The organism is Klebsiella sp. ZJOU C1 (assembly GCF_035620215.1).
GTDB classification, from domain to species: Bacteria; Pseudomonadota; Gammaproteobacteria; order Enterobacterales; family Enterobacteriaceae; genus Klebsiella; species Klebsiella variicola.
The window spans coordinates 517,634-575,304 of sequence record NZ_CP141644.1; the positions used below are offsets into that span (position 1 = coordinate 517,634).

The following is a 57,671-nucleotide window of genomic DNA, read 5'->3' on the forward strand; positions in this document are numbered from 1 at the left end:
CGCAGCCCGACGGGCCGACCAGCACCACGAATTCGCCTTCGTGAATATCCAGCGACAGGGCACTGAGCGCCGGTTTGCCGTCGAAACGTTTACTGATGTTTTGCAGACTGAGCATGGCGGTTAGCGCTCTTCCGTTGGGCAACTGATGTTTTCGTCGTACTGCCAGGGGCCGGCGTAGTGGGCCAGCGAGTGCTGGTAGCTCACCCACTGATCGCCGACCTGACGGTGCATCAGGCACGAGGCCGGGGAGAGGTCGTAATAGGGCCGGGTGTCTTCGTGGCAGTACGGCACCTGATGGACGGTGCCGGGGATGGTGGAGATCAGCGCCTGGCGATACTGGGTCATGGTCAGGCTGTGGTTATGGCCGCAGAAGATGCGCGTCAGCGACGGGAAACGCTCCACCAGCGCCAGCAGACGGTGGCCGTTTTCGCAGGCGATCGGGTCCATCTGCGCATTGCCCAGCGGCAGCGGCGGGTGGTGCATAAACACCGTTGCCGGTTTGTCGCCGCCCTCGAACAGCTGCGCCTCCAGCCAGCTGATGGTCTCGTCGGTCAGCCAGCCTTTTGACGTGCCGGCGTGACTGGAGTCGATAAACAGCAGGCGGGTGGCGAAATCATCCACCGCATAGCGCATATTTTGCGGATCGTTGCCCAGCTGCGGGCACAGCGGGTGAAGATGCTCCAGAAAATGGGCTTTGTCGTCGTGGTTGCCGGGGATCAGATACAGCGGATAGTTCAGGCTGCCGAGGATCTGGCGGGCCACCTGATACTCCTCCGGGCGGCCGCAGTTGACGATATCCCCGCTCACCACCACCGCGTCCGGGCGCTCGCGCAGCGCGTTAAGCTGGGAGACCACGTCGGCGTTGGCGGCATTGACGTCGATAAAGCCGTACAGCTTCTCGCCGCGGCTGCGGAAATGGGTATCGGAAATGTGTGCTAACAGCATGAATCACTCCTTATTTGATCCCGGAGAAGCCGAAGCTCCGCAGGAACTGTTTCTGAAAAAGGATGAACGCCAGCATCAGCGGCAGGCAGACCATCAGCGTCCCGGCGCCGATGGTGCCCCACTGGCCGCCGGATTCGGCGCCCATGGCGAAGGAGACCAGCCCGACGGTCAGCACCTGCTTATCGGGATCGTTGAGCATCATCAGCGGCCACAGGTACTCGTTCCAGTGGTAGGTAATGCTGACGGTGGCGAAGGCCAGCACCGACGGCCAGGACATCGGCAGCAGCACGCGGAACAGCACCTGCCACCAGCGGCAGCCCTCCATCAGCGCCGCCTCCTCCAGCTCTTTCGGGATGGCGAGGAACGCCTGACGCATCAGGAACACGCCGAACGCTGAGGTGAAGTAGGGCATCATCACCCCGGTGAGGGTGTTGAGCAGGCCGAAGGTTTTCAGGGTCAGCATGTTCGGCACCATCATCACTACCGGCATGATCATCAGCTGCACCAGGAACAGGAGAAACAGCGTCGGCTTGCCGCGAAACTCGTGGCAGGCGAAGACGTACCCGGCGGTGGTGATGGTCAACAGCTGCACGAAGAAGGTGCCGAAGGTGAAGATAAGGGTGTTGGCGTACAGGCTCAGCCAGTCGGCGCTGTTCCAGGCGTCGCGGAAGTTATCGAGGGTCAGCGGCAGGCGGGGCAGCAGCGAGGCCATATCTTCCCCGAAGGTGGTAGCGCTGAACGAGGTGGCCAGCATCCAGATAAACGGGCTGATCCACAGCAGCGCCAGGCAGCACATTAATACCGTCAGCGTAAAGGGCGACGAGCGGCGCAGGCGCAGCCACAGCGGACGGGCGGCGGCGGGCGTGCGGACCAGCAGCGGCGAGATGTCAGCGCTCATAGTGGGCTCCTTTCTCCAGCAGTTTCAGGTTAATCAGCGAGAAGGCGAACAGCCCGGCCAGGGTCAGGAAGGTGGCGGCGGAGGCTTTGCCGAGGTCGTGGGTATCCCAGGCGAGATTCTGGATGTAATAGAGCAGCACGGTGGTGGCGTTGTCCGGCCCGCCGCGGGTCATCACCGCCACGTGGTCGATCTGGGTGATGGAGTAGATCAGCGCGGTGGTGATCACAAAGCTCAGGGTCGGGCGCAGCAGCGGTAGCGTGACCTTAAAAAAGACCTGCGTGCGGGTAGCCCCCTCCATCAGCGCCGCTTCCCGCGTCGAGGCCGGAATGCTCTGCAACCCGGCGAGGAAAAACAGCATGTAGTAGCCGGCGAACTTCCATACGCCGATCAGCGCCAGGGCCAGCAGCGCGCTGTTGCTGCGCCCCAGCCAGTTGTTGTTCATCGGCCCGAACAGCTTCGCCAGATAGTGGTCGAGCAGGCCGAGGCCGGGCATAAAGATAAACAGCCACAGCGCGGCGGCGCTGACCATCGGGATAATCATCGGGAAGAAAAAGGCGGTGCGCAGCCAGCGGTTGACGCGATGGTTCTCGCTGAGGGCGACCGCCAGCAGCAGGGCGAGCGTCACCCCGGGAACTACCGTCAGCAGGATATAGAGCAGATTATTGCCCAGCGACTGCCAGAAGACGTTATCGGCAAACAGGCGGACGAAGTTATCCAGGCCGACGTACTGCGCGCCGTCGCTGGCCATGCGGGTATCAAACAGGCTGTCATACACCGAACGCCCCAGCGGGAACCAGGTAAACAGCAGTAAAAACAGCAGGGAAGGCGACAGGATCAGCCAGGGAAGCCAGGTATTTCTCATGGTGACGCGCATCTCGTTCAGCCATTTATCGAAGCCCGGATTGTGGGAAGCAATGACTACAGAGGCATGGCGGGGAGATGACGGTTTGATGAAGCGACGGGGAAAACGCCGGGCGAGCGGGCCGCCCGGCGGGAGAGAAGGATCAGAAGTCGGCTTTCAGCACCGCGCGGTAGCGGGCTTTGCCTTCGCGAACGTGCTTCAGCGCTTCGTTAATCTGCGACATCGGGAACAGCTCGGTGGTCGGGGCCACTTTGCTGCGCCCGGCAAACTTCATCAGCCTGCGCAGTTCGGACGGGTTACCGGTCGCCGAGCCGGAGATACTGCGGTCGCCGCCGATAAGGGTAAAGGCCGGCACCGGGAACGGCTTCATCACCGCGCCGACGGTATGGAAGTTGCCGCCGTAGGCCAGGGCTTCGAAGTACGGCTGCCAGTCGAGGTCCACCGCCACGGTGTTGATGATCAGGTCAAACTGACCGGCCAGCGCTTTTAAGGCTTCCGGATCGCGGCTGTTCACCACGCGATCGGCGCCCATCGCCAGCACTTCCTGCTCTTTCGCCGGGTTGGAGCTGAAGGCGGTCACTTCCGCGCCCATCGCCCGCAGCAGCTTAATGGCGATATGGCCGAGGCCGCCGATGCCGATCACCCCGACGCGGCTGGTGGCGGTGACGTGGTGGGTCAGCAGCGGTTTAAAGACGGTGATGCCGCCGCACAGCATCGGGCCGGCGGACGCCAGATCGATGCTCTCCGGCAGGGGGATCACCCACTGCCAGTCGGCGCGCAACTTATTGGCGAAGCCGCCGCGGTTGAGAATGGTCGGCACCGAGCCTTCCAGACAGTTGATCTGGTTGCCGCTGATGCAGGCGTCGCAATGGCCGCAGCTGCGCGCCGTCCAGCCGATGCCGACCTTCTGGCCAATCTTCAGCCCTTTATCCTGCGCCGCGCTGCCCAGCGCCGCCACCCGGCCAATCACCTCGTGACCGGCCACCAGCGGGTAGCTCGACATTCCCCATTCGTTGTCGATCATCGACAGGTCTGAATGGCAGATCCCGCAGTATTCCACTTCAACTTCGACATCTTCCGGCTGCAGCTCGCCGGCATCGTATTCCCACAGCGACAGATCGGCGCCCGCTTCTTTGGCGGCGTAGCTTTTAATGATGCTCATGTTCATTTCCTTGGGGTTGGCGTGATAACCCAGAAAGTGTAGAGCATGGTATTCCCCGGCGCTTGGCAATCGGAGGGGTCGCGCAGCGGGCGGACCAGCCGCCCGTTAAGGTCAGCGGCTGGCCAGCGGCCACTGATTAAGGCGGATGCCGCGCTGCGGGGCGTTCTCGGCAAAATCATCCAGCACCGCCCGCACGTCCGGGTCGAGATAGCCGACGCTGTCGTGCTCGACGATCACCACGCTCTTTTCCGGAATTTTCGCCAGCAGGGCCAGCAGATGCGGATTGTGCATAAAGGTCAGATTCTGCTGGATGCGCAGCACGTAGTGGTCATCGTAGCGCGCCAGCTGCAGCGAGTGGCGATGGCTGCGCCAGAGGCTGAATGCCATCTGGGTGGCAAGACCAATCCCGATCCCCGCCAGCATGCCGCAGGCGATAATCCCGCCGATGGTGGCGAGGAACGGGACGTACTGCGCCGCCCCCTGGCGGAACTGCTCGATGAACAGCCGCGGGGTCGCCAGCTTATAGCCGGTATACAGCAGCACGGCGGCGAGGCTGGCGAGCGGGATTAAGGTTAGCAGGCCGCTGAACCACAGGCCGCAGATCAGCAGCAGCACGCCGTGGATAAAGATCGACAGTTTACTTTGCGCGCCATTGCTGACGTTCACCGAGCTGCGGACGATCACCGCGGTGATCGGCATCGCCCCCAGCACGCCGGAGAGCAGGTTGCCGACGCCCTGGGCGACCATTTCGCGGTTCGGCGAAGGCGGCGGATTTTGCGGGCGCAGCTTTTTCAGCGCCTCCTGGCTGAGCAGGGTTTCGAGGCTGGCGACCAGCGCCAGGGTCACCGCCACCACCCACACCGACGGATTGCGCCACGCGCTCCATGCGGGAGACTCCAGCTCGCCCAGCAGCTCGCCGAGGCTGCCGAACGCCGGCAGGGTAATACGCGGCAGAGCGGCCAGCTGCTGCGGCGCAAAATGGGTCAGCAGCAGGGTGGTCACGCAGCCGAGCAGGACGGCGATCAGCGGCCCGGGGATCCAGCGCAGGCTCTTCACCCGGCGGATAAGCGGCGAACCCCACAGCCATAGCACCAGCAGGCCGCCCGCGGCGACGGCGATAGCACTGAGGGAGAAGGTGGCGTTACCCTTCACGATATCAACGAGCCCGGTCTCTTCTGCGCTGCCGAGCGCAACGGGGATCTGCTGCATAATCAGCAGGATGCCGATCGCCGCCAGCATGCCTTTGATGACGCTGGCGGGAACGAGGGAGATAAAGCGCCCGGCCCGCAGGATGCCGAACAGCAGCTGCAGCACGCCGGCCAGCACCAGCGCCATCAGGAAGAGGGAGAAGGAACCCAGGGATTCAATGGCGGCGACGACGATGGTGACCAGTCCGGCGGCGGGGCCGCTGACGGCGAAGCGGGAGGGGCTGAGAGCGGTGACGACCAGGCCGCCGATAATGCCGGTCAGCAGGCCGACGAAGGGCGGTAAGCCGCTGGCCTGGGCGATGCCGAGGCACAGCGGCAGGGCGACAAGGAAGACGACAATGCCGGCGAGAGAGTCCTGACGAAGCGTGTTCATGGGGCGTGCTCCTGCGGTGAGAGGTGTTCGACGAGGGTGGTTAAATGGCCGGAAGCCAGATCGTAGACGCAGCCGTGCAGGCTGAGCGGTCGCCCGCTGGCGAGCACCGTCTGCACCGGTTCACTCTCCAGCAGACGGGCGAACTGGGCGCGAACGTTGGCTTCCACCAGGGCGTCCAGCGCATGGCGAGAACGCTCCGCGTTGGCGCTGGCGCTGGTGCTGGCGCCGGGGGAGGCCGCAATACAACAGTCATCGGCGATCTGCGCAATTTCGTGATGCAGGGTGTGGCGCAGCTGGCCGATGCGGCGAGCCAGCGCCGAGGACTCCTGCGCCAGCGGCAGGGTGGGCAGAGAGAGCGCCGCCTGCACGCCGCCGCAGCCGTAGTGGCCGCAGAGCACCACCCGCTCCACCTCAAGGTAGTGGAGGGCATACTGCAGGACGCTCATGACGTTGTCGTCGGCGGGATCGAGCATGTTGGCGATATTACGGTGGACAAAGAGCTCGCCGGGCTGGCTGCCGGTGAGCACCTCGGCGGGCACGCGGCTGTCGGAGCAGCCGATCCACAGCGAGTGGGGCCTCTGCCCGTCGATCCATTTTTCGAAATAGTCCGGATCATGCTGACACTTCTGCAGCGCCCAGCTGCGGTTGCGGGCCAGCAAAGGTTTTAACGTCGTCACAAGTATTCTCCTGAGTTAATTCATCGAGTGAATATGTCCATCAAGACTCGTACAGCGACTAGTAAAAATAGTGTTTACCGGAACCCTTCACGCCTGAGGAAAATCCTGGAATAAACGGCAAAAAGAAAACTTTTCATTAATGTAAAGTTATAAAAATATTGATGAAATTAATGTTTTGCCGCGGAGCGGATGAATAACTAAAAGGCATTTGCTAAAACTTTCTGGAATATATGGGAATGGTGGAGGTTGGGGTTGGGGGAATAGTTGGGGAGTGGATATTGGGGATGGGTGGGGAGCGTTGGGTTGTGTTGAGGTATGCGGGTGAGAGTGATGTGAGAACAATTTGAGATGATTTTGAGTGGGGTTTGGGGGATAAAGGGGGAAAGGGGAGTGGCTGGCAGGTGGAGTTGGGGTTGTGGGGGTTGTGAGAGGAGGTGCTGGTGGCAGTTGCGCCCCGGAACGGTGGTAAAAGCTGACGCTGCGCAGGATAGCGCTGTTTTTTTCAACACTTAGCGCAATGACGACACGCTGTCGCTTGCATGACCGCTGCCGACAGGTATAATCCAGAACGTTTCCGCATCCCCTTCAGTGCCGAAGTGGCGAAATCGGTAGACGCAGTTGATTCAAAATCAACCGTAGAAATACGTGCCGGTTCGAGTCCGGCCTTCGGCACCAAAAGATACAATCAAGTCGCTCAAGGGCGGCTTTTTTTGTGTCCATTTTCTTCTGGGATCACCTCCGCGTTTGTTAATCATTGATGACTCTTACTCCCTCTGAGTGTGTTTTTGATTTTAAAATACCTTTTTACATTCTTATCTATATGATTTTGTTATGAAAAAAAATTTTCGATTCAAGATGGGAAGAAAGAAATTTGGGCGAATCATTTTTTTCAACGGAAAATGGATGTTGGTACGCAAAAAATTACGTCAAAAAAGCTGTATGTCACAAAGGGGATTACGTAAAATATCACGTCATCAGATTCACACATACATTGGATGGATTAAAGTATGGCTAATATTGATGCGGATTACTGCTACTCGTTTCCGGCTATACGTGGCATTCAGGCTGGTCGCCCTTTCTATATCGCCACATGCCCGATGCGTATCATCCCGAAAATATTCAGTTTTGATGAAAATGATGTGCCACCGGAATTACGCGCTCAGCGCACGCTAAATAAATCGCGCATTCCCGAGATGGTACGTTATTTGTTGGAAAACCCTAAAGATTATGTGTTTTCAGCTCTGACGGCTTCCATTGCCGTAGACGTTCAATTTGATGAGTTTCCAGGTTCTAACAACCTGGGGACGTTGTGTGTACCAATGGATGCGCAAATTCTAATCAATGATGGACAACATCGCCGTAAAGCGATTGAAGACGCTTTAGACGCTCGACCGGAGCTGGGCCAGGATAATATCCCGGTGTTGTTCTTTGTCGATGAAGGCTTAAAGCGTAGCCAGCAGATGTTCGCCGATCTGAATAAATACGCCATTCGCCCCAGCCCATCGCTGGCGTCGCTATACGATCATCGCGATGCCTGTTCGAATCTGGCGCGTTATCTGGCAATGTCAGTAGAGCCGTTTGTTGGGATGACGGAACTGGAAAAATCTGGCATTAGCCAGCGGTCGAATAAACTATTTACGTTGAGCAGCATTAAGCAAGCTACTCGCGCATTGTTGGGCAAAGATCCCAAAGAGGATAACTTTGAGGAATGCACCCACATTGCTACCCAATATTGGCTGGCTATTTTTAGTGTAATGCCTGATTGGCAATTAGCGGCTAAAAAGGAAGTTTCACCGGTTCAGTTGCGACAAGATTATGTTCACGCTCATGGCATTGGATTGCAGGCACTTGGGCAACTGGGATATACCCTGCTGACGGATTATCCTGAGCAATGGCCGGAGAAAATAGCCGCGCTCAAAACATTTAACTGGCGTAGAAACAATCCGGACCTCATCAAGCGTGCGATGCAACATGGCAAGCTGAGTAAAACCAGTACCGCGATCCAGTTAACTTGCAATGCGCTAAAAACCGCACTCTCAATTCCCCTCACTCCTGAAGAACAGGAGCTTGAAGCTCAAATGGTTGTCTCATGAGTAAATTAGTTCAGGCCTATGATTTGGCCGAATACGAAGATTTTATTAATCAGGAACAGTTCGCTGGACGACCTCTGGCCGAATATGTTGCTGAGGTTCAACGAATTTATTGTGCGGATAAGCGTCCGTGGGTGATTGGCTACAGCGGTGGGAAAGATTCTTCCGCTGTGATCACGCTAGTGTATCTGGCCTTGCTCGGCCTGCCCCCGGAAATGCGCAGCAAAGATGTTTTTGTGGTGTCGTCCGATACGCTGGTCGAAACGCCGGTAGTCGTGGATCTGATTAAGAAAACGATGTTGCAGATTGAGGCGGGAGCGAAGCGTAACGGCTTGCCGATCACTCAACACGCGGTAACGCCTAAAACGAATGAAACCTTCTGGGTCAATTTGCTGGGGAAAGGTTATCCGGCTCCAACTCGTAGTTTCCGTTGGTGCACTGAGCGCATGAAAATCAATCCGGTGAGTGACTTTATTAAAGATAAGGTCAGCCAGTTTGATGAAGTCATCGTCGTACTTGGTTCGCGCAGTAGTGAAAGTGCTTCTCGTGCGCAGGTAATCGCAAAGCACAAGATTGATGGATCACGCCTTGCCCGGCATACCACATTGGCAAACGCGTTCATCTATACCCCCATTGATACCTGGGATGTAGAAGATGTCTGGAAGCTACTGCGCGGCGCGTTCCGCTATGCACCCGAAGATATCGACGAATGGGAAAGCCCGTGGGGTGGAAACAACCGTCCTCTGTGGACGCTGTATATGGATTCTTCCGCACAGGGGGAATGCCCTCTCGTAATTGATGATAGTACTCCTTCCTGCGGTAATTCGCGTTTTGGCTGTTGGACCTGTACCGTTGTCACTAAAGATAAAGCGATGGAAAGTCTGATCAAAAACGGCGAAGAATGGATGTCTCCGTTGCTGAAATATCGCGATCTGCTGGCATTTACCACCGATCCGGTGAATAAAGACACGTTTCGAAACTATAAGCGCCGTACTGGTAAGGTGAGCTATCAGTACGCTAAAGAAAGTGATGAGCCGGGGGCTGAGCGTAAGCATGTTCCAGGTCCTTACTGGCTAAAATACCGTCAGCAATGGCTCAAAGAATTGCTGGAGATTGAGCGCGATTTAAATGCTCAAGGCCATACCATTACGTTAATTACCAAACCAGAGCTACATGCGATTCGTCAAGAGTGGTTGAAAGATCCTAATGAGCCAGACTGGTATGACACGCTACCGGGGATTTACCGCGAAGTGTATCAGCAGGATTTAGACTGGGTGGTAGACGATCAGTCGCGCTTTGATGCCAGCGATGCAGATCTGTTGGTGCAGATAGCGCAGGGGTTTGACGTTGTGCCTGAAATGGTGATGAAACTCATTGAGCTGGAAGTTTCAATGGAAGGCTTAAGCCGTCGTCAGGGGATTTTTGATAAACTTGGCACGATCTTGAAGCAGGACTGGGGCACTCTCGAAGAAATTGAGCAACAACAAGTCAATCTGCAAAATCGAGTTGAACGGGATATTCATCAGGAAGAGCTTACAAAGCTGGAAGCTGAACTTCAGGTTTTACAGCGCAGAATTGTTGATGCCAGTGAATCCTCGTTACTGATTGGGGAGGATAAATAACGTGCTCATTAAACAGCTGGTATTACATAATTTCCGGGTATTTAACGGTACACATACTATTGATCTGGCACCCAGAAAGCGTCCGCATGATTTGAATCCACGACCTATTGTGCTGTTTGGTGGTTTAAACGGCGCAGGGAAAACGTCTATCCTATCGGCGATCCGCATAGCGTTGTATGGCCGACTGGCGTTTGGACTAGCGACTCAACAGCAAGAGTATATCGAACAACTCAGCGCATTGATTCATAACGGCGCGTACTATATTGAGCAGCCGGAAGAAGCATCTGTAGAACTGACGTTTACCTATAATAAAGGCGGTCATGAGGCCGAATTTACCGTTACGCGAACTTGGAAAAAGGGGAAGAGGGACCGCCTTTCTTTGCAACAGGATGGGCAGCCACTCAGTGAGCTGGATTACGATCAGTGTCAGGGATTTCTAAATGAGTTAATTCCGCATGGCATTGCTGATTTGTTCTTTTTCGATGGCGAGAAAATTGCAGAACTTGCTGAGGACGAATCCGGTAATATTTTACGTACTGCCGTACGACGCTTATTGGGGCTGGATCTCATCTCTAAACTGCGTAACGATTTAATGATTTTTATTAAGCGTCAGCAATCCAGCCAGCTAGCAAGTTCTCAGCAACAACAGATTGCAGAGCTTGAAAAACAGAGTAAAGAATTAGCCTGCCAGACAGAAGCACTGCTAGAAAGCGCCGATTTTGCCAAATCGCGGATTGAGTTTCTGTCTAAAGATATAACCCGTTATGAAGGCTTGCTAAATGCTCAGGGGGGCGCTTTTGCCCAGACTAAAGCGCAGGAAAAACAGAAAGTCGAAACGCTGCTAAAAGATAAAGAACATCTGGAAAAAGCACTGAGACAAGAATGCGATGGCTCGCTACCTTATGCGCTTGCGCCCACTATTTTGTCTCGTTTGTTGCAACAAATTGCTGATGAAACGCAGATTAAACAGGCAAAAAGCTTTGAAAAAGAGCTGAGCCAGTTTTTAACGCAACTCAGAAATGATATTGCATTTCGTTCTGCAGGGACTGGCAAAATAGCAGCGGAAGCGATTTCCGATAATCTAAAAGATTATATGGCAACGAAACCAAAAGGTGATTTGCTCTTTGATATCTCTGAGCGTGAAGCAGGTATGCTTCAACAGTCTATTGAGATAGATAGTAAAAGAGCATGGCAGCGTTTTGAACTTTATCGCACACAGTTATCTGAGATTGAACAACAGTTAGAACAAGCGGCTGCTAATATTGCCCGTGCTCCTGAAGATGATCAGCTGATGGATCTCTTTGAAAAATTACGTGACTTGGATAGGCAGCGCGAAGCCCAATTGCAGAAATATCGGACATTGCTGGAAGATGCTAAACGCACGAAACAGCAGCAACTGGATTGTGTTCGCCAGATTCAAAAAGCGCATGATGCCGCTCGTTATCAGCACAGCTATAGTAGTGCGTTTAAGAATGCTCAGGAAACGATAAATTTACTCGATCGCTACAGTGATGTATTAACACAGGCTCGAGTGAAAACACTGTCTACAAACTTTGAGCTTGCTTACCGTAAGTTAGCTCGTAAAGAGGATTTACAACTTAGCGCACACATAAACCCTCAAACGTTTGATGTTGAATTAATTGATGAGAATGGCTCAGTGATTAACCGTAAGTTGCTTTCTGCTGGTGAAAAGCAGATTTATGCAATTGCTATTCTTGAGGCGCTGGCGAAAACCTCTGGCCGTGATTTACCAGTGATCATTGATACACCATTGGGTCGTCTGGACTCTCAACATCGAGATAAATTGATTAATCACTACTTCCCTGAAGCCAGTCATCAAGTTGTGTTGCTTTCTACCGATACTGAAGTAGATGAACGTTATTTTGTTGATCAGTTGCGTGATGATATCTCTCATGCTTATGAGATTGTGTTTAATGCACATACTAAATCATCAACGCTGAAACCTGGTTATTTCTGGGAATTAACTAAGGAGGCTATCTGATGCTCCCGAATCGAATGGCGCTTAGTCGTCAGACTGAAGAACAGCTTAAAAAGCTTAAAGGGTATACTGGGATTACACCCAATATTGCTGCCCGGCTAGCATTTTTCCGCTCGGTGGAGAGTGAGTTTCGTTATTCTCCTGAGCGAGATAGTCGGAAGTTAGATGGCTCGTTGGTGCTGGATAAAATTACATGGCTGGGGGAAACACTACAAGCCACAGAATTGGTATTGAAGATGCTTTACCCGCAGATACCACAGAAGGACATGATTAAGGTTTGGGCGGCACATGTTGAGGATGGTATATCTGGGGTGAGGAACTATCGAAATCTTAAAGACTTTACTTTAGGAATATAATGCTTACATAAGGTATAGGATTGTAATCTTCCTATACCTTATCTGTTTAATGGAAGTTATACACTATTCTAAAAATAATAAATCTTTGCCATCGAACAGCATTTTTTTGTTAAGGTTTTCATCCAACGGTATTCCCTCTAACTCCATTTCCTTTGCAAGCAAATCAATTTCCTCTCTCGTTAGGTGATAACAAGAGTTAAAGATGCAAAAAATGAATTTATTAACAAGGTTTTTATTTTCCGAATACCAAATGGAAAATATATAATTAAATAATGTTTCTTCATTAACATTAAGATAATTAGCCAATTGCATGAATCTATCATGATGATCTAAAGATCCACATTGTTCATAATATTGTAATAGATCATCAGGTTTAGTGCCTAAAAGCAGAGCTACGTTATCGACTCCTTTAGATAAAACATTCCATAGTTCCTGTTCTGGGTTTAATCCATCAATTGATGGTAAAGAAACTACGGGGATTTGTTTCCCTATAAGTTTCGATATTTTATCACGCATATCTGCATCAAACACAGCTAATAAATCAAAATTAATTTTTTTATGAGGGTTAAAATGTTTTACTACTTTTTCGATATCTGACTCACCATCCTGAAAACTAACTATATGATAATCATAAGCAATATCAGAAGCAGCACGATTCAACATGCCTTTAAGAAACATATATGAAAACTTGTCCTCAACAATGAAAATGCCTTTCTTTCTAGGCTTGATACCTAACGCTGTAAAATATTTTCTTTCATGTTTTGGGGAAACTACGCTAATACCAACGTTACTAACATTAGAAATTAGCCTTGCATTTTTAATACCTACTTTACTTAAAATTGTTTCAGAGTGACTAGAGAGCAAAATCCAAATGCCTCGTTGCGAGGACACATGCGCAAGGTAATCCATCAAATACTCTTGGCTATATACTGATATACAATTTTCAATTTCATCAATAAGCAGGATTGAGTTTTTTTCTATCCAATTTATAAACCAAAAAATATACATGCACAAATACTCACCGGAACCCATTTCAAGGCAGGAGTATTCTACACCATCCGGAAGAGTGACTTTGATGAATGGAAATGTATAGTCATCATCAAGAGCCCCCTCAACTTCATAAAATTCTATTTTAGAATAAACTCTACCAATAATATTACCTATTATTGCGATATTTTCTTTTTTTCCTAAAAAACCACTAGGTTCAATGCCTTCTATAAAGTCATTAATGTTATCAGAGTCATTCAGGAATCGTATGATCTTATTGCATTCGACCGATGGCTCAAGATAATTAACAACCGCATTATTAATGTCCTGAACTTCATGATTATTATTTTTTAATGATATATTAATATCTGATAAATTGAGTCTATTATTGACCAAGCCATTCTTTTTAATACACGAGTAAATAGATTTTAAAATAGTACTTTTGCCAACACCATTTTTACCACAAAGTACAGATATACCATTGTCTAATTCCAAACAAAATTTGTCAGATACGCCTTTAGCATCATTAATAGATACTTGGCGAAGCTGGCAGTTGTAGTTAGATAGTTCTTGAGTCCTTCGCCATCCATCATTAAATTTAGCCTGTCTCATAATCCAGTTTCCTTCCAAATTTCGGCCATATCTTCAATTAAGAACTTAACATCATTTTCATGTCTTAATGCATCGGCAAATTTTTCAAGATGATTGGTATCAACATCAGTTAAGTGTACTGGCACAATTCCAGCCATGTAACATGCAAAATTCTGTATTATATCCCTTATAATTATAGAACCTATGGACATTACCCGTGATGAAGAACGCTCTATGTAAATCATCATTAGTTCACGTAGATTCGCCTGACCAATTCCAAAAAAATCAACTACATCTTTAGGGAATCGCTCATTAGTTTTGATACATGTCCTCGCAGTCTCTAAATAAATAAAAGCACTATATAACTTCTCGACATCAATACCATCGGAATGGATATTCATACAACAGATAAGATATATCCAGTTAAGTGACGATGCTTTTGTTAAATTTGTTTTTATATCTTCTTGAGAAGAGTACTTAGATAGATAGCCAAAGAATTTAATTGTGGATTTAATTGCGTTTGATATATCTGAATCAAAGCTAGTATCATCGCGGTATCTATTTGTTAGTGTTGCATCACTTAATTGATATCGTATGCTACCTTTTTCCAGCAACAAACACACTCTAGATAATAAGTCATTATAAGCCATTCTGGAATTGCTAAACCCTAATATATTCCTCCCAACTCCAAGCTCATCCATATATGTGACAAATGAAGAAATATCATCTCTCACGTCTCCAAAAATAGCATTTCTTGCTTCTGACGAGGTTAGTTTAACTGTTTGATTTAGTCTATAGAATAACTCACTTGGCTCACCTAAATTGTATTCAGTAATCTCATAAATTGTTATACCAAATCTCTCTATTTTCTTTTGTACATCGATAGGTAAATCTTTAAATTTTTTCCCATGCAATGCAAGAATCTCTTCATCTTTTGGTTCAATATTGCCATCTACTGCAAACTGGTTATCAAGAAAATCCTTGATAGCGGTTAATCGTTGTTGTCCATCCAGCACTTCCGATTTACCAACACCTAGTGCTACTGTATGTATTGGTGGGACGTACCATTCTCTTAATATAGAATCAATCAACAATTTTTTCTTATTTAATGTCCAGACTTCACCTCTTTGGAAATTAGGGCGCAAATCAAGATCACCATCTTTTATTTCTGTGTAGACGCTTTTTATTTTGTTAGTTGTATCTCTAATAATCATAATCCCCCCTCATTTTTCATTAGCTCCCAAAAAGCCCGATCATGCATCTTCTTAATCTGCTTATCCCCATCGACATATAAACTAAAATGCTTTTCAAGTTGCCGAATCTGTCCCATTAGAGACTCCTGATCACCTTTTTCGTCGATGTTAAATACTGCCTTAATATCCGCATTTTTGATCTCAGAAACTCGATGAATCACCCAAGTGAGAATATAAGAAGCATAATTATTCTCGCCTGTTTTAAAGTGGGTAATTTCTTGTGTTGATAGGATCGCCCCTACACCATATTCGCGGCCCTCTTTAAGAATTTTACGCAAGCTGGCAAAGTCCTGGCGCATAAAGTTATCGGCTTCATCAACCAGAATCATTTTGGTTAGCTGACGATAATCACCGCGCACCGTCGGTTTTCCACGCTTTTGCATCTGCGCATAAAAAAGATCCAGTGTCAGTGCAACTACCAGGTTTTGAATCTCTGATGGATAACCCGCGAGCTCGATAACTGTGACTCCATCAACCAGATCGTACAAACTGGTCATCTTCTCTGGATCTGTTTCAAAAATCTGGAAACCAGCCAGATTATAAAGCGCAGCATATAATGAATCTTCGTCGACTTTCTCTTGTGCCAGGTACTGCTGCCACACATCTTCGATAGTCGGTGCTATACGATTCCATGTTGATCGATCATGAGGCACTATTCCAGCTAAGTCATAGCACTCCATTATTAGCGTAACCAGCTTCATGCGTTGTTTTACGCCAAGGTTATACGCTTTGCCCATTGTTTCAGCGAATGCCATGGCCGTATGCCTCGGTAACATGGGCATATCACCAAATAACGATAATGGATTGTAAGGTAACAACGATAGCTGATACCTCTTAGCGCCCGTAGCTTCCAGAAACGCATCATCTACGTAATCGGATTTATAGTCGAAGATCAGTAAGCCAATCGGTTTACCATCAACGTTGCAGGACTGATTGCGCATCAGTTGCGTAACCAGCGATTTAGTAAACTGAGTTTTCCCGGTACCCATCGTTCCAATAATACCGGTGTTGGTATTCATGAACTTAGCTGTGTTAGTTGGCTCCCAATACAACGGATTCTGGTGTACAGCATCATGACCAAACAAGACTTGTAATGGCGCATTGCTGACATTACCGGGAGTCAGTGCCAATACTCCAGGTTGTGGAAGCTTCGGTGTAGAAATGGGCTGCAGCTCAGTTGTTGTTACCGCCTGTCCCGGGCACGAAGCATTGGCATCATACTCTGGCTTGAGCAGATACTTTTCCGGTACCCGATAGCGTTCGGCTAGTGGAGGTTGATCTCCTTGCGCTGCGATTAACGATGAAAGCAATGAGTAAGGGATCTCAATCTGTAAGATCTTTTCTACTGTCTCTTTATAAGAGAGACCAAAACAGGTTCCGCTGTCTACATGCGCTACCACAAAACCTTCTGCATAGTCAGCAAGCTCACCTAATTGATAATCGCCAGTGAGCCACCATTCGCGTCGCTCCAGAAGAGGGGATAGCTTGTCGTTATCCAGTACTCCATACAAACGCAACTTCTCTACCTGCATTAAGACCTGACGGATAAAAAGAGCCCGGTATAGTTGTGATGCCAGAGTTTGCGGCCCAAGAATATCTTGCTGTAAATAGCGTTTTAGCTCGCGGGCCTGCTGCCCCGCATGGTTGTAATCGGGGCGAGCTCCTGTTTTTACTTCAAGTGGTAACAGATACAGGTTGTTATCTTTGAAGCCGACAAAGAGCACATCGTCAGAGATCGCTCCTTTCTGATAACCCTGTAAATGGCGCGATAAATCGCTTTCTTTCATTCTCAGCCCGACATTGCCGGACACGCGGATCATCTCAGCTACTGACAGTGGGATCCAGCAAATATCTGACTGGAGCAGCATAGACTGTACGAATTTGTATGCACCGATAATGCCGTGTTTTTCTTTGCGCTCCTTTTCATTTGAACGCAACATTTTCAACAGCCACTCACCGTTAAAGGCATTAAATTCAGCAAGTAGTTGCTGGCTATCAACGGTGGATTGTCCTGTTTGAAGGAGACGTAGGAACAACTCAACCTGTTTTGTGACGGTTACGGCGTCATAACCAGCACAACTGGTGTACTGGTCAGAGTAATGAATTAGTACGACATCTTTTTGACTAGTAAAGAAATCGAGTGTGACCTTAGGGTCGATAATTGTGGTCCAGAGAGAGCTATCATAAGAGCGATTCAGCAGTTGCTTAAAGTTACCGCTGACAGCCAGACTAATTCCCTGACCGTGATACTGGCTGTTGCTCTGCCGTGCCGGTTGCCACAGACAGCCTAACAAGCGGGCGAGACGCAGGGCGCAAGACGATTCAGTATCGACATTACGCAGACCAAACGCGGTAAAGTAAGCATCGCCTTGTGTTTCAGCCCCTTCGCCTGCAATCAAGCCATGACATAAAACCCCGCTGGCAGCATCCTCAATGCGAATTTGGCGGCAATCAACCGGTGCGGTGTTGGTGAAAAATGCGAGATGGGCGTAAGCCAGTTGATCGCTTTCCGGTGGCAGGATAAATTTGCTGAATGTTAAGCGACTGCGAAGCAGATCGATCAACATATCGGCTTCAGAACGCCACGCACCGCTGTTCAGACCAAGATCATTTTTAAGTTGTTCATAGCTGCCGCTTTCGGCAAAGCGGTCAAAGGCATTGGGTAGCAGACGTTCGTCATAGCAGTTTACGTGTATCGAAATTGCGTTATCTTTTTCCTGCTTAAAATAATCTACCAGTCCCAGGAATAGCTCTCTGGCTTCTCCCATATTAATAGCATTAATAACCAAGGCATTATTTCCTGCACTCTGGAACAGCCGAGAATAGGCATCTGTAAATTCGTTTAGCTTGTCTTTCACTAGACGCTTAACATATTCGTGGCTCATCTGGCGCTGGGGAACAATATCTATCCAGAAGCGGTTTTCTACCATCGGTTGTAACTGTGCGTATTCATGTTCGCTATGATACACAAATGGCATTAGGCCAGAGACGACCAGACGATCGAGAGTAATCTCTGGTAATGAAGCGAAGGAAGCTGATGCGGGGTATCCGGGCTCGGCGATAATAGTTTCAGCTAGCTGTAAATGATAAGCCATTACCAATGGGTGCAGAGGCGAGAGACGTTCATAATCGTCGCCGCGGCAAATCCCCAGATGTAACAGACGTTTTTCCTGGATGGTTAATGCTCTGCTTAGACTGATTTGCTGTAATGCCTGTTCAAAAGTAGCGATCATGTGACTGACTAATACACGATATTCCGCTGACCATGACACCAGACTCGGCAGGGTATTTCGACATTGATAGTAAACGAACAATTGGTGGTACGCATTATGGAGGTCGGGATAGCTCGCCAGAAGCTCATCCAGTGCAAACTCACTACCATTACTGCCAGTGCTGAGCAGATTACGCTCGATCAGGGCGTTCTCTTGCATAAGCAACTGCTGGCGAACACCAACCACATTATGTTCGATATTGTCTAGGATGACGCGACCTTTCAACTTGTTCCAGGTTGCATTCCCTTCTTCTTTAAAGAGTTTATTAAAACGACCCTGATCAAAAAGTAGAGGCAGTGTTAATCCTTCCTCTGCTCTTGGACCTTCGATGTTAAACAGTAAACGGGAGTCACCTGAAATCAGGGTAAATTTGATCAGCTCACTTTGATCCGCCAGCGTTTCAAAATTAACGAGTGCATAATGGCGGCAATCAACATCATCACTTTCTTCATCAAGTAAACAGGTCTTGTCGCCGAGCTCTGCAATACGTAACTCATTATCTTCCAGTTGCAGAGTTAATTGACCTTTACCGGGTTCAATACGATAACAATGCTGGATTTCATTAAGCCAGAATTGTCCTTGTTCAACTAACAGCAGGCGAAACTTGTACTCTTCTGCTGAGTTATTGCGGTTAATGATTTCGAGGCTAAAGAAGCAGGGCCGACCATCAAAAGGCACTGATGCCAGTATCTTAGAGTTTCTCCCCCCGAGCCGGCTAGTACGCCAGAATCGTTGTTTCTGTAACGGACGATGATGAGCAATTTTTACCTGATTGTCCTGAAGGTCGTTACCCTGGAAGATAAACTCCAGCTCAACGTGTGACTGCCCCGGTAGAACCTGAACCAGGACACTGATATCTCGTTTACCTGCTTTACTGGTGCTTTTGGCTCTTTGCCAGACCTCACCGTTTTCAGCAGTAATGTTTTCCAACACCAGTTTCTGTTCACTGTTTTGTGCTTTTTCATTCAGGTAGACGGAGAAATCAAGTTCACGCCAATCGTCATTGTCAACGAAATGCTCCTGAATGAATTTTGCACTAAATTCAGTTAGTACATTCTCCAGTTGCCCGCTGTAGCGTTCAACACTGTCCTCTATCTGGCGATATAACTTTTGGTTTTCATTGAGCCGGGCGCGCAACTGCTTATCACTAAAATTCAGCAGGTTATTATCGTTGAATAACTTTAGCTCTGAGAAATCCAAATTGCCGTCGTCCAGCAGACGGTATAACGATGAAAATCCAAAAACCGTTGCGCCTTCATCCAATATTGTTGTCAACTGATCGCCCAGCAAACAGCGGGATACTTGAGAACGGGCGCTGTCCGTTGTGATTAACTTTTCGAGCTGGTGACGGAAGGTTTCTGGATGCCAGATAGCATCCGGTGCAGCGACATCTTTGGTACTATTGAGTAAGGTATCCAGCATGCTGTTGTGGATAATCAACAACGCTGTCTGGGCAAAAATGCCATTGCGGCCAGAAACCTGATCGCGTAAATGAGAAATATAGTTTTCTGTAAATGCAGGGGTTGTGGTGCCGTGCAGTACCGGAATAAGCTGAATATTATTACATTGGACGTAGGTAAGATATTGCCCCGGTGCAATTTCTAGTTTATTTCCATTCGCTAAAGAGTCGAAAGCCTTCCAGAGCTTTAAGGCGTTATCCGGATCGGGAGATTTAAACTGGTAGCGCTCACCAGGCTGGATGATGCTGCTAACCCATTCAATGAAGGTTTCTGCCAGATAGGTTTCATACTGTTTTACGGACATATACGGCGTCTCCACTGTCACTCATTCTCTCCACATTCCCCATGCGTTCATAAAACGCAACCAGCATTTGTGTAGACTGGTTATCCAGATAAAATCCGCGTTGCTCAAAACCACGTAGCAGCTCATGCAGACGGAGTTTTTTGTTTTTACCCACGGTAAGGTTAGTTAGTAGCAGTAGTCTATCTTGGTTCAGTACCAGCACTTTCCCCGCTCGGCCACGAACCTGAATGAAGTCAGTGCAAATCAGGCTTTCCAGCTCGTTGATGTATTTGCGATTTACCGCTGCTCGCTCGGTTTTTTTACCCTGAAACTGTTCAACGGCAACAGATAACAGCTGTTTAAAGGCATCTTCCAAGTTTGTAGCGCGATCGCGTTCAGGAAGATCTCGCTCCTCCTTACTGATAAACTTCTGTATATAATTATTGAGTTCATTCAGTACTCGATTCGATGTATCTGAATAATCTAAACAATCTTGATATACCTGCCAAAGAGGGCGTTTTTCCTCACCTTTTACTTGTAATACCTCTAATGCAGAGAGTATGGGGAACAATTTTTCACTTTGGCGGGCAAACCACTTATAGCCGAAGAGCTTTATTTTATCTCGTTCTGAGCTAGCTTTTTCAGTATCGAGGATAAAGAACAATGATTTACTCTGCGGCTCGCCGTCTTGCCAGTTGTCCAGATTGAGCGCCAGTTGTGCGCACCAACTAAAGGCGTACAAACGTAGAGTATTGGTCAGTTCCTGCAAAAGATATTGTGGATGCTCTGCCAGAAACGCCAAATCAGACTGAAAACACGTTACCAGATAGGGTAAATAAGGTTGTTCTTTTGCAAATGGCCCCTCACCCAGTGGAATTAATTTTTTATTGAGCTTATTCAGCATCTCTTTTTCAATAAAATTCAACTTATCTTGTATCGGGTTATTAAGGCTAAAATCTCTCATCAAATTGGCAAACAGTGTTCCAAGGCGTTTGTCGGCAGTCGAGCCTGCACTTATCTTTTCACCATCAAACTGAGCGTGGAACAGCAAGAAAAGGGGAGATACACGAAAAATATCCTGACTGGAAAAATACATCCGTTCCAGCACGGACAAGAACGCGGGTTCATCGATCAATATTTGCAGATGAGTTTTACAATCCTCGCGAAACTGCTCGAGACTGTAAGTATCGATTTTATACTTCACGGCATAGCTTAGTACTAAACCTGTTACGATTTGCCAGTCAATATTGTTATTCTTATTACGTATTGGAAGGTAGCTATCCAGCTGGTTATTACTAACTTTTAAATTTGTTGCAATGGGATACATGACGTTATCCCTCCATGCCGCTGATAGTAATCATGTCATCGTCCGCTCTTGCGCTATAAACCCGCTTTAGGCCATCATAAAACTTTATTTCGCTGCTGGATTTTGCCTTTTCTGCGATTAGTTCAACGATTTCGTCCAGTAAGACAATCGCACTTTTATCATATTTATTAGGGCGATAGCCATTATTCAGTTTGCTCAATAGCTCAAATAAATTAAGACCGATCCGAATCGGATCCAGCGGATCTTGTCCTACTTTTAAATAGATATCGAAACAAGTTGTATGGGTTGTATTTTTCTTGAGAATGGAATCCCAGTCCGGTTTCAGCGCAACAGGTGCTGTTATTTTAATCCCACCAAATTCGCCTAAAAAGAACTCTTCTTTTTGGGTACTCAATTCAGGTGCTTTACGGTTTGCGTAACGCTGAATACCAGCGATAAGCTCGAAAGAGTAAAAGCGATTTAGTGTTCTTTTTTGTTCCGGATCTGCGGTATAGTTTTTATGGAGATGCCAAATCTCTGAATAACGCTCAAAGAGAGCTTCTTTAAAGAATACAGAGAATCTTTTGTGATAGTTATTTCCTAAAGATTCATGTTGTAGTAGCCAGAAAAGTCTAATTAAGGAAGCTGCGTCACCAGGCTTAACACATTGACGATCAAACGTAAGATGTAATTTCGCAAGTGTACTCAGGAAATCATCCAGTTCGGGATCAACTAATCCAAGTTCATAGCGCAAAATAAATTGATCAATCTCGTATGTATGCAATCTGGCAGGATCAAAATCAGAAACCTTTTTAATTAGATCATTTTCTGCACCATTAAACAGATTATCAAACAGATACCCAGGCCCTGTCAGCAGGTGATGTAAAAAATCCAATAAGGTTCTTGTGGTAACAAATTGATCTTTTATTAATCGGGCTTTAAATAGCTGTGTTATTAAAACATTCTGAACACCGGGCAGGCACAGTAGTTTAAAGTTAGCAACGGTTTTTAAATCATGTCCTATTGATTCATCACGTTGATAAATTGTGTAAAACAGGTTTTTGTCGTCATTCCCCGTTAAGTGATTCATTAATTTTTTGATAAAAGGGGAGTATTCCTGCTCTTCGTCAAACTCGAACTTTGGATAATGTTCGAAATCAAAGAATGTACAATGTTCATTGCGGTAAGGACGGTGGCCTTCCTGTTGCGATGACAAGAATGAGTCAATAGCGGCGCGGATAGCCATATGGGACTCAGAACCTTCTCTGGCAAAGTTGGCGAGCATCCCGGTGTTGATACCGATGAGGAGCGGGTATGATAGCGAATGATGATTTTCAAATAAATCATTCAATGCATCAATGGCTGATTGTTGAGGCGCAAAGCTGTGTGTCGCATCCAGATGGAAACTAAACTTCTGTTGATATCGTGGTTCTGACTTACAGCGGGTTAAAATTTCGGATTTCCCATCGCCACTGCTGCCGCATAGAAAAATGATCTCACCGGGAGCAGCGGTATCCAGATAACGCTGTAACTCTTCTTCAATCTCTTGTTTAACAAAGAGTTGTTCTTTTAGCTCATCGAACACATCCTTTTGCCGATGAGTTTCTGTGGTTACGGAAAACGAAGATGACTTCGCAAGTACACCTAACGCTTTACGTAATGTGATCGCGCTCATAACTTCATGTTCTCTAAAGTAAGAATTCGCCTATTTTATACGAGCTAGCCCTTGATCTCTATAGGCCTTTCGTCATCTTATTTACAAGATGGCATATACATCCTCGCATTCGTAACCTTAGTTCCCAAACTACCGACCGCAAAACTACGATTGAGCTGACGGGACAACCCCCGCGCCCTTAGAAGAGCCTTCAAGATAGTTTTGAGCGTGTGCGCACACCGCGATTGACATCTGAATTTAAGGAAGATGCTGTCCACACTGAGAAAATGTGTGGGCTGTTCCATTGCTAAGATATCTGAACGTCTCTATGTATCGGTGCCCTGCCTTTATAAATGACATAGGCTCTCTGTCTCACGTACCATTTCCAGGGCTTTGTGCATCAGCTTTGCCGTCAGAACCTTCGGTCCAGATTTATCTGAATCTTCTTTTTATCCACAGTAGCTTCGGCTAGCATTTTTTGTATTGTTCAAGAGACTTAAGCCGCTTCACTTCAAAGCTTCCATGCAGCAACACTGCTGCGCCAGACATCAAGTAGGGTGATAAGAAATAGTAGACCAACATCATATCTCCAGGGCAGAATCTGTTCATCGGCCTTACAGCAAATGCTGATGATCTGTTCGTCGAAAAAGTGCATTCAATGGGGGTATATTGAAGGTTCAGATTAAAACAAACCTACCATCATATTGTGTTAATCAATGGGACATGTCAGATATTTCCTGACTTGGTAAAAACAGCTAACAACCTATTTTGGGGCTTTACCGGCAAGATTCGGGATGAGTTCCTAATATTCATCAATGCTTTTTATATGAATACGTGCAGAGAAACATCGTTAACTCGCGCCGTGAATACAATCATGACTTAACATAACCATCAGTTGATAACATCACGGCAGCTAAATTTTTTAGCATAAAATATAGAAAGAAAATTTGTTCTGAGCTAATATAGCCTTTTTGGATAAGAAATATAATGGCTTTATTAATATGGAAAGATTATGGATAAAATATTAGACATAGTGAACGGATGGATCGCCGCTGCAGTGTCAAGCGGGGCATTAAGTATTACGCAGGTTATTCTTTTTCTTTTCATCGCAGGGCCTTTGGCTCTTATCATCTGGAGAATCAGAGGGGTAATCGAGTTTGTTAATGAAGTCAGAAACTCAAAGTTAAATGAGTTACAGCGCCTTTTGGATAGCCATGATCTATCTGATGAAATAACTATCTGCTTAAAAGAAGATATCGAGAGAATATCCTGTTATCGCTTGACAGGAATTGCTGATGTACCCAGTCAAAAAATCATCTTAAGACTGTTAGTAAAGAATAAAGGTCTTATAGCCGCAGGTTTCTTTAAAAAATTCAATGCATTTTTATCAGTTAAAGATGGGGTTCTTATGTTTAATAAAGGATTCTCTTTTTGGTTTTTTAATGTCGTTCATGTCTTGTTTTCGTTGCAGTTTATATCACTTTCTATTTTGTCGTTGATATTGTCTATCTACAGGCATGAGCAAATCCCTGTTTGGGGGCATTTAATATTGTATTTCGTTGCTGTGATTATGTTTCTGTTTTTTATCGCTTTTACAGCAATGATACCGCGACCAGGAGAGTGTAAATTACTAAATAAGATCTTACAAATGCAACATAACGACTTGTCTAAATAAAATATTGGCGTCAAGCATATATATTAATGTTGAAGTGGCGTTTGGTACAACATTGGAAAATTCCCTGCCCCATGTAGATGCCAGACTACTGGCTACGGTGGAGGGAATGCCTTTTTAAATAGGCGGCCAAGTAACTGATCTCTAAGTAAATAAGTTTTAGTTATTTTATGTGGTTATTTTCTTTGTAAAGGTATTTAATAATGATAGCAGGAATTACGGTATGAATATAAAATATTAGGTGCAGTAATTTTTGTTAGCAAAAGTCTATTTGTTAAAGGGTTGTGTGGAAACTATTTTTCGTATTTCACATGCTTTCATCTCACTCTGTTATGTAAAACTATTCGTCAGGTTTTCTCAATGAGAGTATGATGACGAATAATTAGATGAAAGGCAATGTTAATGGCTATGATGACTCTTATTCATAAAATAAGTAAATTTATATACTTTATACATCTGTTCGTTATCCTTGCGAGAGTGATACCGCGGCCAGAGTATTATTTGAGCTATGAGGTGGCAAGGAGTATAAATAATTTAATTTTCGACGATGTGAATGCCGATACAATATATGATACTTTCTTTTATATCACTCTAATGACAGTGCTTTCACTTTCTGGGGTGCTTTACATAGCGACGATAAAACTGTTCAAGATAATAAGGCGAGGGTGAAGTTTTATTCCATCAATATTCCCAGGTTATCAGGCTGAATATCAGTGAGAAATATGTAATCTATGCTCGTTTTCGTCTTCATGTTTTCCTGTTGAAATATCATGTGGTTTTATAATGACAGTGCCTTTCTAGGTTTGGATCAGAAATCCTGCAAGTTAGTGTTTATTGTGGTGCGGTGTATGTTATTCTATCCGTTTCGCTTTTGGCTGCAAGCAGGAAAACTCTTTATACCGGCAGTAATAGTTTTGTTCTGTGAATAAAAACCTGCAAATGATGCCTGATATTTTGAACAAAATGATGCATCATACAGATTTCTCTTATGATAAAACCCAGCCTCTGTCGCTAAAACTACGCATAGCTTTTAGTTGAAACGGTAATGGTATTTATATATTCTGAAAATAAGTTGGTTAATTTGCGTAGTTTGCTACACAACCAGTACTATATCCATAAATTATTAAATGGCGTGGGTAGTTTATGGCTCTGCATGGTAAATTTGTCATTAACGACATGTATTATTCTCCATTATCATTCCCCGGCGTTGGTACCTTCCTGGCGTTTTCCGGGAATGGTGCTTACCGTAACCGTGGTGCCTGCGCAATGATACCTAAAGAGGGGCCGGTACCAGCGGGAAAATACTGGATTGTTGACCGTCCGGAAGGGGGGCTCAGATCGCAGGTCAATGCAGGGGTGCGAGATATCTATAACAGTGTAGTTAAGGGTGCTTCATTCAGGCATAGCGAATGGTTTGCCCTGTGGCGGGATGACTGGGGAATCGACGATTACACATGGATTGAGGGGGTTAAGCGAGGCAACTTTCGACTTCATCCTGGCACTTTATCAGAGGGGTGCATCACTCTTCCGCATGATTCAGATTTCGCCATGTTACGTAATGCTCTTCTCAGGACGCAGCAAATAGATGTTCCCTGCATAAGGAAACTGAAGGCATACGGCTCTATTGAGGTGATTGCCAATGACCAGCCATGTTTTTAATTTACTTATGAAGATAGCGTTGCTCGCGGTGGTGATGATGATTGTTGCGAGAGTTGTTCCGTATGATGGATTAGTTGATTCTATTACGGGTAGTTTTACTTATCAGAGCGCTGACAAGGTTACTCATTTCATTTTGGGGGAGCCTGATTTAGAGGTTTGGCAATCTCTGAGCACCTATATTAGTATACTGATTAATACATTTATCAGCATACCTGCGATGAGTGCTATAATCACGATATATAGTGCTGTGATACATAAATTTAGATTTACTAATATCCTCAAAACGTTGGGCCATTCCACGTTGCGGCGATTTGCTAAAGTATTCGGCTTTACCTTCTTATTCTGGGTGCTGTTTCGCTTGCTACCTTATCAGTCCGTAATCCCTCAGCAAAAATATTCAAATTTTACGATAGTAGCGATTGTGAGCTTTCAGTTGCTTTTAACAATTGTTTGCTATTGGTTTATCACGAAGAAAATCATAACTACAAGGAGTTTGTAAAATGCCCATTCCGGCATACATGTGGCTTAAAGACGATGGCGGCGCAGAAATTAAAGGGTCGGTAGATGTTCAGGATCGTGAGGGAAGCATAGAGATTGTTGGTTTTAGCCACGGCCTGAATATTCCGGTAGATAGCGCCAATGGGAAGATAACGGGTAAGCGCTCTCATTCACCGATGATGATTGAAAAGGAGTTTGATAGCTCCAGCCCGTATCTCTATAAAGCTGTCGCGACGGGGCAAACGCTTAAAAGCGCGGAGATCCGCTGGTATCGTATCAACCACGCAGGGCAGGAAGAATGCTACTTCATCATGCTGATCGAGGGAGTGAAAGTAACAGGAATTAACCCGGGAATGCCGAACGCTAAAATGACAGGGAACTCGCAAATCAACCACATGGAATCAGTTTCCCTTATGTATGACAAAATTACCTGGCGCTATGTTGATGGCAATGTCCAGTATTCGGACGACTGGAACGTGAGAGCGTGATAGGTAAAAGGGGCAAATTATGCCCCTTTTTTGTCATTGACTATGCCGCGCTAATAACCCTGCCTGGACAGATTAAACGTCACTGTTACCGTACAGGTACTGTTGCTATAAACGCTGACACTGATATGTCTCCCTTACTTATCCCGCGTCTCGCCAGCCTCCCAGCTGTAGCTGCCATCGGCCGCTAACCTATCGCCCAGCTCCTGATACTCGAACTGATAAAACTCAGCCTGGGTGCCGTACCCGGCGTAGTCTACCGCCGCCAGGCCGACGAACGCCCCGGTAAAGAACCCACCGTAGCTCTGCAATACATAGTCATCGGACAGTACCGCGGCATCCAGCTGAACCGGGATCTCGGTGAAGGTCACGCCATCGAAGCTGTATTCATAGCTGTAGGTCTGCTTGCGGACCTTGGTCCGGAACCAGACGTATTCCACGCCGTCCGGCACCTTGATGGCGTTATCTTTCAGGTACGATGTGTATTTCCCGCGGTTATTTTCGCCGACTTCGATGACCTTGCCGTTAATTTCATTCCAGGTCAGGAAGACAAAGCTCCAGTGGCGGTCGTTATAGTAATTCGTTAACCCGGCCATCTGCTGGTAGCTGAAGGGCTCGAATTTCACTTTCACTGCGGCGTCAAAATAGAAGGCCTGCCAGCGGCGGGCAATCAGCGACAGGTCATGCGTATTGGCTAACGAACCCTGGCCGATTAAGGTTAATTTGCCGTTGCCGGTGGTGCCCATTTTGGGCGTAAACGGCACCCGCAGGGTATTCCAGTTCGGGTCGAGGGCTGGCGACGTAAAGTCATCCTGCTGGCTATTATCGCTGGCGCTTTCGGTGAAGATGGCGTCTTTCGGCCCTTCGACGAAGGTCTTCCCGCCGTGACCGCCTTCAATACGTGGCCAGCCTTCGTCGTCCCAGTACACTTTCTGGATCGAGGTTTCCCGACCGAGGGTTGACCAGCCGCGCGGGTCGTAGATGGATTCCCCCGGGCGATTCCACGGCCGGGCGCAGAGCGAGGCGTAATACCATTCGCCTTCCGGGGTGGAGACCAGCGCGCCATGGCCCTGTTTCTGGATGTAGCTGTCCGGGGTATCGACGTTGGTTAAGAACACGTCGCCCGGCTCGGTTTCAAAGCTGTCGGCCTCGAGGGTTTTCGACCGCGCCACCACCTCCTGGTGGGTAAACACGGTGCCGCCCTGGGCGGCAAACAGATAGTAGTAGCCGTTCAGTTTATAGAGGTGCGGCCCCTCGACCAGTGCCACGGCGGTGCCGCGGTAAATGGTGCGCGCGGTTTCCGGCATTAACTTCAGCGTGTTGGTATCCAGCTCCGTTAAGGTTATGCCATCGAAGGGATGATGGTACTCCCGGTGATCCCAGGTTTGCTGGACGATATATTTCCGGCCATCGTCGTCATGGAACAGCGAGGCGTCAAACCCGACGCCGTTCAGCTTGATCGGGTCGCTCCACGGGCCCCGAATATCCTTCGCCGTGGTCAGGTAGTTGGTCATGTCTTTAAAGGCGCCTTCGGTGACCTTCACATCGGTATACACCAACCAGAATTGCCCATCGGCCCAGGAGAGCGCCGGCGCCCAAATGCCGCCGGAGGAGGGGTTGCCCTTCATGTCCAGCAGGGTGGTGGTGGAGAGCGGCGAAGGCAGCAGGTTCCAGTTTTTCAGGTCTTTCGACTCATGTAAACGCACGCCCGGGAACCACTCAAACGTCGAGTTAGCAATATAGTACGTATCCTCGACGCGAATAATACTGGGGTCGGCATTAAAGCCGCGTAATATCGGGTTTTGAATAAGTGACATTTCATTACACCTTTTAAAATGGAAAGTGACGAATCGGTCTGATTTATAATTTTTTTAACTACACGCGGATCTCATCCAGCTGACGGTTAATGTCGGTCACATGTTTATCGGAGATCGGATAAACCTGGATAATCACCATCGAAATAGCGGCCAGCGCGATCGGGATCCACACCGCGGTCATAATGATCCCGTCGATGGCGCTGGCGCTCTGCATGGCGCCGCTTTCATTAAATCCATACACCGCCAGCAGCCACAGCGGGATAGCGCCGCCGATGGTGAAGCCGATCTTGAAGAAGAGTCCCATAATGGCATTGATAATGGCGGCATTGCGTTTGCCTGATTTTAATTCGCCATACGCGATGACCTCCGGTACCAGCGCCCACATAAAGCCGGTGGCGGAAGTTAAGCCCCACTGTTTAATAAAGGTGGCGATGTAGGCCAGCCACAGGGCGTCGTGCATCCCTTCGCGTGACCAGACGTAGGTCAGCAGTTCGCCGACGATGAACATGGCGAGGAACAGATGGAAGAAGCCTTTTTTACCAAAGATTTTTTTCAGTTTCGGCCAGAACACCGGGAAGGCGATGCCTGGAATAGACGCGACGAGACCCACGGCGCCCATCCATTCGGAATGGCCGACGACGAACTGGTTGAAGAAGCCGTTAACGGTGTTCATGAAGAACATGAAGGTAAAGGCCAGCATAAAGAACATGCCGAGAATAACCAGCGGGCGGTTATGTCTGAGTTCGTGGAAAAGGTCGGTGGTTTTGACGTTGGCGGTCTGCTCGGCGGTCGCGACAACGCGTTCTTTGGTGAATTTATAACAAATAAACAGGGCCACCGCGCCGATGATCATATAGATGGCGTACACGCCAAACCAGGCGTAGTTCGCCGACGGATCGGTATAGTTGCCGAGATTCAGCTCAAGGCCAAAAAAGCCGGTGTCTTTCAGGCTGCGATCTTTCGGCGCCGCCATCTGCACAAACATCGGGAACAGGGTATAGACCAGCAGGTTGGCGCTGTTGGCCAGCATCATGCGGGTACTGGTCAGCTTATCGATCGATTCCGGGTCGCGGGTCAGTGACGCATTCAGCGAGCCATAGGGAATATTGACTAAGGAATAAACCAGGTCCAGCGCCAGATAAATAATAAAGGCGAAAGCCACCGAACCTTTCACCCCAGGGATGGGCGCGAACAGTAATGCCGACAGGATCACCAGTGGCACGCCGGCTCGTAACAGCCACGGACGATATTTCCCCGCTTTCGAGGTCCGTTTATCCACGTAGGTTCCGACCATCGGATCCCAAAACACATTAATGATACGGACAAAAAGAAAAATAAAGCCTGCCGTTGCCGTGCTGATGGTATTTACCGTCAGCATATGCAAAGCCAGAAAACCCCCAATTGTGCCGAAAACCAGGTTTTGCGCAAAGTCGCCCATGCCATAACCAATTCGTTCTCCGCGGGTTAATTTATGATATTCATCATGCCGACTGTGCATTATGTTTTTACTCATTCTAAGCAGACTCCGGTTTGTTTTGTGTAGGTGAAACACTTTCTGACACAGTTGACCTGGAAGAATCTATTACGTTTTTAAATTACGTAATTATGTTTTTTTACTTCTGTGATCCTCGAAGCAAAGGCCTGTATCGCCTGCGTTGAATCGTTATCCGCCGCTAATTTTTTGGCAGGCTGGCATTGTGACAAAATCGGCATTTTAATTTGGTATGGATACCTGAATTCCCCAGGAAGTGTACGCTATACGCGCGCGAAGCGAGATATTTAAAATAGTTTTATTTGCGAGATGGCTCACATTTGAGCATTTTCTCAATCGCTGAGTGAAATAACGTAATTGAGCAACCGACGATGAGAATACACGATGTGTCACAGTTGTTAATTTTCCTGTTTCTCAATTTCGGAGTTCATCATGCAGACCTATTTCGACCAGGTAGATCGCGTTCGCTTTGCCGGACCCAAAACCGATAATCCGCTGGCGTTTCGCCACTATAATCCGGATGAAATCGTGCTGGGAAAACGCATGGCAGAGCATCTGCGTTTTGCCGCCTGTTATTGGCATAACTTCTGCTGGAATGGCGCGGATATGTTTGGCGCCGGTTCGTTTGAGCGTCCCTGGCAGGCCGCGGGCGATGCGCTGGAAATGGCCAAACGCAAAGCGGACGTGGCGTTTGAATTTTTCTACAAGCTCAACGTGCCGTATTACTGCTTCCACGATGTCGACGTCTCGCCAGAAGGCGCGTCGCTGAAAGAATATCTGCACAATTTCGCCGTGATGACCGAAGTGCTGGCGGAAAAACAGCAGCAAACCGGCGTGAAACTGCTCTGGGGCACCGCCAACTGCTTTACCCACCCGCGCTACGGCGCCGGGGCGGCGACCAACCCCGATCCGGAGGTGTTTGCCTGGGCGGCCACGCAGGTGGTGACCGCCATGAACGCCACCCAGCAGCTCGGCGGCGAAAACTATGTGCTGTGGGGCGGCCGCGAAGGTTACGAGTCGCTGCTGAATACCGACCTACGCCAGGAGCGTGAGCAGATTGGCCGCTTCCTGCAGATGGTGGTGGAGCACAAGCATAAGATTGGCTTTGGCGGCACGCTGCTTATCGAGCCGAAACCGCAGGAGCCCACCAAGCATCAGTACGATTACGATGTCGCGACGGTGTATGGTTTCCTGAAGCAGTTTGGTCTGGAAAATGAGATCAAGGTGAACATTGAAGCCAACCATGCCACTCTGGCGGGGCACTCTTTCCACCATGAAATCGCCAGCGCCATCGCGCTGGGGATCTTTGGCTCCGTTGATGCTAACCGCGGCGATGCGCAGCTCGGCTGGGATACGGACCAGTTCCCGAACAGCGTGGAAGAAAATACCCTGGTGATGTACGAGATCCTCAAAGCCGGGGGATTCACCACCGGCGGCCTGAACTTTGACGCCAAAGTTCGTCGGCAGAGCACCGACAAATACGACATGTTCTATGGCCATATTGGCGCCATGGACGTGATGGCGCTGTCCCTCAAGCTGGCCGCGCGCATGATTGAGGATGGCAAGCTCGATCAGGGTCTGGCAAAACGCTATGCCGGCTGGCAGGGCGAGCTGGGGCAGAAAATTATGACCGGGCAGATGTCGCTGGATAATATTGCCCGGTACGCTGAGCAGCATAACCTGAATCCGCAGCATCAGAGCGGGCGTCAGGAATTACTCGAAAATCTCGTCAATACCTATATCTTTGGTTAAATTTTGCTGACATGCCCCTGCGGGGGCATGTATTACGCCGTCTGCCTGCAGCCGAAAAATAGCGTTTATTTGTTCGTGCTGTGTTTTTTTGTCAGTGGCGAAAGACCGTCTGTCTAATACCAACGAAGGAGGGAAAGTAGCGATAATTGTGTAATGCCTCTGTGACCGTACAAAATAAAAAATAACTTGTTCTGATGATAGCGACATATTCTGTCAGCTCAGAATAGGCTGGTTATTGTCTGAATAAAATTAACCTATATTGAGAAACTCATGACAATGATAAAAAAGCTTCCATTAACCATGGCGGTTATCGCCGCGTTTTTTCCGCTTACCTCTGTAATGGCGCAAGAATTTACTCAGGAACAGATCGACGCCATCGTCGCCAAAGCCGTTGATAAAGCGCTGGCCGACCGCCAGGTGAAAATCGACGCCGCGGCCGACAAAAAGGTCGACGTGATCACCAACCCGCAGACCACCGCCGCCTCGCCGGATATGGCCATTCCGTTCGGCCTCAAGTTCAGCGGCTATGCCCGCTATGGCGCCCACTTCCAGACCGGCGACCAGAAATATGTCGGCGTCGACGGCTCCTATAACGGCGCCTCGGCGATCGGCCGTCTCGGCAACGAAAGCAACGGCGGCGAATTCCAGATCAGCAAGGCCTTCAAAAGCGCGCAGGGGGCTATCTGGGATCTCAACGTGATGTTCGACCACTGGAGCGACGAGGTTAACCTGAAGAAGGCCTACGTCGGCGTCACCAACGTCCTCGACTCCAACCCCAACGCCTATCTCTGGGCCGGGCGCGACTTCCACCAGCGTCCGCAACAGGGGATCAACGACTACTTCTGGATGAACCACGACGGCCAGGGCGCCGGGGTGAAGAACTTTGATATCGGCGGCGTGCAGTTTGACGTGGCGACGGTCTCGCAGGTGAAATCCTGTAGCCCGGAAGTGATGGCCGATGAAACCAACCCGTCGCGCATCACCTGTACCGGCAGCTCCGATACCGGCGACAACGGCCACTACGCGCTGACCACCAAAACCCACAACATCAAGGCCGGGCCGATCGACGTCGAGGTGTACGCCAACTACGGCTTTGACTCGAAGGCGGTGGACAGCGACGCGCGCCTCGAAGCCTGGCAGGGCGGCCTGGTGCTGAGCCACACCAACGACAGCGGGGTGAACAAGGTGATCCTGCGCTACTCCGACAACTCGGATAACAGCGTCTACAACAAGACCGACGACCTGACCACGGTCTACGCCAGCTTCGAGGGCAGCCATAAGTTCACCCAGCAGGCGCAGATTGAATATCTGCTGGCTTTCCACGACTACGACAACGGCAAGGACAACACCGACAACCGTAAAAACTACGGCGCCATCGTGCGGCCAATGTACTTCTGGAACGACGTGCACTCCACCTGGCTGGAAGCGGGCTACCAGCGCGTGGATTACGACCAGGGCGGGGATAACCACGGCTGGAAGCTGACGCTGTCGCAGAACATCGCCATCGGCATGGGGCCGGAGTTCCGTCCGATGCTGCGCTTCTACGTGACCGGTGGCCAGGTGGACAACGAGCATACCGCGAAGGTTAACGGCACCCAGGACCAGCAGCTGGATTCGCTGAACGTCGGCGGGATGTTTGAGGCGTGGTTCTGATGCGATAGCATTGCCGAAGGAGCGTTCCCGGCTGGCGCTACGCTTAGCCGGGCTACGACTGGTGCGCTCCATTTATGCCGGATGGCGGCATACATGCCTTATCCGGCCTGCGTTCCTTCCTGCGGGCTCCCCCTGTAGGCCCGGCAAGCGCAGCGCCGCCGGGCGGTCAGGCTCCATACCTGCGATAGTGCCGGATGGCGGTATAAATGCCTTATCCGGCCTGTGATCCCTCACACAGGCTCACACCCCGTAGGCCCGCGCAAGCGCAGCGCAGCCGGGCAGTCAGGTGCCGTACCTGCGGTAGTGCCGGATGGCGGCATAAATGCCTTATCCGGCCTACAAAAAACCTCCTTCCCCCCAGGCCCGCGCAAGCGCAGCGCCGCCGGGCAGCTGGTCCAGGCCAACTCCCTCAGTTCACCGTCAGGCGCAGGGCCAGATCCTGCGGGTAGGGGTCAAAATAGTTCTGCGCCTGGAGGTAGCGATCCGGATACTCGGCCAGATAGTGCTTAAGCAGCGTCAGCGGGGCGAGGATCGGCAGCAGCCCGGCGCGATAGTTGAGGATCACCTCCCGCAGCTCGCCGCGCTGGCGGCTGTTGAGCTGGTCGCGGAAATAACCCTGAATATGCATCAGCACGTTGGTGTGGTTTTTCCGCGAGGCGGGCTGCTTGAGGATCGCCATCAGCTTTTCGCGATAGACCTCGAAGAAAGCCTCCAGATCCTCCCATTCATGCAGCGAGGCGACGAACGGGCCGATCTCCCGGTAGCCCGCCTGGTGGTGAGCCAGCAGCTGCAGCTTGTAGCGGCTGTGAAAGGCCAGCAGGCCGTGGCGGGTCAGGCCGCGGGCGCGCAGGGCATTGAGTTCATGCAGGGCGAAAACGCGCTCGACAAAATTCTCCCGCAGCAGCGGATCGTGCAGCCGGCCATCCTCTTCCACCGGCAGCCACGGGTAGCGCGCCATCAGGGCGCTGGTAAACAGCCCCACGCCTTCCTTACGCCCGCGATTGCCTTTTTCATCGTACAGCCGCACGCGCTCCATCCCGCAGCTCGGCGATTTGGCGCAGACGATAAAGCCCGACAGTTCGCCCAGGGTTGCCAGGTGGGCGCTGGCGAAATCAGCCATCTTCTCCGTCACATCCTCGTGCGGGGCGTGGCTGAAGCGCATGCGGATCTCCCCGACCGGGGTCTGCACCAGGCGGAGCGCCGGACGGGGAACGGGCAGGCCGATCGCCATCTCCGGGCAGACGGGTTTAAACGCCACCCACTGCGCGAGCTCATCCATCACAAAGCCCATACGCTTATGCCCGCCGTCGAATCGCACGGCTGAGCCGGTTAAACATCCGCTGATCCCAATGACAGGTTGCGTGTTCATGGCGCTGTCCTCTCTTCTGCTGTGGTTCGGGTAAAGAAAAGGGTCACGGTGGCGACCGTAATGCCGAATTTCTTCATCTCGGTTTTGTTAAACAAATGGCTGCCGTCCTGCAGGAACATCCAGTCGTCAAAGTGCAGCAGCCACCGGCTGCCGCTGGCCTCGACGTTCATGCTGTAGCGCCAGTGAAAGGCATTGCCTGCCGCCTGGCCGCTGGCCACCCCTTCGATATCCCCGGCGGTGCCCTGATAACGGTTATCGCCGGTGCGGCGAATGCGCCACACCCGCTGCTGCTTCTCGCCATCGTCATAGATAAAGCGCTCATGGAGTGTCAGGGTGTCGCCGACGACGTCGCCATCGATCTCTACATGGAAGCGGCGCAGCTGCTTGCCGCTACGATCCTGCACCATCCCCCACGCCTCGGTTCGCCCCTGAAAATAGTGAAAGATGTCGAGGGCGGGCTGCTGCTGCCGGTACTCCGTGACCTCGGTGCTGCAGCCGGCGAGGATCAGCATCAGCAGCGCCAGGCCAAGGGTCAGAATGCGTTTCATGGTGTACCTCCGATCAACTGCTGACGCAGTTCGGGATAAGTGGTGCGCGGATCGAGCCAGATGGCGAGAAAGCGGGTGCTGAACGCCGCCGACTGGCGCGGGCCGAGCGGGGTAAAGGCGGTCTGCGCGGCGCTGGCGCGGTACCAGAACTGCCCCTCGCCGCCGCTGACCACGAACGCCAGCTGGCTGCCCGGCGCGACGTCCGGCCAGATCCCCTGCAGCATGCGCAGCCAGGCTTCGCTGCGCGGCTCCTGCTGCAGAATGCCCTGCGCCTGCCACTGGTCACGGGTGGCGTCCACCAGCGCATCGCGATCGATGTCGCGCCGGTAGGTGATGATCAGCGCCCGATCCTGCTGCGGGCCGTCATACCGGCCATTGGGCGTGCGCAGCTGCGATTGATAGACGGTGAATGGCCCCCAGGTGAGGGTCGCCTCGCCGACGCGACGCCACGTCAGCCAGTCGGCGGCGTGGGCCGCCGGAGCGAGGGTGGTCAGCCACAGCAGTAACAGCGCGAATCTCATTTTCGCCTCCCCATCCCCAGATGGAATAACAGCATGAGCACCAGCCAGCCGCAGGCCATGGCGGCCACGGCAAGCGCCATCGGCACCAGCAGGGTCATGGCTCCGAGGCGAGCGCCGAGCAGGTAGGCCACCGGGCCGCCGACGGTCGCCACCGTGGCCAGCACCCAGCCGGGAAGCGTCGTGGTGCGGGTCAGTCGGGTCCAGACGACGGCGAACATCAGCCACAGGGCCACCATCCACAGGGGCAGCAGGCTGTCGCCGCGAAAATCGATCAGTCCCGCCAGCGCCCAGCAGGCGTCCAGGCCGCAGCCCGCCGCGGCCAACAGCAGGGCGGGTGGACGACTGGCCGCCGGCAACCGCAGCCAGGCGAAAATGGCCAGCGTCAGCCAGATCAGCAGACCGCGCTCGCGTAACATCACCACCAGCGTCCAGTAAACATCGAACGCAAGGGCCATCAGCAGGTGCTGCGCCGGGCGTGTCATACCCGCTCCGCGGTGAGCTGCACCACGCTGATGGTGCGGGCGTTAAATCCGGCTTCGCAGTAGCCGAAGTAGTAGAGCCACATCCGGCGGAAGCGCTCATCAAAGCCGAGCTTTTCAATATCCTGCCAGGCGTGGGTAAAACGCTGCCGCCAGTGCGCCAGGGTGCGGGCGTAGTCCGGGCCCATGTCGAACAGGTTGCGCACCACAAAATCGGTATGGCGGGTCATCAGCTCGCTCATTGCGGTGATGCTGGGCAAAAAGCCGCCGGGGAAGATGTAGCGCTGGATAAAATCGACGCTTTTGCTGTAGTCGCGATAGCGCTGATCCTGGATGGTGATCGCCTGCAGGGCCATTCTGCCGCCCGGGCGCAGGCGCGCCTGGCAGGTGCGGAAGAAGGCCGGGAGGTAGCGCTGGCCCACCGCCTCAATCATCTCCACCGACACCAGTTTGTCGTACTCGCCGCGCAGATCGCGGTAGTCGCAGAGCAGCACCTCGACGCGATCCTGCAGCCCGGCGCGGGCCATGCGCTCGGTTGCCCAGCGGTGCTGCTCCCGGGAAAGGGTGGTGGTGGTGACCCGGCAGCCGTAATGGCGGGCGGCGTACTCGGCCAACGCCCCCCAACCGGTGCCAATCTCCAGCAGATGATCGCCGGGAGTGAGCGCCAGCTGGTCGCACAGACGCGCCATCTTGGCCCGCTGGGCCTGGGTCAGATCCTGCTGGTCATCGGTAAACAACGCGCTGGAGTAGAGCAGGTCGTCATCCAGAAAGTGGGCATAAAATTCGTTGCCGAGGTCATAATGGGCGGCGATATTCTCCCGCGCCTGGGCGCGGGTGTTGCGGCGGGTCCAGTGGTGCAGGCGGGCGACGGGCTTGCCCAGCAGACGAAAGCCGCGCTCCAGACGCCCCAGCACCTCGCCGTTGCGCGCGAGGATCTGCAGCAGCGCCGTCAGCTGGTGGCTCTCCCAGTCGCCGTCCATCCAGGCCTCGGCCGCCGCCAGGCTGCCGCCGGTCAGCAGACGCCAGTACACCTCCGGTGTGCAGACCCGCGCCTCGGCGCGCAGTGCGGCGGCGGGGTCGCCAAAATGAAACGTCTGCGCCCCTTCGCGCACGGTGAGCGAGCCTTCGCGGAGGCCGCTCAACAGACGAAAGAGCAGCCAGCGCGCGAGCCGCACGTTGCGCGGCACATCGGGTTCAAGCGCAAAGACGGGATCGGTCATGAGCGTTCACTCCTGCTGACAGGATGGTTGTACAGCGGCACGCGCTTCAGCCACAGCCGCAGCGCCTGCCAGTAGATGGCGAGGACGGTTTTCAGGGTCATCAGCGGCAGACGCAGCAGCAGCCCGCGCAGGTTGGCGCGGGTCAATGGCACGCGGCTCAGGGCCAGCGTGGCGTCGAACACCTTGCTGGCCTGATGGTTTTCAATATGCATGTGCAGCGTTTTGCCGGGCGCGTTGAAGCGCCAGTGATAGACCATGTCCATCGGGTTAAACGGCGAAACGTGAAAGGCTTTCTCCAGCGGGCGCGCCTGCTGGCCGTCCACCGCGTAGTAATGACGCTCATTCCACGGCGTGTTACGCACTTCGGCCAGCACCCAGCGCAGGGTGTCGGCCTCGTCATAGCAGTAGTAAAAGTTGACCGGATTAAAATGGAAGCCGAAGTAGCGCAGCTGGGTCAGGAGCATCACGCGTCCCGCCGGGCGGCAGCCGGTCAGGCTCTCCAGCCGGTTCAGCACCTGGGCCTTCAGCGGCGCGCCCAGCGGATAATCGGCGTCGTACCAGGCAGCGGCGGCCAGGCGGTTGCGGCGGATGCCCGCCTCAGGCAGCCTGTCCAGTTCGTCGAGGTCGAGCCAGGCCATAAACAGGCGGTAGACGAAGTGGTGCGCCTTCGGCTGCAGGCGACGGTGGCGCAGGACGCCCTGATAGAGGCAGCTGTTCATCTCAGTTGCCCTCCGCCGCGGCGATGCCCTGCACCACGTCGAGCGCGCTGCGCACCCCGTCCTCATGAAAGCCGTTGTACCAGTAGGCCCCGCAGTACCAGCTCCGCTGCTGGCCGTTAATCTCTTCGCGCCGCAGCTGGGCCGACCAGCTTTGCGGGTTAAACAGCGGATGCTCATAGACGAAGCGCTGCCAGACGTAGCGGTCATCCACCGGCGCGTCCGGGTTCAGGGTGACGCAGAACAGCGGCGCGTCCGCGGGCAGCCCCTGGAGAATATTCATGTTGTAGGTGACGCAGGCCCGGGCCCGATCCCCGTCGCTCAGGCGATAGTTCCAGCTGGCCCAGGCGCGCTGGCGCTCCGGCAGCCAGCGCGGATCGCTGTGCAGCACCACCTCGTTGCGCTGCCAGCCGATGTCCCCGAGGACTTCTCGTTCGGAATCGGTGGGCGCCGCCAGCATCGCCAGGGCCTGCGCGGAGTGGCAGGCGAAGATCACCTGGTCAAAATACGCCTCCCCGGACGCCATCCGCAGGGTGACCCCCGCCGGGTGGCGGTCCACCTGCTGCACCGGCGCGTTGAGCCGCAGGTCCAGGCGATCGCCGAGCCTGGCGAGCAGGGCGCGAACGTATTCCCGGGAACCGCCGGGCACCACGTACCATTGCGGGCGATCGCGAATATCCAGCAGACCGTGGTGTTCAAAGAAGCGTAAAAACAGCGGCAGCGGGAAGCGGCGCATCTCCTGCAGCGACGACGACCAGATCGCCGCCCCCATCGGCAGAATATAGTGGCGGGCGAAGAAGGGGCTGAAGCGGTGGCGGACGAGGAAGCTCTCCAGCGTCGCCCCCGGATCCAGCGCCTCGGTCAGCGCCAGTTTCGCCAGCCGGTTAAAGCGGACGATCTCGCTCAGCAGCCCCCAGAAGGCCGGCTTCAGCAGATTGCGCCGCTGGGCGAAGAGCGAGGTCAGGCTGTGACCGTTGTACTCCAGGCCGCTGGTCGGGTTGTGAACCGAGAAACTCATCTGCGTTTTTTGCCCGTCGATCCCCAGCTCGCTGAGCAGGCCCATAAAGCGCGGATAGGTGCGATCGTTGTAGACGATAAATCCGGTATCGATGGCCCAGGTGCCCTGCGGCGTGGCGACATCCACGGTGGCGGTGTGGCCGCCCGGCGTGGCGCCCGCTTCGAACAGCGTCACCTGATGGTGTCCGGCCAGCCGCCAGGCGCAGGTCAGCCCGGCGATGCCGCTGCCGATGATGGCGATGTTCATGAGCGCACCATCCTGCGCAACAGCAGGCGCTGGATACCCGATGGCAGGCTGGCCAGCAGCCGCAGGGCCAGGCTGAAACCGGTGGGGAAGGCAATGTGGTTTTGGCCTTTCGCCAGGCCATGGCGGATCGCCGTCACCGCCCGATCCACGCTCACCCGGCCGGGCATGGCGAAGTCGTTTTTGCGCGTCAGCGGGGTGTCGACGAAGCCCGGAGAGACCACCGTGACGGCGACCCCTTTCGGCTCCCAGTCCAGACGCAGGCTGTTGGCAAACCAGGTCAGCGCCGCCTTGGAGGCGCCATAGGCTTCCGCGCGCGGGAAGGGTAGCCAGTGCGCCATCGAGCTGACCAGCACCACCCGATCGCCTGCCTCCAGCTGCGTCTGCAGCGCCGCCAGGCAGTTCACCGGCCCGAGAAAGTTGGTGGCCATCACTCGCTCCACGAGGGCGGCATCCACCTGCCCGTGGTCGAGGTATTCGCAGGTCCCGGCGCAGAGAATGATCAGGTCGGCAAAACAGCCCGTCAGCGCCTGGCGACAGGCGTCCCTGTCTGTCATATCGAACAGGCGCCCGCTGATGTTGGGGCTGAACTGCTGGAGCGCCGACAGGCGCGAAGCATCTCGCCCGCAGGCGATAACCAGATGGCCATCCGCCGCGAAGGATTTCGCCAGACCGGCGCCGATCCCGGAGCTGGCGCCGGTGATGAGTACCGTCATCATGAGCGCACCCTCCGCTTCACGCCGCGCACCGCCCAGCCCAGCAGGGGAAGATGCTCGTAGATCATCTCCCCGGCGTCGTAGTAGTCGCGCTGATGGAGGATCTGCTCCCCGGCGATGTCCACCACCGAGCAACCCGGCAGGGCCAGGGTTTCTCCACCGGCAATGCGCGGATGCGACCAGTGCATGGTCCAGGTCACGGCGAACCGTTGGCCGTCGCAGAGCGGCGTGTCGATGGTGAACCGGCACTGCTCCACGTTGGCCAGCAGATGGGTAAAGTAGCGCTGAATGGCGAACAGCCCCTGATGCTGACCAAAAGGATCGCTCAGCGTCGCATCCGGATGGTACAGCGCGGCCAGCGCCGCGGGCGGCTGCGCATCCAGCCCGGCGTAGTACTCAACGAAACGACGAATCACAGACGGCGAGGTGCTCATGGATCACATCCTGGCTAGATACGGTAGCGTAATGGCATACTTAAAACTTACACAAATAAAATTATTTGTCCAAGTTTGTAGAAAAATATATTTTATTTGTGTTAAAAATCATGTTGTTATGATTGGTGTTTTAAGGGGGGGGATCGTGAGTGGTGCGAAGGGCAAGCGTGCGCCCGCCGCGCCACCGGGCGCTGGCGGAACAGAGAGTGGGGTAAGTTAAAACAGAGGGTTAGAGCGGAATCACCTCGAGGGAGACGACCTGCTGCTGCCAGAGTTCCACCTGCCTCTGGCGGGCGGCGGAAAGTTTGCCGCTGGTAACCAGCAGCCAGTTGCGCTGGGGGAAAATCTCCGGCGCCAGGGCGGCGGGAGGCACCGGCAGAACGTCGATGCGATGGCCCTGGCCGGTACGTTTGAGCGCCTCAAGCCAGATTTCGCAGGCGTCGGTCAAGTGCCAGCCGGTGATCAGAAAGTTGTCCCCGGGCGCCTTCTTGTCGCCTTCGAGGCAAAACGAGGTATAGGCGATGATGATGCCGTCGAGAATTTCGCGCAGCGTCATGATGGCCGGCACGTTGGCGGAGACCTGGCTGCGCAGCGGACGCAGCACCTCGGTGACCAGCTCCTGGCGCGGATATTCGCGCCCGGCGTCGTAGATCAGCTGGCGCAGGGACTCGATTTTTCCCTCTTTCAGCCTCTGCAGCATGGTCTCCTGCAACGTCAGCCAGTTGTTGGTGCGCCGTGCGCCGGGGCGCGACAACAGGGGCTTCACCTGGCTGACTGGTACCCCTTTTTTCACCCAGTCGAGGATCTTCAGCGCCTGCTGGACGTCGTCATCGCTGTACTGACGGTGACCACCATCGGTGCGCAGCGGCTTGAGCAGGCCATAGCGGCGCTGCCAGGCGCGAAGCGTGGTCGCATTTATCCCGCATAGTCGGGCAAATTCGCCGATGGAGTAAGGCATGGAGGCCACCTGTTAACAAAGAATATTCTCAATATACTACGAATCACGTCGGCTGGCGTGAAGTGTAGTGGCTTTGCACTACACTTTCCCCTACCGCGTAAATGAAAGGAGTTCTCATGAAGCTATGGCCTGTTGTCACTGGCGTTGCTATCGCGTTGACCCTGGTGGCCTGCAAATCGCCCACCCCGCCGAAGGGCGTTCAGCCGATTAGCGGGTTTGACGCCAGCCGTTACCTTGGAAAATGGTATGAAGTCGCCCGCCTGGAGAATCGCTTCGAGCGAGGCCTGGAGCAGGTGACCGCCACCTACGGCGCCCGCAGCGACGGGGGGATCAGCGTCGTCAATCGCGGTTATGACCCGGTCAAAAAACGCTGGAATGAGAGCGACGGAAAAGCCTACTTCACCGGCGCCCCCACCACCGCGGCGCTGAAGGTGTCGTTCTTCGGGCCATTCTACGGCGGCTATAACGTGATCCGCCTGGACGATGACTACCAGTACGCGCTGGTCAGCGGCCCCAACCGCGATTATCTGTGGATCTTGTCGCGCACCCCCACCATTCCGGCGGCGGTGAAGCAGGATTACCTGAATACCGCGCGCGAGCTGGGCTTTGACGTCGATCGCCTGGTGTGGATCCGCCAGACGCCGCGCTAGCCTCGCCCCTTAGCGGCTGAGCAGGTGGGTATAAACCACGTACAGCCCGACCAGCGCCGCCACGTTCAGCGCCACGCTGACGAAAAACCACCGCCGGAAGGGCTGCTTTTGCGTTTTATGACGAAAGCACTGCTGGCCGAGGATGGCCCCCGGCCAACCTCCCGCCAGGCCCAGCACCAGCAACGTGGTTTCCGGCACCCGTCGCCAGGCTTTGCGCGCCGCCAGCTTGTCGGCGCCATAGATAAGCCATGTCAGAAGGCTGCTCAGTAAAAACCACATCGCCAGCGGGTAGGGCAGCAGGGCGCTGCCCACGGCGGTGAGCAGCAGCAGGGAATAACACACCAGGTTCAGATTCATAGGGACGTTCACGCCGGCCAGAAGAATGGCGCCACTATAGCCAATTTCCCGGACCGGCGTAAACGCGGCGGGTTATTCGCTACGCTTGCCCCGATGCCGGGACAGCCACATCAGCTTATATGCCGCCGGAATGATAAATAGCGACAGCAGCGGGGCGGTGATCATCCCGCCAATCATCGGCGCGGCGATGCGACTCATCACTTCCGACCCGGCGCCGGTGCCCCATAAAATCGGCAACAGGCCGGCGATAATCACCGCCACGGTCATCGCCTTCGGCCGCACGCGCAGAACCGCCCCCTGGTACAGCGCCTCGTCGAGCTTATCGACGTTGAAAGTCTGCGGATTCTTCAGCGACGGTTCCGCCTCGATGGCGTGGCGCAGGTACATCAGCATCACCACGCCAAACTCCGCCGCCACCCCGGCCAGGGCGATAAAGCCGGTCCCGGTGGCTACCGATAAATGGAACCCCATCCAGTAGAGAAACCAGATCCCGCCGACGAGGGCGAACGGCACGCTGGTGATAATCAGCAGCGCCTCGCCGACGCGGCGGAACGCCAGATACAGCAGCACGAAGATAATCATCAGCGTCATCGGCACCATCAGCTTCAGCTTCTGATTGGCGCGCTCCAGCAGCTCAAACTGCCCGGAGTAGGACACACTGATGCCCGGCTTCAGCTTCACCTCCTTGCCGATGGCCTGCTGCAGATCGTGCACTACCGACACCATGTCGCGGTCGCGGGCGTCGATGTAGATCCAACTGGTCGGGCGGGCGTTCTCGGTCTTCAGCATGGATGGTCCGGTGACCACCTTCACCTCAGCCACGTCGCCGAGGACGATCTGCTGCTTCAGCGGCGTGAGGATCGGCAGCTGGCGCAGGGTCTCCGGGCTGTCGCGATAACTCTGCGGGTAGCGGATGTTGATCGGGTAGCGCTCGACGCCTTCCACGGTCTCGCCAACCATCGCCCCGCCGATGGCGGACGAGACGAACAGCTGCACGTCGCCGACGGTCATCCCGTAGCGGGCCGCCTTCTCACGCTGAATATCAATGTTGAGGTAGCGCCCGCCGACCAGCCGCTCGGCTAGCGCTGAAGTGACTCCCGGCACGGTGCGCGCCACCCCTTCAATTTGCTCGGCGATGGCGTCGATATCCGCCAGGTTAGTGCCGGAAACCTTAATGCCAATCGGGCTCTTGATGCCGGTGGAGAGCATGTCGATGCGGTTGCGGATCGGCGGCACCCACAGGTTCGCCAGCCCGGGCAGGCGCACGGTTTTATCCAGCTCCTCGACGATCTTTTCCATGGTCATCCCCGGTCGCCACTGATCCTGGGGCTTAAGCTGAATGGTGGTCTCTACCATCTCCAGCGGTGCCGAGTCGGTAGCGGTTTCGGCCTTGCCGGTTTTGCCGAACACCCGGGCCACTTCCGGCACCGTCATGATCAGCTTATCGGTTTTCTGCAGCATATCCGCCGCCTGCGCAGCGGAGATCCCCGGCAGCGTTGACGGCATATACAGCAGATCGCCTTCGTTAATCTGCGGCAGAAACTCGCCGCCGACCCGGTTAAGCGGCCAGATAACCGTCAGGATCGACAGGAGCGCAATCAACAGGGTGGTCTTCGGCCAGTGCAGCACCTTCAGCAGCAGCGGGTGATAAATGCGGATCAAAAAGCGGTTCAGCGGGTTGCTGTTCTCCGCTGGGATCCTGCCGCGGATCCAGAAGCCCATCAGGATCGGGATCACCACGATCGCCAGCAGCGCCGCCCCGGCCATCGACCAGGTTTTGGTGAAGGCCAGCGGGCCGAACAGTTTGCCCTCCTGGCCTTCGAGGGTGAAAATCGGGATAAACGACAGGGTAATGATCAGCAGGCTGATAAACAGCGCCGGGCCGACCTCCACCGACGCCTCGGTAATGATTTTCCAGCGGATGTCGTTGCTGAGCTTCTCTCCCGGGTGCTGATGTTCCCACTCCTCCAGCCGCTTGTGGGCGTTCTCAATCATCACGATGGCGGCATCGACCATCGCCCCTACCGCAATGGCGATTCCGCCCAGCGACATGATGTTGGCGTTAAGCCCCTGGAAATGCATCATGATAAAGGCGAAGCACAGGCCGAGCGGCAGCGAAATAATCGCCACCAGCGCCGAGCGTACGTGCCACAGGAACAGGGCACAGACCAGCGCGACGACGATAAACTCTTCCAGCAGCTTATGGCTGAGGTTGTCGATGGCGCGGTCGATAAGCTGGCTGCGGTCGTAGGTGGTGACCACTTCAACCCCTTCCGGCAGGCTGCTTTGCAGCGACGCCAGCTTCGCTTTGACCGCCGAGATCACTTCGCGGGCGTTCTTGCCGGAGCGCAGGATCACCACGCCGCCGGCCACTTCGCCTTCGCCGTTAAGCTCGGCGATACCGCGGCGCATCTCCGGGCCGATCTGCACCCGCGCGACGTCGCCGAGATAGACCGGCACGCCGTTATCGCCGGTTTTCAGCACGATATTTTTGAAGTCGTCGAGCGTCTGCAGGTAGCCGCTGGCGCGCACCATATATTCGGCTTCCGCCAGTTCGACGGAAGAGCCGCCCGCCTCCTGGTTAGAGGCGTCCAGCGCCGATTTCACCTCGCCGAGGCTGATGCCGTACTGGGTCAGCTTCATCGGGTCGACGACAATCTGGTACTCCTTGACCACGCCGCCCACCGACGCCACTTCCGAGACGTTAGGGATGGTTTTCAGCTCATATTTTAAGAACCAGTCCTGCAGGGAGCGTAGTTCGGCGAGGTCGTGCTTGCCGCTGCGGTCGACCAGCGCGTACTCGAAGACCCAGCCGACGCCGGTGGCGTCCGGGCCCATTTCGGCGCTGACCCCGGCGGGCAGTTTGCCCTGCACCTGGTTGAGATACTCCAGCACCCGCGAGCGCGCCCAGTAAGGATCGGTGCCGTCTTCAAAAATCACGTACACGTAGGAGTCGCCGAACTGCGAGAAGCCGCGAACTGTTTTGGCGCCGGGTACCGACAGCATGGTGGTGGTCAGCGGCCAGGTGACCTGGTTTTCGACGATCTGCGGCGCCTGTCCCGGGTAGCTGGTTTTGACGATCACCTGTACGTCGGAGAGATCCGGCAGGGCGTCCACCGGGGTGTGGACGATAGTCCAGGTCCCCCAGATGCTGAGAAACAGCGCGCCCATCATCACCAGAAAGCGGTTGGCCACCGAGCGGCGGATAATCCATTCAATCATGGTTCCGTTCCTCAGTGGGCGTGGGCGGCAGGGGCCGCAGTACCGGGAACCTGAGCGCGCATGCGCTCCAGCGCGCCGGCGATATTGGCCTCCGAGTCGATCAGGAACAGGCCGCTGGCGACGACTTTCTCACCCTCCTGCAGCCCGCTGCGAATGGCCGTGACACCATTGGATTCATGGAATACCTGCACGAGTTTCGGCACGAAGCGGCCCTCATTATCCACGGTAATCACTCGCTGCTCGTCGCCGCTGTCGATCAGCGCTTTGGAGGGGATCAGCAGCATCGGTTCGCTTTCACTGGTCAGTTGCAGATAGGCGTTCATCCCCGGCTTCAGCGCTTCATCCGGGTTGTTGACCTGCAGGCGCAGCTGCAGGGTGCGGGTGGCGCTATCGACGCTGGGGAGAAGGGTCCATTTGTTGATGCTGAAGGTTTTCCCCGGCCAGGCGGGAACCTGAATTCTGAACTGCGAGGCGTCTTTAATTAGCCAGGCGATGGATTCCGGCACCGCCACGCTGACCCACACCGGGTCCATGCCCTGAATTTTCGCCACCACATTATCTTTGGCGATATTCATTCCGGCACGCAGATCGAAGGCGGTAATCACGCCATCGATCGGCGCTTTGAGGGTAAAGCGGGTCTGGATTTTACGCGTGGTTTTCAGGCGGCGGATATCGTCATCCGGCATTCCGGCGAGGCGCAGGCGCTCGAGGATCCCCTCGACCTGGGTGGCGGTGCCCCCGGTCTCCTGCAACAACAGATATTCGCTCTGCGCTTCCACCCAGTCAGGGATGGTCAGCTCGAGGAGCGGCGTGCCTTGTTTCACCTTGTCGCCGACGGTCAACGGATAGACTTTATTGATAAAGCCCGCCGCCCGCGCCTGCATAATCACATACTGGTACTCGTTATAGCTAATGTTGGCCGGGAAGGTCTGAGCGTAGCGCAGCGGCCCGCGGGTGACCGCGGCGGTTTTTACGCCGAGATTCTGGGTCTGCGTCGGGTCGATACGCACCCCCGACGCACCAGCGGCGGCATGCTCCTCATCGGCGTATTTCGGCACCAGATCCATATCCATAAACGGCGATTTACCCGGTTTATCGAAGCGGGTGTTCGGGTACATCGGATCGTACCAGAACAGCACTTTACGCTGCTGCTCGGCCGCCGGAGCGGCAGAGTGGGTCGGCGTCAGTCGGGTATACAGCGCCGCGGTAAGCGCGCCGCCAATCACCATGCTGCCGAGGATCAGCGCCGTATTTTTCAGTGTCAGGGATGCCATGTGTCGTCCATTTAGTCGTTGAGGGGCTTACCGTCGCCGGGCCATTAGTTGGCGCGAATATCCTGCAGCAGCGACAGGTTGCCCTGCTGAACGAAGGTGAAGTCCACGCTGTCGCCATCCTTCACATTGTTGAGCTGCGTCTGCGGGGTGATGGTGAAGCGCATGGTCATCGGCGGCCAGTTCACCGCCGGGATGGCCTCGTGGGCGATGGTGATTTTTTTGCTATCCATATCAATAGCTTTAATGACGCCTTTGCCGCTGATGCTTTGCGCCTGCGCGGCGGCGGGCTGTTCATGCATCGCCATGCCGGCGTGCGGGTCGGCGGCCTGGACGGCGAACACCGCGCCAGAAATCAGAGTGAACAGGGCGACTTTAGAGAGTGAATTCATGATCGGGACTCCTTGGGTTATTCCATCCAGCCGCCGCCGAGGGCGGTGAACAGGGTGATTTCATTTGCCTGACGGGAATAGTTGAGTTCCAGCAGGGTTTGTCGGGTGGTAAAAATGTCGCGCTGGGCGCTCAGGACTTCGATGTAGCTGACCGCGCCGTGACGATAGAGCGCAGTAGCGCGCTGCAGGGTGATATTTAGTGAAGCGAGATAGCGCTCCTGGGCGGCAATCTGATCGGCCAGGCTTTGGCGCAGGGCCAGCGCGTCGGCCACCTCTTTAAAGGCGGACTGTATTTTTTGTTCATAGTTGACCACCTGCTGCTGCTGGCGGATCTCCGCCAGATCGAGGTTGGCCTGATTACGCCCGGCGTTGAAAATCGGCAGTTCGATTTTTGGGATAAAGTTCCACATCGCGCTGCCGGCGTTAAACAGGCTGGAGAGCTCGCTGCTGCTGCCGGAGAGCGAGCTGGTCAGGGTGATCGCCGGGAAGAAGGCCGCCCGCGCGGCGCCGATATTGGCGTTGGCCGCCAACAGGCTGTGTTCGGCCTCTAAAATATCCGGCCGCTGCAACAGGATCGCTGAGGAGAGCGATGGCGGCAGGGTTACGCCTTTCAGGTCCACCGCGCTGCTGGCGCTATCGTCCGGCAGATGCTGGTAGCTGCCGAGCAGCAGTTGCAGGGCGTTATTGGCCTGCGCCAGCTGGCCCTGACGTTTGGCGATATCGGCGCGGGTGCTTTCGATCATCCCGCGCGCCTGCTCCAGCGCCAGCACGGTGGTGCTTCCGGTCAGCAGCTGTTTTTCAACGAAGGCGTAAGACTGCTGATAGTTCTGTAAGGTGTCGTTGGCCACCTGCAACTGCGCTGCCGCCAGCCGCTGGTTGAAGTAGCTTTGTGAAACGTTAGCAATCAACAGGATATGCACCGCACGCCGCGCCTCTTCGCTGGCGAAGAAGTTCTGCCGGTCGGCCTCGCTGAGGTTTTTCAACCGGCCAAAGAAGTCGAGGTCATAGCTGAGATTCAGGCCGGCGGCATAATCGCTGCTGGTGGTGGTGTCGCCTTTAAGCTTGCCGCCATAGGTGGTGCTGCCGTCACCGTTCAATTGCGGGTAGCGGTCGGCGTCGGTAACCCGGTACTGGGCGCGGGCTTCCTGCACTTTCAGCGTCGCCATCCGCAGATCGCGGTTATTTATCAGCGCGGTGCTAATCAGGCTTTTCACCTGCGGGTCGACGAAAAAGGTGCGCCAGCCGGTCTCCTGATAGCCCGCTGTCGCAGTAACCAGCTTGTTCTGGCTGAGAGAGAACTGCTGCGGCACCGGCGCGGCGGGGCGCTGGTAGTCCGGAGCGAGCGACAGACAGCCGGTTAAGGCAAATATCACGCTGAGGGTAAGTAGCTGTATAGAACGCATGGCGGCAGACGCTTTCGACGATTTATCCATGGCAGCTACTTTACGTAGCGGGCTCTGTTCAACGCGTGACAGGAAAATGACAAAGCTGTCATTTTCCTGATATTTCATTGCTATCCGGAGGCGCTCCTCTAAAATTGAATACCCGCACAGAACGCGCGTGAAGGAGCCTGCCGTGAAGATTTTGATTGTCGAAGATGAGAAGAAAACCGGAGAGTACCTGACCAAAGGGCTCACCGAGGCCGGCTTCGTCGTCGACCTGGCCGATAACGGCCTTAACGGCTATCACCTGGCAATGACCAGCGATTACGATCTGCTGATCCTCGACATCATGCTGCCGGATGTGAACGGCTGGGATATCGTGCGCATGCTGCGCGCCGCCAATAAAGGCATGCCGATCCTGCTGCTCACCGCGCTTGGCACTATCGAGCATCGGGTGAAGGGCCTGGAGCTGGGCGCCGACGACTATCTGGTGAAGCCATTTGCTTTTGCGGAGCTGCTGGCGCGAGTGCGGACCCTGCTGCGCCGTGGAGCGGCGGTCATCGTCGAAAGCCAGTTTCAGGCGGCGGATCTCAGCGTCGATTTGGTCAGCCGCAAGGTGACGCGTGGCGCGACGCGTATCACCCTGACCAGTAAGGAATTCACTCTGCTGGAGTTCTTCCTGCGCCATCAGGGCGAGGTGCTGCCGCGTTCGCTGATTGCCTCGCAGGTCTGGGATATGAATTTCGACAGCGACACTAACGCCATTGACGTGGCGGTGAAGCGGCTGCGCGCCAAAATTGATAACGACTTCGAGCCGAAGCTTATCCAGACCGTGCGCGGCGTCGGCTATATGCTTGAGGTGCCGGATGGCCGCTAAGCGCCCCTTTTCCCTGGCAACCCGGCTGACCTTCTTTATTAGCCTCGCCACCATCATTGCCTTCTTTGCTTTCACCTGGATCATGATCCATTCGGTGAAGGCCCACTTTGAAGAGCGCGACGTGCACGATCTCAGGCAGCTCAGCACCACCCTGGAGACGGTGCTCAACCACGCCGACTACCCGCAGGCGCGGCGACTGGAGATCGTGAGGAATATCATTGCGGGTTACGCCAACGTCTTTATCTGTCTGGACGACGGCCAGGGCAATATTCTGTTTCAGTCGCCCGACGGGCCGGATCTCAGCCATATGCTGAGTACGCCGGGGCTGGCGATGCAGCTGCGCGACGGGAATGTGATTTCATGGACTGACCCGCAGCCGCGAAAGATGGTTCATGATAATCATCCAATGGAGACCCGCGCCTGGCGGCTGATCATGCTACCGCTGGGCAAGCAGGCGGACGGCAAACCGGCGTACCACCTGCTGATGGCCTTATCCATCGATTTTCACCTGCACTATATTAATGAGCTGAAAGCGAAGCTGATTTCCGCGGCGACGATAATCAGTTTGCTGATCATCGCCATCGTGCTGTTTGTGGTCTATCAGGGGCATAAGCCCATCCGCCAGATCAGTCGCCAGATCCAGAATATTACCTCGCGGGATCTCGACGTGCGCCTTGACCCGCAGGCCGTGCCTATCGAGCTGGAGCGGCTGGCGCTGTCGTTTAACCATATGCTGGAGCGCATAGAGGATGTCTTTACCCGCCAGTCCAACTTCTCCGCCGATATCGCCCATGAAATCCGCACGCCGATTACCAACCTGGTGACGCAAACCGAAATCGCTTTAAGCCAGAGCCGCAGCCAGCAGGAGCTGGAAGAGGTGCTCTATTCCAATCTTGAAGAGTTCTCGCGGATGTCACGGATGGTCAGCGATATGCTGTTCCTCGCCCAGGCGGATAATAACCAGCTGATCCCTGAGCAACAGGCGCTGGATCTGGCTGATGAAGTGCATAAGGTGTTTGAGTTCTTTGAAGCGTGGGCGGAAGAGAAGGCGGTGGCGCTGCGCTTTGTCGGCAGCCACTGCCGGGTGACGGGCGATCCGCTGATGCTGCGGCGAGCGATCAGCAACCTGCTGTCGAATGCGATCCGCTACACGCCGGCCGGCCAGGCGGTGACCATCCAGTTGAGCGAAAGCGCCGAGACGATCCGTCTGGTGGTGGAGAATCCCGGTACGCCGATTGCCGTCGAGCATCTTCCGCGGCTGTTTGACCGTTTCTATCGCGTCGACCCCTCGCGTCAGCGCAAAGGCGAGGGCAGCGGTATCGGCCTGGCGATTGTGAAATCCATCGTCAGCGCCCACCACGGCAGCGTAGCGGTGCAGTCCGATCTGCGCTCTACGCGGTTTATTGTGGTGCTGCCGAAATAGACGCAATAACGGCTGAAAGTCAGCGGGCAGCGCCAGGCGGCCGCCCGCAGTATTGCCGCTCTCTTACTCTTCGAAGTACCAGTAGCCCTGATTAATCAGCCGCGTCAGTTCGCTCACGAACGCCGGATTCTGCAGGCCGCTGCCGAGCTCCTCCTGACCTAATGAGGTATAGCGGCACAGCGCATCCAGCGCTTCGGCATCGGTGGTGTCCAGCTGTTCGCTATGCACGAAGAAGCTGTCGCCGATATGCAGAACGCGCAGGCCGCTCAGACGAGAAAGCTTTTCGCCACCCAGCAGCGCATCGACCACTTCCTCTTCTTCATACGGTGGTTCCGCCGGCGCAATATCCAGCTCGTGACGCGGGGTGGTCACGAAACTGCCGAACCACTGCTTGAAGTCTTCCGGCTGGCGAATCATGTCGATCATCATGGTGCGCAGACGTTCGAGTTCATACTCCTCCACCCGGCCCGGATGCTCGCGGCAGGTGAGGTCCGGATCGCTGTAGTGTTCGCCGCCAAGATCGTTCTCCAGCACATAGTCGGCGAAGCTGCTGATCAGGTCGCGACCGTTTGGCCCGCGGAAGCCGACGGAGTAGTTCAGCGCGGTTTCGTGGGTCACGCCATCGTGCGGGAATCCTGGTGGAATATAGAGGATATCGCCCGGCTGCAGATCTTCATCAATGATCGGCGGGAACGGATCGACGTGCAGCAGTGCCGGATGCGGGCAGAACTGACGCATCGGCAGCTTATCGCCCACGCGCCAGCGGCGGCTGCCCATGCCCTGAATAATAAAGACGTCATACTGATCGATATGCGGGCCGACGCCGCCGCCGGGGACGGAGAAGGAGATCATCAGGTCGTCCAGGCGCCAGTCCGGCAGTACGCGGAACGGGCGCACCAGCTCGGCGGCGGGCATATGCCAGTGGTTTACCGCCTGGGCCAGCAGCGACCAGCCGGTTTCGCCCAGCCCGTCAAAATGTTCAAAAGGACCATTGCTGGCCTGCCATTTGCCGTTGGTCAGGCTGACCAGTCGGCTGTCGACTTCCGGCTCCATGGCTAATCCGGCCAGCTCGTCCGGGGTAATCGGGTCGACGAAGTCCGGAAACGCGTTTTTTAATACCACCGGCTGTTTTTGCCAGTACTTCTCTAAAAACTCGGGCCAGTTAATGTTGAGTTGATAAGCCATCGATTATTACCAGTAAGAAGAAACGGGCCTGATTATAGAAACGGGGGCCAGGTGGGCGCTTTGTCGTGGGTCAAGAGTGGTGCTTAATTCACCATCGGCGCGATAATGGCGTTGGGTAAGAGAGAAAAATCACATTTTTGCCAAAAAACGATCTTAGCGTAAACGGCGCTGCAGGCCGCATGAACACTGGGATGGCGCCTTGAATGGTAAGAAGATGAATAAGCGAAAAGTTCAAATAATGAGCGGTCGATAAGATTTTTCTATTTTAACGCTTGCTACTTCCGGCGAACTCCCTATAATGCGCTCCCACTGACACGGCAGATGTGAATCACTTCACACAAACAGCCAGTTCGGTTGAAGAGAAAAATCCTGAAATTCAGGGTTGACTCTGAAAGAGGAAAGCGTAATATACGCCACCTCGCGACAGAGCGCTAAAGCGCGTCGCAACTGCTCTTTAACAATTTATCAGACAATCTGTGTGGGCACTCAAAGTGACATGGATTCTTAATGTCTTCGGACAATAAATGAATACCAAGTCTCTGAGTGAACATACGTAATTCATTACGAAGTTTAATTCACGAGCATCAAACTTAAATTGAAGAGTTTGATCATGGCTCAGATTGAACGCTGGCGGCAGGCCTAACACATGCAAGTCGAGCGGTAGCACAGAGAGCTTGCTCTCGGGTGACGAGCGGCGGACGGGTGAGTAATGTCTGGGAAACTGCCTGATGGAGGGGGATAACTACTGGAAACGGTAGCTAATACCGCATAACGTCGCAAGACCAAAGTGGGGGACCTTCGGGCCTCATGCCATCAGATGTGCCCAGATGGGATTAGCTGGTAGGTGGGGTAACGGCTCACCTAGGCGACGATCCCTAGCTGGTCTGAGAGGATGACCAGCCACACTGGAACTGAGACACGGTCCAGACTCCTACGGGAGGCAGCAGTGGGGAATATTGCACAATGGGCGCAAGCCTGATGCAGCCATGCCGCGTGTGTGAAGAAGGCCTTCGGGTTGTAAAGCACTTTCAGCGGGGAGGAAGGCGGTGAGGTTAATAACCTCATCGATTGACGTTACCCGCAGAAGAAGCACCGGCTAACTCCGTGCCAGCAGCCGCGGTAATACGGAGGGTGCAAGCGTTAATCGGAATTACTGGGCGTAAAGCGCACGCAGGCGGTCTGTCAAGTCGGATGTGAAATCCCCGGGCTCAACCTGGGAACTGCATTCGAAACTGGCAGGCTAGAGTCTTGTAGAGGGGGGTAGAATTCCAGGTGTAGCGGTGAAATGCGTAGAGATCTGGAGGAATACCGGTGGCGAAGGCGGCCCCCTGGACAAAGACTGACGCTCAGGTGCGAAAGCGTGGGGAGCAAACAGGATTAGATACCCTGGTAGTCCACGCTGTAAACGATGTCGATTTGGAGGTTGTGCCCTTGAGGCGTGGCTTCCGGAGCTAACGCGTTAAATCGACCGCCTGGGGAGTACGGCCGCAAGGTTAAAACTCAAATGAATTGACGGGGGCCCGCACAAGCGGTGGAGCATGTGGTTTAATTCGATGCAACGCGAAGAACCTTACCTGGTCTTGACATCCACAGAACTTTCCAGAGATGGATTGGTGCCTTCGGGAACTGTGAGACAGGTGCTGCATGGCTGTCGTCAGCTCGTGTTGTGAAATGTTGGGTTAAGTCCCGCAACGAGCGCAACCCTTATCCTTTGTTGCCAGCGGTTCGGCCGGGAACTCAAAGGAGACTGCCAGTGATAAACTGGAGGAAGGTGGGGATGACGTCAAGTCATCATGGCCCTTACGACCAGGGCTACACACGTGCTACAATGGCATATACAAAGAGAAGCGACCTCGCGAGAGCAAGCGGACCTCATAAAGTATGTCGTAGTCCGGATTGGAGTCTGCAACTCGACTCCATGAAGTCGGAATCGCTAGTAATCGTAGATCAGAATGCTACGGTGAATACGTTCCCGGGCCTTGTACACACCGCCCGTCACACCATGGGAGTGGGTTGCAAAAGAAGTAGGTAGCTTAACCTTCGGGAGGGCGCTTACCACTTTGTGATTCATGACTGGGGTGAAGTCGTAACAAGGTAACCGTAGGGGAACCTGCGGTTGGATCACCTCCTTACCTTAAAGAACCTGCCTTTGTAGTGCTCACACAGATTGTCTGATGAAAGTAAAGAAGCAAGGCGTCTTGCGATTGAGACTTCAGTGTCCCCTTCGTCTAGAGGCCCAGGACACCGCCCTTTCACGGCGGTAACAGGGGTTCGAATCCCCTAGGGGACGCCACTTGCTGGTTCGTGAGTGAAAGACGCGTGCCGATGTATCTCAAAACTCATCTTCGGGTGACGTTTGAGATATTTGCTCTTTAAAAATCTGGATCAAGCTGAAAATTGAAACGACACATCTTTAATGGTGTGTTCGAGTCTATCAAATTTTCGCGACACGATGGTGTTTTACGAAACATCTTCGGGTTGTGAGGTTAAGCGACTAAGCGTACACGGTGGATGCCCTGGCAGTCAGAGGCGATGAAGGACGTGCTAATCTGCGAAAAGCGTCGGTAAGGTGATATGAACCGTTACAGCCGGCGATGTCCGAATGGGGAAACCCAGTGCAATTCGTTGCACTATCGTTAACTGAATACATAGGTTAACGAGGCGAACCGGGGGAACTGAAACATCTAAGTACCCCGAGGAAAAGAAATCAACCGAGATTCCCCCAGTAGCGGCGAGCGAACGGGGAGCAGCCCAGAGTCTGAATCAGCTTGTGTGTTAGTGGAACGGTCTGGAAAGTCCGACGGTACAGGGTGATAGTCCCGTACACCAAAATACACAGGTTGTGAACTCGAAGAGTAGGGCGGGACACGTGGTATCCTGTCTGAATATGGGGGGACCATCCTCCAAGGCTAAATACTCCTGACTGACCGATAGTGAACCAGTACCGTGAGGGAAAGGCGAAAAGAACCCCGGCGAGGGGAGTGAAAAAGAACCTGAAACCGTGTACGTACAAGCAGTGGGAGCACCTTCGGGTGTGACTGCGTACCTTTTGTATAATGGGTCAGCGACTTATATTCTGTAGCAAGGTTAACCGTATAGGGGAGCCGCAGGGAAACCGAGTCTTAACTGGGCGTTAAGTTGCAGGGTATAGACCCGAAACCCGGTGATCTAGCCATGGGCAGGTTGAAGGTTGGGTAACACTAACTGGAGGACCGAACCGACTAATGTTGAAAAATTAGCGGATGACTTGTGGCTGGGGGTGAAAGGCCAATCAAACCGGGAGATAGCTGGTTCTCCCCGAAAGCTATTTAGGTAGCGCCTCGTGAACTCATCTTCGGGGGTAGAGCACTGTTTCGGCTAGGGGGTCATCCCGACTTACCAACCCGATGCAAACTACGAATACCGAAGAATGTTATCACGGGAGACACACGGCGGGTGCTAACGTCCGTCGTGAAGAGGGAAACAACCCAGACCGCCAGCTAAGGTCCCAAAGTCATGGTTAAGTGGGAAACGATGTGGGAAGGCACAGACAGCCAGGATGTTGGCTTAGAAGCAGCCATCATTTAAAGAAAGCGTAATAGCTCACTGGTCGAGTCGGCCTGCGCGGAAGATGTAACGGGGCTAAACCATGCACCGAAGCTGCGGCAGCAACGCTTATGCGTTGTTGGGTAGGGGAGCGTTCTGTAAGCCTGCGAAGGTGGCCTGTGAGGGCTGCTGGAGGTATCAGAAGTGCGAATGCTGACATAAGTAACGATAAAGCGGGTGAAAAGCCCGCTCGCCGGAAGACCAAGGGTTCCTGTCCAACGTTAATCGGGGCAGGGTGAGTCGACCCCTAAGGCGAGGCCGAAAGGCGTAGTCGATGGGAAACAGGTTAATATTCCTGTACTTGGTGTTACTGCGAAGGGGGGACGGAGAAGGCTATGTTAGCCGGGCGACGGTTGTCCCGGTTTAAGCATGTAGGCGGAGGATTCCAGGTAAATCCGGTACCTTTTTAACGCTGAGGTGTGATGACGAGGCACTACGGTGCTGAAGTAACAAATGCCCTGCTTCCAGGAAAAGCCTCTAAGCATCAGGTAACATTAAATCGTACCCCAAACCGACACAGGTGGTCAGGTAGAGAATACCAAGGCGCTTGAGAGAACTCGGGTGAAGGAACTAGGCAAAATGGTGCCGTAACTTCGGGAGAAGGCACGCTGGTGTGTAGGTGAAGTCCCTGCGGATGGAGCTGAGACCAGTCGAAGATACCAGCTGGCTGCAACTGTTTATTAAAAACACAGCACTGTGCAAACACGAAAGTGGACGTATACGGTGTGACGCCTGCCCGGTGCCGGAAGGTTAATTGATGGGGTTATCCGTAAGGAGAAGCTCTTGATCGAAGCCCCGGTAAACGGCGGCCGTAACTATAACGGTCCTAAGGTAGCGAAATTCCTTGTCGGGTAAGTTCCGACCTGCACGAATGGCGTAATGATGGCCAGGCTGTCTCCACCCGAGACTCAGTGAAATTGAACTCGCTGTGAAGATGCAGTGTACCCGCGGCAAGACGGAAAGACCCCGTGAACCTTTACTATAGCTTGACACTGAACATTGAGCCTTGATGTGTAGGATAGGTGGGAGGCTTTGAAGCGTGGACGCCAGTCTGCGTGGAGCCAACCTTGAAATACCAC

General features: G+C 53.3%; 43 protein-coding genes, 2 tRNA genes and 2 rRNA genes (2 of these 47 running past the window's edge). 17 read left to right on the top strand and 30 right to left on the bottom strand.

Annotation, left to right across the window (positions count from 1 at the left end; genetic code table 11):
- The 7 genes from SPE70_RS02425 to SPE70_RS02455 all read right to left on the bottom strand — a co-directional run.
- A protein-coding gene (locus tag SPE70_RS02425; protein WP_064170687.1) for an ABC transporter ATP-binding protein crosses the window boundary here: on the bottom strand, nt 1–115 show its start. Its footprint begins 959 nt before the window's first position; the window shows 115 of its 1,074 coding nt (coding positions 1–115); the start codon lies at nt 113–115; the stop codon falls past the left edge of the window.
- Nucleotides 116–120: 5 nt separating this feature from the next.
- Complete coding sequence (locus tag SPE70_RS02430; protein WP_064170686.1) at nt 121–945, bottom strand: phosphodiesterase; 825 nt, start codon at nt 943–945, stop codon at nt 121–123.
- 10 nt (nt 946–955) lie between these two features.
- Nucleotides 956–1,843, bottom strand: coding sequence for a carbohydrate ABC transporter permease (locus SPE70_RS02435; RefSeq protein ID WP_064170685.1), 888 nt, complete (start codon nt 1,841–1,843; stop codon nt 956–958).
- Nucleotides 1,833–2,717, bottom strand: coding sequence for a carbohydrate ABC transporter permease (locus SPE70_RS02440; RefSeq protein WP_168443369.1), 885 nt, complete (start codon nt 2,715–2,717; stop codon nt 1,833–1,835). Before SPE70_RS02440 ends, SPE70_RS02435 begins: the two co-directional genes overlap by 11 nt.
- 130 nt (nt 2,718–2,847) lie before the next feature.
- Nucleotides 2,848–3,867, bottom strand: coding sequence for an NADPH-dependent aldehyde reductase Ahr (ahr, locus tag SPE70_RS02445; RefSeq protein ID WP_008807108.1), 1,020 nt, complete (start codon nt 3,865–3,867; stop codon nt 2,848–2,850).
- A gap of 111 nt (nt 3,868–3,978) precedes the next feature.
- Complete coding sequence (locus tag SPE70_RS02450) at nt 3,979–5,448, bottom strand: SulP family inorganic anion transporter (protein ID WP_048974541.1); 1,470 nt, start codon at nt 5,446–5,448, stop codon at nt 3,979–3,981.
- Nucleotides 5,445–6,125, bottom strand: a complete 681-nt coding sequence (locus SPE70_RS02455) for a carbonic anhydrase (RefSeq protein ID WP_040147021.1) — start codon at nt 6,123–6,125, stop codon at nt 5,445–5,447. Before SPE70_RS02455 ends, SPE70_RS02450 begins: the two co-directional genes overlap by 4 nt.
- A 590-nt stretch (nt 6,126–6,715) precedes the next feature.
- Between SPE70_RS02455 and SPE70_RS02460 the strand changes: the two genes are divergently transcribed.
- From SPE70_RS02460 to dndE, 5 genes are all read left to right on the top strand, one after another.
- Nucleotides 6,716–6,800, top strand: a tRNA-Leu gene (locus tag SPE70_RS02460).
- 332 nt (nt 6,801–7,132) lie between these two features.
- On the top strand, nt 7,133–8,218 hold the full coding sequence (gene dndB / locus SPE70_RS02465; protein WP_058330575.1) for a DNA sulfur modification protein DndB: 1,086 nt from the start codon (nt 7,133–7,135) through the stop codon (nt 8,216–8,218).
- Nucleotides 8,215–9,837, top strand: a complete 1,623-nt coding sequence (gene dndC, locus SPE70_RS02470; RefSeq protein WP_064170683.1) for a DNA phosphorothioation system sulfurtransferase DndC — start codon at nt 8,215–8,217, stop codon at nt 9,835–9,837. Before dndB ends, dndC begins: the two co-directional genes overlap by 4 nt.
- A 1-nt stretch (nt 9,838) precedes the next feature.
- On the top strand, nt 9,839–11,839 hold the full coding sequence (dndD, locus tag SPE70_RS02475; protein WP_064146469.1) for a DNA sulfur modification protein DndD: 2,001 nt from the start codon (nt 9,839–9,841) through the stop codon (nt 11,837–11,839).
- On the top strand, nt 11,839–12,192 hold the full coding sequence (gene dndE / locus SPE70_RS02480) for a DNA sulfur modification protein DndE (RefSeq protein ID WP_058330578.1): 354 nt from the start codon (nt 11,839–11,841) through the stop codon (nt 12,190–12,192). The genes dndD and dndE overlap by 1 nt, the downstream gene beginning before the upstream one ends.
- Nucleotides 12,193–12,255: 63 nt before the next feature.
- Here the strand turns inward: dndE and SPE70_RS02485 are convergent, their stop codons facing one another.
- Genes SPE70_RS02485 through dptF form a run of 5 tightly spaced genes read right to left on the bottom strand, consistent with a single transcriptional unit; the run spans nt 12,256 to nt 23,019 of the window.
- Nucleotides 12,256–13,791, bottom strand: a complete 1,536-nt coding sequence (locus SPE70_RS02485) for an ATP-dependent nuclease (RefSeq protein ID WP_064170682.1) — start codon at nt 13,789–13,791, stop codon at nt 12,256–12,258.
- Nucleotides 13,788–14,984 (bottom strand): DUF262 domain-containing protein, encoded by a 1,197-nt coding sequence (locus SPE70_RS02490; protein ID WP_058330580.1) that lies wholly within the window; start codon nt 14,982–14,984, stop codon nt 13,788–13,790. Before SPE70_RS02490 ends, SPE70_RS02485 begins: the two co-directional genes overlap by 4 nt.
- A complete protein-coding gene (gene dptH, locus SPE70_RS02495; RefSeq protein WP_324726458.1) occupies nt 14,981–20,059 on the bottom strand; it encodes a DNA phosphorothioation-dependent restriction protein DptH in 5,079 nt (1,692 codons plus the stop codon). The genes SPE70_RS02490 and dptH overlap by 4 nt, the downstream gene beginning before the upstream one ends.
- A complete protein-coding gene (gene dptG, locus SPE70_RS02500) occupies nt 20,040–21,365 on the bottom strand; it encodes a DNA phosphorothioation-dependent restriction protein DptG (protein ID WP_058330582.1) in 1,326 nt (441 codons plus the stop codon). Before dptG ends, dptH begins: the two co-directional genes overlap by 20 nt.
- A gap of 4 nt (nt 21,366–21,369) precedes the next feature.
- The gene (gene dptF / locus SPE70_RS02505) at nt 21,370–23,019 is read right to left on the bottom strand and encodes a DNA phosphorothioation-dependent restriction protein DptF (protein ID WP_058330583.1); all 1,650 of its coding nucleotides are present in this window, start codon (nt 23,017–23,019) and stop codon (nt 21,370–21,372) included.
- 991 nt (nt 23,020–24,010) lie between these two features.
- Here dptF and SPE70_RS02510 point away from each other — a divergent pair.
- The 4 genes from SPE70_RS02510 to SPE70_RS02525 all read left to right on the top strand — a co-directional run bounded on the left by SPE70_RS02510 (nt 24,011) and on the right by SPE70_RS02525 (nt 27,315).
- Nucleotides 24,011–24,673 (top strand): hypothetical protein, encoded by a 663-nt coding sequence (locus SPE70_RS02510; RefSeq protein ID WP_058330584.1) that lies wholly within the window; start codon nt 24,011–24,013, stop codon nt 24,671–24,673.
- Between the two features lie 1,140 nt (nt 24,674–25,813).
- Entirely contained in the window at nt 25,814–26,329 is a 516-nt protein-coding gene (locus tag SPE70_RS02515) for a DUF2778 domain-containing protein (RefSeq protein ID WP_022064730.1), read from the top strand.
- The gene (locus SPE70_RS02520) at nt 26,310–26,828 is read left to right on the top strand and encodes a hypothetical protein (RefSeq protein ID WP_022064729.1); all 519 of its coding nucleotides are present in this window, start codon (nt 26,310–26,312) and stop codon (nt 26,826–26,828) included. The genes SPE70_RS02515 and SPE70_RS02520 overlap by 20 nt, the downstream gene beginning before the upstream one ends.
- A gap of 1 nt (nt 26,829) precedes the next feature.
- A complete protein-coding gene (locus SPE70_RS02525; protein WP_032433429.1) occupies nt 26,830–27,315 on the top strand; it encodes an Hcp family type VI secretion system effector in 486 nt (161 codons plus the stop codon).
- Between the two features lie 134 nt (nt 27,316–27,449).
- Here SPE70_RS02525 and SPE70_RS02530 read toward each other — a convergent pair whose 3' ends face one another.
- Nucleotides 27,450–29,129 (bottom strand): glycoside hydrolase family 43 protein, encoded by a 1,680-nt coding sequence (locus SPE70_RS02530; protein ID WP_064170679.1) that lies wholly within the window; start codon nt 29,127–29,129, stop codon nt 27,450–27,452.
- 58 nt (nt 29,130–29,187) lie between these two features.
- Nucleotides 29,188–30,627 carry an MFS transporter gene (locus tag SPE70_RS02535; protein WP_162500013.1) on the bottom strand — a complete coding sequence of 480 codons (1,440 nt, stop codon included), beginning with the start codon at nt 30,625–30,627 and terminating at the stop codon, nt 29,188–29,190.
- A gap of 426 nt (nt 30,628–31,053) precedes the next feature.
- On the opposite strand from SPE70_RS02535, the gene xylA reads away from it, so the two are divergent.
- Together xylA and SPE70_RS02545 are read left to right on the top strand one after the other, a co-directional pair.
- A complete protein-coding gene (xylA, locus tag SPE70_RS02540) occupies nt 31,054–32,373 on the top strand; it encodes a xylose isomerase (RefSeq protein ID WP_049163680.1) in 1,320 nt (439 codons plus the stop codon).
- 270 nt (nt 32,374–32,643) lie between these two features.
- Nucleotides 32,644–34,026 carry a carbohydrate porin gene (locus tag SPE70_RS02545; protein WP_086512167.1) on the top strand — a complete coding sequence of 461 codons (1,383 nt, stop codon included), beginning with the start codon at nt 32,644–32,646 and terminating at the stop codon, nt 34,024–34,026.
- A 409-nt stretch (nt 34,027–34,435) separates the two neighbouring features.
- Here SPE70_RS02545 and SPE70_RS02550 read toward each other — a convergent pair whose 3' ends face one another.
- From SPE70_RS02550 to SPE70_RS02595, 10 genes are all read right to left on the bottom strand, one after another.
- The gene (locus SPE70_RS02550; protein WP_048271447.1) at nt 34,436–35,395 is read right to left on the bottom strand and encodes a YbgA family protein; all 960 of its coding nucleotides are present in this window, start codon (nt 35,393–35,395) and stop codon (nt 34,436–34,438) included.
- Entirely contained in the window at nt 35,392–35,943 is a 552-nt protein-coding gene (locus SPE70_RS02555) for a DUF3833 domain-containing protein (RefSeq protein ID WP_032731854.1), read from the bottom strand. The genes SPE70_RS02550 and SPE70_RS02555 overlap by 4 nt, the downstream gene beginning before the upstream one ends.
- Entirely contained in the window at nt 35,940–36,464 is a 525-nt protein-coding gene (locus tag SPE70_RS02560; RefSeq protein WP_032740358.1) for a hypothetical protein, read from the bottom strand. The genes SPE70_RS02555 and SPE70_RS02560 overlap by 4 nt, the downstream gene beginning before the upstream one ends.
- Nucleotides 36,461–36,946, bottom strand: coding sequence for a DUF2878 domain-containing protein (locus SPE70_RS02565; protein ID WP_032736747.1), 486 nt, complete (start codon nt 36,944–36,946; stop codon nt 36,461–36,463). Before SPE70_RS02565 ends, SPE70_RS02560 begins: the two co-directional genes overlap by 4 nt.
- Nucleotides 36,943–38,163, bottom strand: a complete 1,221-nt coding sequence (locus tag SPE70_RS02570; RefSeq protein WP_016160201.1) for an SAM-dependent methyltransferase — start codon at nt 38,161–38,163, stop codon at nt 36,943–36,945. Before SPE70_RS02570 ends, SPE70_RS02565 begins: the two co-directional genes overlap by 4 nt.
- Nucleotides 38,160–38,882, bottom strand: a complete 723-nt coding sequence (locus SPE70_RS02575; protein ID WP_016160202.1) for a DUF1365 domain-containing protein — start codon at nt 38,880–38,882, stop codon at nt 38,160–38,162. The genes SPE70_RS02570 and SPE70_RS02575 overlap by 4 nt, the downstream gene beginning before the upstream one ends.
- A 1-nt stretch (nt 38,883) precedes the next feature.
- Nucleotides 38,884–40,143 (bottom strand): NAD(P)/FAD-dependent oxidoreductase, encoded by a 1,260-nt coding sequence (locus tag SPE70_RS02580; protein WP_064170700.1) that lies wholly within the window; start codon nt 40,141–40,143, stop codon nt 38,884–38,886.
- The gene (locus SPE70_RS02585) at nt 40,140–40,859 is read right to left on the bottom strand and encodes an SDR family NAD(P)-dependent oxidoreductase (RefSeq protein WP_032736750.1); all 720 of its coding nucleotides are present in this window, start codon (nt 40,857–40,859) and stop codon (nt 40,140–40,142) included. The genes SPE70_RS02580 and SPE70_RS02585 overlap by 4 nt, the downstream gene beginning before the upstream one ends.
- The gene (locus SPE70_RS02590) at nt 40,856–41,290 is read right to left on the bottom strand and encodes a nuclear transport factor 2 family protein (protein WP_008807076.1); all 435 of its coding nucleotides are present in this window, start codon (nt 41,288–41,290) and stop codon (nt 40,856–40,858) included. The genes SPE70_RS02585 and SPE70_RS02590 overlap by 4 nt, the downstream gene beginning before the upstream one ends.
- 229 nt (nt 41,291–41,519) lie before the next feature.
- Entirely contained in the window at nt 41,520–42,248 is a 729-nt protein-coding gene (locus SPE70_RS02595) for a MerR family transcriptional regulator (protein ID WP_008807075.1), read from the bottom strand.
- Between the two features lie 116 nt (nt 42,249–42,364).
- Between SPE70_RS02595 and SPE70_RS02600 the strand changes: the two genes are divergently transcribed.
- Nucleotides 42,365–42,898 (top strand): lipocalin family protein, encoded by a 534-nt coding sequence (locus SPE70_RS02600; protein WP_002887259.1) that lies wholly within the window; start codon nt 42,365–42,367, stop codon nt 42,896–42,898.
- Between the two features lie 9 nt (nt 42,899–42,907).
- On the opposite strand, the gene SPE70_RS02605 is transcribed toward SPE70_RS02600, so the two are convergent.
- The 5 genes from SPE70_RS02605 to SPE70_RS02625 all read right to left on the bottom strand — a co-directional run bounded on the left by SPE70_RS02605 (nt 42,908) and on the right by SPE70_RS02625 (nt 49,543).
- Nucleotides 42,908–43,255: a DUF1294 domain-containing protein gene (locus SPE70_RS02605; RefSeq protein WP_064170699.1), complete on the bottom strand. Its 348-nt coding sequence runs from the start codon at nt 43,253–43,255 to the stop codon at nt 42,908–42,910.
- A 72-nt stretch (nt 43,256–43,327) separates the two neighbouring features.
- The gene (locus SPE70_RS02610) at nt 43,328–46,477 is read right to left on the bottom strand and encodes a CusA/CzcA family heavy metal efflux RND transporter (protein ID WP_064170698.1); all 3,150 of its coding nucleotides are present in this window, start codon (nt 46,475–46,477) and stop codon (nt 43,328–43,330) included.
- Nucleotides 46,478–46,488: 11 nt separating this feature from the next.
- Nucleotides 46,489–47,751 carry an efflux RND transporter periplasmic adaptor subunit gene (locus SPE70_RS02615; RefSeq protein ID WP_064170697.1) on the bottom strand — a complete coding sequence of 421 codons (1,263 nt, stop codon included), beginning with the start codon at nt 47,749–47,751 and terminating at the stop codon, nt 46,489–46,491.
- A gap of 44 nt (nt 47,752–47,795) precedes the next feature.
- A complete protein-coding gene (gene cusF, locus SPE70_RS02620) occupies nt 47,796–48,140 on the bottom strand; it encodes a cation efflux system protein CusF (protein WP_032731860.1) in 345 nt (114 codons plus the stop codon).
- A gap of 17 nt (nt 48,141–48,157) precedes the next feature.
- A complete protein-coding gene (locus tag SPE70_RS02625; protein WP_046882490.1) occupies nt 48,158–49,543 on the bottom strand; it encodes an efflux transporter outer membrane subunit in 1,386 nt (461 codons plus the stop codon).
- Between the two features lie 172 nt (nt 49,544–49,715).
- Here SPE70_RS02625 and cusR point away from each other — a divergent pair, with 172 nt between their 5' ends.
- On the top strand, nt 49,716–50,399 hold the full coding sequence (gene cusR, locus SPE70_RS02630; protein ID WP_008807068.1) for a copper response regulator transcription factor CusR: 684 nt from the start codon (nt 49,716–49,718) through the stop codon (nt 50,397–50,399).
- Complete coding sequence (locus SPE70_RS02635; protein WP_049163086.1) at nt 50,389–51,822, top strand: Cu(+)/Ag(+) sensor histidine kinase; 1,434 nt, start codon at nt 50,389–50,391, stop codon at nt 51,820–51,822. Before cusR ends, SPE70_RS02635 begins: the two co-directional genes overlap by 11 nt.
- Before the next feature lie 63 nt (nt 51,823–51,885).
- Here SPE70_RS02635 and SPE70_RS02640 read toward each other — a convergent pair whose 3' ends face one another.
- Nucleotides 51,886–53,007 (bottom strand): ribosomal protein uL16 3-hydroxylase, encoded by a 1,122-nt coding sequence (locus SPE70_RS02640; protein WP_012542999.1) that lies wholly within the window; start codon nt 53,005–53,007, stop codon nt 51,886–51,888.
- A 592-nt stretch (nt 53,008–53,599) separates the two neighbouring features.
- Between SPE70_RS02640 and SPE70_RS02645 the strand changes: the two genes are divergently transcribed.
- The 3 genes from SPE70_RS02645 to SPE70_RS02655 form a co-directional block, all read left to right on the top strand.
- Nucleotides 53,600–55,139, top strand: a 16S ribosomal RNA gene (locus SPE70_RS02645).
- Between the two features lie 85 nt (nt 55,140–55,224).
- Nucleotides 55,225–55,300 (top strand) — tRNA-Glu (locus SPE70_RS02650).
- 191 nt (nt 55,301–55,491) lie between these two features.
- Nucleotides 55,492–57,671: ribosomal RNA gene (locus SPE70_RS02655) — 23S ribosomal RNA — on the top strand; it runs 727 nt beyond the window's last position.
- The 16S and 23S rRNA genes sit together here with 1 tRNA gene alongside, the layout of an rRNA operon.

Excerpts from the sequence above, each read along its gene's own strand:
- SPE70_RS02625 (WP_046882490.1), bottom strand. The coding sequence starts at position 49,543 with ATGCGTTCTATACAGCTACTTACCCTCAGCGTGATATTTGCCTTAACC.
- SPE70_RS02600 (WP_002887259.1), top strand. The coding sequence starts at position 42,365 with ATGAAGCTATGGCCTGTTGTCACTGGCGTTGCTATCGCGTTGACCCTG.
- SPE70_RS02545 (WP_086512167.1), top strand. The coding sequence starts at position 32,644 with ATGACAATGATAAAAAAGCTTCCATTAACCATGGCGGTTATCGCCGCG.
- SPE70_RS02605 (WP_064170699.1), bottom strand. The coding sequence starts at position 43,255 with ATGAATCTGAACCTGGTGTGTTATTCCCTGCTGCTGCTCACCGCCGTG.
- SPE70_RS02635 (WP_049163086.1), top strand. The coding sequence starts at position 50,389 with ATGGCCGCTAAGCGCCCCTTTTCCCTGGCAACCCGGCTGACCTTCTTT.
- dndC (WP_064170683.1), top strand. The coding sequence starts at position 8,215 with ATGAGTAAATTAGTTCAGGCCTATGATTTGGCCGAATACGAAGATTTT.
- SPE70_RS02615 (WP_064170697.1), bottom strand. The coding sequence starts at position 47,751 with ATGGCATCCCTGACACTGAAAAATACGGCGCTGATCCTCGGCAGCATG.
- SPE70_RS02490 (WP_058330580.1), bottom strand. The coding sequence starts at position 14,984 with ATGATTATTAGAGATACAACTAACAAAATAAAAAGCGTCTACACAGAA.
- SPE70_RS02440 (WP_168443369.1), bottom strand. The coding sequence starts at position 2,717 with ATGCGCGTCACCATGAGAAATACCTGGCTTCCCTGGCTGATCCTGTCG.
- xylA (WP_049163680.1), top strand. The coding sequence starts at position 31,054 with ATGCAGACCTATTTCGACCAGGTAGATCGCGTTCGCTTTGCCGGACCC.
- SPE70_RS02435 (WP_064170685.1), bottom strand. The coding sequence starts at position 1,843 with ATGAGCGCTGACATCTCGCCGCTGCTGGTCCGCACGCCCGCCGCCGCC.
- SPE70_RS02525 (WP_032433429.1), top strand. The coding sequence starts at position 26,830 with ATGCCCATTCCGGCATACATGTGGCTTAAAGACGATGGCGGCGCAGAA.
- SPE70_RS02550 (WP_048271447.1), bottom strand. The coding sequence starts at position 35,395 with ATGAACACGCAACCTGTCATTGGGATCAGCGGATGTTTAACCGGCTCA.
- SPE70_RS02640 (WP_012542999.1), bottom strand. The coding sequence starts at position 53,007 with ATGGCTTATCAACTCAACATTAACTGGCCCGAGTTTTTAGAGAAGTAC.
- SPE70_RS02575 (WP_016160202.1), bottom strand. The coding sequence starts at position 38,882 with ATGAACAGCTGCCTCTATCAGGGCGTCCTGCGCCACCGTCGCCTGCAG.
- SPE70_RS02485 (WP_064170682.1), bottom strand. The coding sequence starts at position 13,791 with ATGAGACAGGCTAAATTTAATGATGGATGGCGAAGGACTCAAGAACTA.
- ahr (WP_008807108.1), bottom strand. The coding sequence starts at position 3,867 with ATGAGCATCATTAAAAGCTACGCCGCCAAAGAAGCGGGCGCCGATCTG.
- SPE70_RS02520 (WP_022064729.1), top strand. The coding sequence starts at position 26,310 with ATGACCAGCCATGTTTTTAATTTACTTATGAAGATAGCGTTGCTCGCG.
- cusF (WP_032731860.1), bottom strand. The coding sequence starts at position 48,140 with ATGAATTCACTCTCTAAAGTCGCCCTGTTCACTCTGATTTCTGGCGCG.
- dptG (WP_058330582.1), bottom strand. The coding sequence starts at position 21,365 with ATGTATCCCATTGCAACAAATTTAAAAGTTAGTAATAACCAGCTGGAT.
- SPE70_RS02430 (WP_064170686.1), bottom strand. The coding sequence starts at position 945 with ATGCTGTTAGCACACATTTCCGATACCCATTTCCGCAGCCGCGGCGAG.
- SPE70_RS02560 (WP_032740358.1), bottom strand. The coding sequence starts at position 36,464 with ATGAGATTCGCGCTGTTACTGCTGTGGCTGACCACCCTCGCTCCGGCG.
- SPE70_RS02580 (WP_064170700.1), bottom strand. The coding sequence starts at position 40,143 with ATGAACATCGCCATCATCGGCAGCGGCATCGCCGGGCTGACCTGCGCC.
- SPE70_RS02570 (WP_016160201.1), bottom strand. The coding sequence starts at position 38,163 with ATGACCGATCCCGTCTTTGCGCTTGAACCCGATGTGCCGCGCAACGTG.
- SPE70_RS02595 (WP_008807075.1), bottom strand. The coding sequence starts at position 42,248 with ATGCCTTACTCCATCGGCGAATTTGCCCGACTATGCGGGATAAATGCG.
- dptH (WP_324726458.1), bottom strand. The coding sequence starts at position 20,059 with ATGTCCGTAAAACAGTATGAAACCTATCTGGCAGAAACCTTCATTGAA.
- SPE70_RS02565 (WP_032736747.1), bottom strand. The coding sequence starts at position 36,946 with ATGACACGCCCGGCGCAGCACCTGCTGATGGCCCTTGCGTTCGATGTT.
- SPE70_RS02535 (WP_162500013.1), bottom strand. The coding sequence starts at position 30,627 with ATGCACAGTCGGCATGATGAATATCATAAATTAACCCGCGGAGAACGA.
- dptF (WP_058330583.1), bottom strand. The coding sequence starts at position 23,019 with ATGAGCGCGATCACATTACGTAAAGCGTTAGGTGTACTTGCGAAGTCA.
- SPE70_RS02510 (WP_058330584.1), top strand. The coding sequence starts at position 24,011 with ATGGATAAAATATTAGACATAGTGAACGGATGGATCGCCGCTGCAGTG.
- SPE70_RS02585 (WP_032736750.1), bottom strand. The coding sequence starts at position 40,859 with ATGATGACGGTACTCATCACCGGCGCCAGCTCCGGGATCGGCGCCGGT.
- dndE (WP_058330578.1), top strand. The coding sequence starts at position 11,839 with ATGCTCCCGAATCGAATGGCGCTTAGTCGTCAGACTGAAGAACAGCTT.
- SPE70_RS02610 (WP_064170698.1), bottom strand. The coding sequence starts at position 46,477 with ATGATTGAATGGATTATCCGCCGCTCGGTGGCCAACCGCTTTCTGGTG.
- SPE70_RS02530 (WP_064170679.1), bottom strand. The coding sequence starts at position 29,129 with ATGTCACTTATTCAAAACCCGATATTACGCGGCTTTAATGCCGACCCC.
- SPE70_RS02590 (WP_008807076.1), bottom strand. The coding sequence starts at position 41,290 with ATGAGCACCTCGCCGTCTGTGATTCGTCGTTTCGTTGAGTACTACGCC.
- dndB (WP_058330575.1), top strand. The coding sequence starts at position 7,133 with ATGGCTAATATTGATGCGGATTACTGCTACTCGTTTCCGGCTATACGT.
- SPE70_RS02515 (WP_022064730.1), top strand. The coding sequence starts at position 25,814 with ATGGCTCTGCATGGTAAATTTGTCATTAACGACATGTATTATTCTCCA.
- SPE70_RS02450 (WP_048974541.1), bottom strand. The coding sequence starts at position 5,448 with ATGAACACGCTTCGTCAGGACTCTCTCGCCGGCATTGTCGTCTTCCTT.
- SPE70_RS02555 (WP_032731854.1), bottom strand. The coding sequence starts at position 35,943 with ATGAAACGCATTCTGACCCTTGGCCTGGCGCTGCTGATGCTGATCCTC.